The organism is Acinetobacter sp. YH12251 (assembly GCF_013417465.1).
Lineage (GTDB): Bacteria > Pseudomonadota > Gammaproteobacteria > Pseudomonadales > Moraxellaceae > Acinetobacter > Acinetobacter amyesii.
Genome location: NZ_VPDZ01000012.1, coordinates 1 through 55,983, shown reverse-complemented (window position 1 = coordinate 55,983; position 55,983 = coordinate 1). Strand labels below are relative to the sequence as shown.

Genomic DNA, 55,983 nt, shown 5'->3' with positions numbered 1-55,983 from the left:
TAAAAAAATAATTTTTTGAATATTTAGCATTATGATATCGCTACTGACTTTCTATCCCTAAAAAACACTATTGCACCATTTATGTGCAATTTTCACCTTAAATGTTTCATCCTGATATATTTGACCTGCCGAGTCATGTTGATATTAAAAAATTCAAAACCAAATTGGTCATTTCTTCCGCTGTTTTTCATGTTTGATCTAGCAATCCCTTATGCATAAAGGAATAAGTACTATTCTTTTTTTGCATTTTTACTCACACGATGCATTTTTTATAATCAAAATGACAGTTCAAATTTATCGAAACAATGCTGTCGAATTCGTTCAGTCGTCATGAGGCACACCTTAACTTATGTCAAGAAACCTTAGTCCGCACTTCATCGGTGCAATTTTTGCGCTGATTGCTGCCTTCTTGTTTAGTACCAAAGCGATTTTTATTAAGCAAGCCTATGCACTTTCTCCTCTTGTCGATGCCACTGTCCTCATGGCTTTACGCATGATGAGTGCATTGCCGTTTTTCTTGGTCATTGCATGGCTGAGTAGACGTTCCTATCAAACGATTCTACGGAAAGATTGGGTGCTCTTGCTCATTTCCGGTTTAATCGGCTATTACTTTTCGAGTTGGCTCGACTTCCGTGGTTTGATGTATATCAGTGCTTCGCTTGAACGGATTATTCTTTTTTTATACCCCACATTAACCGTACTGGCTTCCGCTGTTTTATTCAAAAAGCCACTGAGTTTTAAAACCATCCTTGCCCTGATTTTAAGTTATGGCGGGACAGTGTTAGTGATGCTACAAGAACAAAATGCCACACCACATGATCAGTACTTTTGGCTCGGATGTAGTTTGGTTTTTGCCAGTGCCGTGCTATTTGCAATTTACTTATTACTCACGCCAGGACTCATGCAAAAGTTTGGTTCTTTACACTTTACCGGTCTAGCTCTGAGCATTGCCTGCATTGGGACGATTATTCATTTTCTATTTGCAACACCACAGCCTATTGCCTTGCTCCAACAACTCCCGAGTCAAGTTTGGCTGTATGGTTTAGCGCTCGGAATATTAGTAACCGTGCTTCCAACCATTTTGATGATGCAAAGTATCATCCGACTGGGAGCTGCACAATCGGCCATGATTGCCTCTATCGGCCCCATTTTAACGATTTTACTGGCCGTCGCGTTATTGAATGAACATTTAAACCTATGGCAATGGGTCGGTTGCGGTCTGAATATGCTGGGTGTCTTGATGATCAGTCTCAGTAAGAAATCCTAAACACGTGCTTGGATACTATTCACAGAGAAACACTTTAAGACCGGTTTGATTTTCCTTATAGTGACCACAACAGCGTGGCAGCAAATTCTTTGCATACGCTTCCGCCCAATATCTGGACAATTTATGAAAGCCTCGATCGACATTAGCCATGATAAAACCCTGTTGTGGCTTATGGCTGCTGCATGTGGTTTATGTGCGGGTGCCAATTATTATTGCCAACCTTTAGTCGCTTCTATCCAACAAAGCTTTCAGATTCCACAATCAGAAGTGGCGTTAACCGTCACCTTTGCGCAAATTTCTTATGCTTTGGGTCTACTGTTTATTGTGCCGATTGGCGATATTGTGAATAAAGCCAAATTTATTCCTCTGCTCATGCTTGGTGCGACTGTCGGTTTAGCCCTCTGTGCTTTTTCGACCAATCTATACATGCTTTGGGCAGGAACCATTATCACCGGGCTATTTTCAGTGGCTGCTCAGGTCCTCATCCCTTTGGTCACGGTTGCGATTCGACCCGAAAAAATTGGGGCTGTTGTCGGCTTTTTAATGAGTGGGTTATTGGTCGGCATTCTGCTATCAACCAGTCTCTCTGGCTTATTGTCCTATCTGTTTCATTGGAAATCGATTTACATCCTCAGTGCGCTCTTGATGTTGGTATTAGCAGTCTTACTCAAAAAACGTCTGCCCGTGGTCAGCATCACACGGATGCCTTACAGCCAAGTTTTCCAGTCAATGGGCACATTACTCAAACATGAGCCACGGTTAATTTTCCGATCTCTGATTGGGGGCTGTGTCTTTGCCGCGATGAGTATGCTGTTTTCCACCATTGCCATGTTACTGACTGAGCCACCTTTTCATTTGGCCGATGTTTGGGTTGGTGTTGTGACTTTAGTTGGTGTGTTTGGTGCGCTATCGACACAGTGGATTGGGCGTTGGGCAGATTTGGGCTTTAACCGAAAATTAACTTGGCTCGGTTGCAGCATCTTAACCCTCAGTTGGGGACTGCTGTATTTGGGTGGATCATCTCTTGCTTTTTATATTTTGGGCTATGGTTTAATCAATCTAGGTTTGGCAATGGTGCATAGCTGTAATCAAAATATTATTTTCCAACTCAACCCGATTGCACGCTCTCGAATCAATTCAATTTACATGACTTTTTATTTTGTCGGTGGTGCATGTGGTTCAGCTTTGGGCGTATTTGCATGGCATCATGGCGGTTGGACCACCACCTGTATGACAGGGATTGCTTTAGTCATTGCTGCTGGATTTTTTGTATTGATCGATCAACTCTATACTGCGCGGCAACTAAAATATCCACAATGAAATGTCTGGATCATTACTCTAAAGCCACATTACTGTGGCTTTATTTTTTTGAAATTAACTGACCTGCACCACAGGATAAAAGGGTTTGCCTAAATCCAAGGTTTCTGCATTTTCCAAAAGAATCACCATAAACACCGGTAAGAGTGCCAACAGTATTGTGCAGCCGTCTTGAAGTTGTTTCCGATTGACCGAACTTTTATAGGTCGCGCCGCCATGAACCATTTGATTGCGTAGCGTATACATGCGATTGAACAGCACCATTAAAATATCAACGGAATCTTTTTCTTTAAGCGCGTGCAGTACTTTCTGTTTTTCATGCGCCAAGCCCTCTTTGCATGCGTCATGGCTAATTTTTTGATTTTGATAATCCCAAAAGCCCTGATAAACATAGGGATTATCTAAAAACAACCGTATCGGCTGACTAAAACGCTCCCATAAAATATTATAGATTTTATGCTCTGCATCCTTTTGGCAAATCACATATAAAAACTGCCTTAAGCTTTGCTTGTCCTGCGCAATCTGTAAGTCTTGCGCGTATATTGCGTTGAAGGACACCCACAAACTGATAAATTGCAAATCGAGGTCATCTTGAAGATCAATCGACTTTTTCAGCCAACTTAACCCTCGATGAATGCGTAAATTAAATTGGTCGGTATGTTCCGACTTTTTACTTTTAAATATTTCTTCAAGTAGCATCATGCCTGCTAAATTCCAATGGATAATTCGTTTATTTTTCTACCATTTGAACTTAGCGCAATTGTTTACCACCATGCAATCAAAATATCTCTATATTCAACTATTTGGTTTCATCTTGTGTAAGATAGGTATAACGTTCTAACTGATCATTTTCATCAAAAATCAATTCATAAGACATTTTCTTTCCGTTAAAAACGGATTCGGCAGGTGTTCCTAAAAGTTCCCATAACCCCACAGTCGCCACATCTGCCGCACCATGCCAAAACGCACGTCCCACTTTACTGGCAGTCGAATAACCTTGAGTAAAAGTATAAATTTCATGGCGTTTGCCATTTTTATATTCAGAGATGATCGGTGCGCCAAATTCAGCAATTACCAAGTTACGAGACAGCCCTTGTTGAATCATTTCGGTATTTTTCTTGCTCGGCTGCTTGCTTGCCATGACAACTGAACAGCCTGTTGTGCCTGACAATGTGAAAACTAAAGCTAATCCTAAGCAGGTTTTTTTCATCCTGTGGTATTCCCCCAAATTCTTCAAATTTCTATTTTTAATTTTTGATTTTCATCTGCTGTTGATCTTAATTGTTTCTTTCATCTTTTTCATTTTTTTATACGACTATTCGTCTGATTTTTAGAATGATTAGCGCTTGAAAGATTCACCTTTATGAAGGCTTCAGACTGAATAATGCTTTAAGTGAATTATTGTTCTGTTGGTGACGAATTCGGTGGAACGAACCAGTTTTTCCAAGAGCTACTGTGCCGAGTTTCAATTGCAACGGTAGGGATGAGCTCTTGCTTCAGCATTTTTTCTTGACCGACGGCTTTCGCCAAACGCGCTTTGACCGAGTGTATACACTCACGGTCTTCAAACTCACAGCGGTCAAGGTTGGAGCCACCACAGGGTCCATTGGCTAATCCTTTGGGACAGGTTTCAGGACAAATATATAAGGTTTCACCTAAACGACATTGTCCGCAATTTTCACAGCCCACGATGCCATGTTTACTGATAAATTCTGTTTTCAGCAAGGCCGCATCAGCTTTCGGTTTTTGCCATAATTTGGCCGAAAAAATATAAGATCCCGCCCCTTTGGCCAGTTTTGAACTAAAAAATAACTCATGCATGACATGCATACTTTTATATTTCAAAACCTGTTCAACTGGAGCCTTATGGTTATTTGCGCCCGTCGGTTGGAAGTTCACCTCAACACTAGAGCGCCAAAGCATTTTCCATTTTGCTAAACATTGTTCAAACGTTAATGTGGCAAATTGCAGAATTGCTTTTTGCAACTTCTCTTGTTCTTCTGGTTTATGGCAAGCCGACAAATGAACCCCTGCATAGCCCAATTGCTGACACATTAAAATTTGTAAGGCACAGCGGTCATAGACATTTTGTTCAGCTTGTATGACATCAGTTTGCTGTTCTTGTTGCAAAAAATTTAATACATCTGCTGAAAGCACGATGCCTGCAACTTTTTGCTTGGCCATAAAACGGGCACGGGCAAATGTCAGCGGCATGACACAAGCCAATACAGGTATACGTGGATAATATTGCTGCATGTAGCGTTGGTAACTGCTCAACACATCCATGTCAAAGCCCAACTGTGTAATCACATAGTCTGCGCCAGCTTGAATTTTTTTATCCAGTTTAAAAAACTGCGCATCCTTTTCTGCTTCTGCATATTTAAAAGGATTAAATGCTACCCCTAAATAAAACCCGCCATAGTCTTTGGCTGCCATGACTTGATTGACCGACTCTAAATAACGGCTCCGTAGAGTCGGATCATTTGCCCCATCCTGATGCTGCTTGAGTTTATCGCCACTGAGTAAAAGTAAATTCTCTACCCCGTGCTGCTGAGCATCTTTCAGAAAAGTTTGAAAATCTGAGATATCTCGACCTTTCCCCGAATAATGCAGAATTTTTTCAATGCTTTGAGGGTAGTCTTGCATTGCTTCTAAAGGAGCAATATCCGTGTCACTTTGTACTCGGTCAGCTAATGTCATGCACACAGGAAAGCCTGCAAATGTCGTTGGGACCAGATGCGTTTTTTGCGTCGTTAGATATTCAAACGAGATACAAAACTGGCGTTGCAATAGATATTGGGAAAATAAAGACATAAAGGCAGGCAGTTAAATCTGCTGAGAAACCATACAATAAAGTTTATAAAATTATAGATTAATCACATAAAAATTTAAATTACTTAAGCCACACTTCCGACTTTTTCTAGCCTGACCTTGAATATGTCACGCTAGCAAGACCATGCCCCAAACCACAATTTATGCTAATATTGCGCGCGTCTTGAAATGCGGTTTTTTTCATCGTATTTCAGACAGCTTTTGGTATTTCTTCACCATTTTCCATTTCGTTCTTCCATCTTGTTCTTTTAAGGCGTGTTTTTTTAATGACTGATCTCCAACCCATTGAAAATAAACTTCAACCACGAATCAGTGTTGCGCCAATGATGGATTGGCAGTAAATATAAAATAATTTTAATTCATTCAATAATTTATAAAAAATATAAAAATCAATAGTTGCAAAATGGTTGCAAGACAAACAAAAAAGATGCCCTCAGTCCGAAGACCAAGGGCATGTGTAAAATTGGACCACTTACTTATAACGCTTGCTGTTAAAGACGGACTTTGCGAAGTCAATAAACGTGATAATCACCTTCGCCCAACGTTCCCAATTCTGATTCAGATCCGTTACGAATGATTTAACGAAAGCCAATACCCATGCTTTTTTATCAGCACCTGAATCACGCTCTTTTTCCGCTGCATCCATTGCATTCACTGTTGTTTCATAGATTTCACGACCAACATCTACTGCATCAACAATATTTGAAACTGCACCAGCGATACTTAATGCTGCCATGTATTATGCCCCTTTTTCATATTCGATTAGAACTTTGGCCACTGCTTTTGCTGCAATCCAATAACGTGCCTGGAATGCTGCCAACTCAGCTTCATTTGAAATAAAACCCAATTCGACAATCAAACCACCAGCATTGATGTATGCCAGACTGCCACGAGCCGATTTGCTCTGATCAATCCATCCATTATCCCCACGCAAACGACTGCCCAAGGCTGTAGCCACAGCTGCTGACAAGTCCTGAGCCAATTTTTTATCACGAGGCAGTGCAATGGTTTCAATACCATTAGCCTGTTTTGAAGCTGCTGCATTCATGTGAAACTCAACAGCAGTGGATGATCCTTTAATCAGTTTTAAAGCTGACGATAACGGATCATTTTGGGTACCAGTGCCATCCGTTCGAGTCGTAATTCCTGCTTCACGCAAATAATGTACTACCGCATTACGGAAATTCGTCACAAGTTCAGATTCCTTGATCTTGCCATTTACAGCACCAGGATCTGTATTGCTATGCCCTGCTGTCACTGCCACAAAGCCTAAAGCAGAATTTTGGTGCAAACTTGGTTGATAGATCTTGCGACCAATCCACCCCAACCATACGATCACAACACCTGTGATTGTGGCATGGTATTCAGTTGGAATAACTTTAAAATCCACTGCCCATTGCAAGCCTGGAATAATTACAAGCAATAAAAAAGCCCCCAACATTGGGAGCTTAACGGAAAGGTACTTCCAGACATTTTCGTCTATAAGTTTCATTTACTGTCCTCACGATGGCTTTGCATAATTGCCATATCCTGTTTGAGTTGATTAATCGAATTGATGGTCCATGTACCGCCTGAGATCGCCACACCTAGTACAAAACCCAAGCCCCACTTAAGCATTGAGATCGCACCCTGATCTTTAAATTTCTGCTGTTCAAGTAATTCAACCTTGACCCGCATTTGCTCCAAAGCAGCGTGATACCCCTTATTGAGCGTATTTGCCTCGACAAGTTGCTCAGTAACTTTCTGCAATTTGTCAGAGACTTCATTTAACTTTTTCCAAAGCTGTGCGCTTGGCTCATTCACAACTGCCCCCTTTTGACATGCAATAAAAAAGCACCCCGAAAGGTGCTAAAAAACAAATTTTTACTTAAGGACTAACAGGTGCAATCAAATCTTTGATTGGTGCATTCCATGTATTACCAAGCTGATCAACGCCCACACAATAAACTTTCTCAGTTGCAGGTATTGGTAATGAAAAATTAAAAGCACCAATTGCATTAGATAATACCTCCCCAAGCATTATCCCTGTTGCACGATGATAACAACGTACTATATAACCATCCGCCGGAGAGCCGTCTGGTTTCAAAAGCGTTCCTGCAACAACACGATTACCACCAGGATATGATAATGGGGCAGAATCCCCTGCTGTACCGACTGACAAAAATAAATAATCGTGCAATTGCTCGTATCCGTTTATTTGTAAAGCAATATCACCACTTTTCCATCCCGTATCAGTATCTGTGAAATCAATTGTCCATGTTGAAGGTTCTACTTCACCTTGCCACCATGCTCGCACTCTAAAACGCTGCCCCACGACACTAATGCGTAGATAAATAACTTTTCCCAATGCCTCTGCATAACTAAATAGTGAAGAAAGCAGGGTATTTGAAGCTGTAACGAGCTGAGTTTGCGAACCTCCAATACCTCCCGTTCCACGACGATAAAGACTGCCATTTTTATAATTGTTAACTGACATCGTACCTAATGCAAAATAATAACCATCCCCAGAAGATCCACCAGTTCCATCTTTAGTTCGTAGGTAAAGTCCACCACCAACGTTAACATAGTCTTTTGTTGATGCTCTATTTCTGGCAAGTGATAAAACAACTTCAAAATCAGATAAAGTTAAGCCCATTCCAACACTAATCCATAGATTTTGATCATCTCTATCAATGGAAAAACATGGTTTATTCGCTGATGTGTTAAAACCACGACCAATCGATCTAATTCCATTTGAGATGCTAATATTTGGCTTTACCCCCTTACAGAAGTAAGGCCATTTTCCGTTTGCAGCAATACTTAAATCATAAAAAAACTGTGCCACCTGAATTCTCCCCTTACTCTAAAAATTGAAGAACAACTGCATTTCCATTGTCTGGCGTATAAGAATCATCAAATGTCATCAGGTTTTCACCAGACGACCATTCCATGATGTGCCTTTGTGGTTGATATGAAGAATGTCCGTCACGAACTGAAAAAACCTCAAGACGAACGGTTGAAATACCCAGCAATGCAGTAACACCAATTACATGTGTAAGTGTTGTTATCTCCGTTGCACTGTATTTCAATTCACCTGTTGTATGGTTATATGCATAAACACTGTATGTCGTGCCTTCTTCTGGCGTAACAGAACCATCTTGAAACCCTAGTGGCTCACCACCTGTTTGCTGCAACCGATTACGAGACGACCAAGATAGAGAAATAGGTCCTGTAATACCTGGAGGAAAATATTGATTATTTATCTTAAAATTACCAGGTGGATATGGACGAATTGCTCGTGCTGAACAAGTTAAGTCATATTTAGTAGCCTCATTTAATTCAAGAACATCAGATCCAGTCAGAGTAAGTGCTTTAAGTGATAAAACCTCGCCACTCAAATATTCAATATCATCAATACCTGAGTAATTATCCCATCCGAAAACCTTTGAACCTGCATCGTGCTTTTGTGACACTGTGTCGAAACAGCCTCGCTTCACAGTCAGCATATTAGTTGCTGTGTTAAAACTCACAAATGACATAATTTCATCATTGACTTGGATTCGATGATTTACTTCAAGTAACTCAAACTCAGCAACATTTTGAAGCTCAAAACTCGAATCCATATAACCGATGTCATTTTTCAAAGAAGCGCTAGGACAAAAGTCTAAAGTCGTTCTTTCATCATAACCTGCACCTGCATCCACATATAAACTTGCATTGACATGCTGGTTATTTGGGCGTATTGCTGCCATGCCGACATAGCCAAGCTCTGGATAATTCGCAAGTTTTGAATCAACCTCATCCTGACCATACTGCTCAACAAGTTCAATGTAGGGCACTTCAAAAGCAATCGCATCAGCATCTTGAGCAGTGCTATCAGCTCCAGTTGCTGGCGGTACATATTCAATAACGGACTGCATTGGACTACTGAATGAATCTTCAATCGCTTCGACATAAACCGTATTATTGATGCCATCCCCACGTTTAATTGTTCGAATACGCATCACTGCTTCAGATAAGCCATAACTTGAATCTGACAGCTTAAACGGCATACCCTCATGCCATGATTCTGAGAAACGCTCATCTACATCAAATGATACTGATGCCAAAGTACTGGAAAGTGTTTTCAAATCACGTAAAGCGATACGCCCAGCAATATTGCTATTGGTGAATCCCTTATAGTCGATAGACTGAGAAATCACACCGCCTTGTTGTGCAATCCTCGCAATATCTTGAACAGTGACAGTAGAATCTTTTGCACGTTCACGATCATAATAAGTCACAGTAACCGCATTCACACATTCAGCTAAAGTACGACGTTCGAAGTCAAGATTACGAATATTACTTTCATCTAAAGAAATGAGAGCATTAAAATCATAATCATCACGAATTAAATAAAGCTTCCACTTATTTGTCGTACGATCCAAATAAAGCTGTGCATTGATATGCTCTTTAATGTTATCAATGAACTCGTTGATCGATGTTGAATCTGTCCACTTAATAGAGATTCCCATTTCTTCACGGAATAGAATATCAGCAGCATTTCTAAAAGAAACATCATCAATACTTGATTCAGAAACACCTATTCCCCAAATCTGATTGGTTAGACATTCACGAATAATATGAGCAGGATTAAGATCAGCCTCACTGTAAAAAATAGAGTTCAGAGCAGCTGAAATGCCATCGGCATCTACGACCTGAACTGGATTGCCTGTATTGTCGAATTCATTCAAACTTCCAACAGTTCCCATTCCTAGGCCCACAAATTTGGCTCTGGAAAATGCTGTTGCAATCATCGATTTAGCTTCAGGGACAGAACTCATCACACCATCAGACAATGTGATGACCTGCCCATTTTTATAGTTACCATTAAAAAAGGTATTGATATTTCCATACGCAGAGGTTGCTGATGTGCCACCTGATGCAACCAGGCTATTTACAAAGCTTTGAGCCGCAGTAATATCAGCTGAAGTTGCCTGTCTATAAATACGAACACCAGAATTGATTGCCTGCACCATCACATCAATTTTCTGATCAGCAAGCTTGGATAAAATATTATTCACACCAGCTTTCATATTTGACATGTTTGCAGCTGACATTGATCCTGAATCATCAAGAATGAATGCTATTTTCGCGAGATCTGCAACTGATACCGTTCCAATTTCTGCTTTGCTGTCATACCACTGCTTAATACCATCATGACGAGTATGAATCCGTTTCACTCGCCATTTTGAGTCCGGCATGCTTGGACTGGTGCCAATGTAAACATTATCAAAAACGACAGAACACACCCCACGATATGCAGAAATAAGTCCGCCAAATGCATTTGAAATCTTTGCACAAATTCTTTGTAAAGTGCTGCTTTTCTGTTGATTAGCATGCCCGAACAAAAGTTCAATATTGCCTTGAATACCACCCTGCTGTTCGTCACCACCAAACAGACTTGGCTTATTGATATAAATTATTTTATTCGTGCCTTGCTCTACCTGATAAGCATCTTTTTCCTGAAATGAAATCTTAGTGATTGCATCAATCGGGCCATGGCATAAAACAAAATGACCACTGGCAAAGTACTTATAGCCAATCGTTTGCTTTTTCTTTTTAGCCATCTTCTTTAGCCCTCATAATCACTTGCTGCGCCATTGCATCATGGCCAAACAGTTCCTCAAAACGCGCTATTGGCATTCCGTTATCAAAAAAATCTTGTATCTCAGCATTGGTTAAGCCTTGATTCAAAAAAAAGCGTCTTGCTTTGATCGTACACATGCTGCAAGCACGTATATGATGGACAAAAATAAAGCCCGCTTTGTGCGGGCTATTTTGTGATTTCATGACTCACCTATTTTTTGATGGCTTTTGGCGTACCGGCTAAAAATGCTGTGACGTTTGGTGCAACATCACAGGTCCCAAAAATGACAGGAATTGATCCCCCTTCATCTGCCTGAGTGACATCAAGTTCACCAGGTGTCAATCTGGATTTTTGACCTTTACGCATCTGAATATATGAAAACACAGCGACTGCAACCGCAACGACTGCAGCAATAATGGCAAACATTACACAATCCTCGTGGTTGTCGGATTATCCTCTGGCATATATGCAAAGCCGAGAAAATTGTCCGTGTTATTGAATCGATGACATGCTGTTAAAGACTTCATGCACCCAGGATAAACTGTCACAAAAAACACTGATTCAGATGCCACATCAAATGCATTTTGCGCATCTTGTGTCTGTTGATGAGCGTTATCGAGTTCGCTTTGTTTCTGATCGACAATTGCCTGAGCTGCCAATAAGTCCTGCTCATAAGTCGGACTCGCCGGGTCTAAAGCATCACGATCTGCAATGGCTTCAATCAAGGCTGATGTTGCAATCGTTTCTGCATTTATAGCTTGCAGCCAAGTCTGCTTTGTCGTGTTATATGCCAACAAAGCTACATCAGTCGTCACTTGATCGGCTAATGTATCTAAGCGACGAATCAATGTAACTGATTGCCCAGAACTCGACTCAATTGCTACATTTACACCGGTACTGCTTTGCAACATACCAAGTCTGAAATAATTTTCATCAACAGCTAAATTCCGAAGTTGCACATTCAATTTGTCCACGGACTTAACTGTTGTTTGAATGCCCCATTGTGATTTATCTAGCTTACAGCCACTGCCATACAGATCATGACAACAAGTTCGCTGATACTTATAACGCGCACCGGCACGCCCCAAACTTGTATAGTCCGTTTCACATTTCAGCGTAATTTCTACACCATCCGGCTTAACTGCAGTAACACGCCCTTGCCACAAGGTTGAAATATTGCCAAATTGCAACTTGCTCACTTTGACCAGGATATTTTCTTCAAGTGCTGAACGCAGGCAGTCTTGAGCAAATTTGCTGTTCAGTGCGAAGGTAATATCAATTGAGTTTTTTTCTAAATCTGAACTTGAATCAATTGCCGATCTCGTTAATGTGATCGCTTCATAGATTATTTCGCCATCTTGAACAGACTTATCGCTCGACGTGTAATAAAACTTTGCATCGCCTCTGGTAAATTCATAAAGCTCACGACGAACTGCAGAGTTGGTTAGTGATTGAAAAAACTTGCCCAATCCCATTGCCTAAACTCCTATTTCTAAAATGGGTACCGTGACTTCTACATTTCCCGCACCTTGATAATGCAAATCGATAGAATCAGCATCTAATCGATGCAAGCCCAAATACGAGATTCGTTCGATGGATGAAGCATTCTTATTCAGTGCAGGCGATACCGTGACTTGCACAGTACTTCCTGACACCAGGGCAGATGCGGTAATAGTATGTGCTGTCCACGTTTGATTGCTTCTGACCGCAATGTGTTTACGGGCATCACCAAGCTGTTTATATTGATCCGATTCAATCAACATGACCGATGAAATAAATCCTGTACTTTTACAGCGCATATTGGATTCATACGTTGGCAACCAAAATGGACGATATTTCCCTTTCCGTCTAAACAAAAATTGCCGATATGCATACAGATCTTCAGCACTATGAATCACAGCTCGATACTGCTTTGAATAACGTGCAAAATCCCAATCTGAGTTTTGAAAAATCACACCTACTTCGTTATTAATCATGTTTTGTTGCTGTGATAGTGTTGCGTCCATACCACTGCCTGAGTAAGTCAGGCCGAAGAAATACAAATCATGACTTAAAAATTGAATTGGTTCTGATTCCAATACTTCTGGTTCATCAATCACAATGAAAGTAATTGATGCTTGAGCATGTATCCCACTTATTTGACGTGAAATATCACCATTGATAAAACACAAGCGCACTGGATATAACTTTGCACCCTTAATATTAATTGCATTTTTAATAACAATCCGGTCACTTGCAACACTCAGAACCTCAACAAGTATTTGCTCAGTTTTATTCTTGAGTAACGCAAGACCACCTTCATAAAAAGAATAAATATCAGTTCTGCAAGCAATTACTGTTTGCTCAGGTAATGGCTCCCCATCTGCAACAACTTCAGGAGCTACATCACCAACAAATTGAGATTCCTGAAACAAGGGAACTGCCCAGTTTTTTCGGATTCCTCCCCATTGAGCATTGAAATGCTGTGCAATTTCATTTCGTATAGCCACTGAAGAAAAACCCAGCGTTTGCCGGGCTTTATCTTTGAGTGGAGTTCTGACTTCTGTGCCATTTTTAGACTCAAACACATCAGTTTTAAACCCTAATGTTTCAGTCCCTCCAACCAAGGCTGGCGAAGTTAATAAAATAACTTCACCAAAATTTTCCGTTGTTAATTTCATGCAATCATCGCCTTAATCGAAGATCGATTGTTTTTAATGAAGTTCATGAATGTTTTGGTACCTGATGATGTCCCCATGAAATCACCTACAATATTCGGATCTAAGATATTGTTGATCTGAAGGCTTTGCGGTATAGCATTCTGCGCTGTTGTTGGCTGCCCTAAATATTTCGGTGTTGCTGCCATTCTAGGGTTTTCCAACTTGGGAGCATCAAGCACCAAACCACCATCGGCAAAGCCATTTTTAATAGACTGACGTAAAGCATAAAAGCCAGCTGGACCACCCAAAGCAGCAATCTCCTCTTGAGTTAAAACACCTTCACCACGGTGAACGATACCCGCTGGATCATACTTACCACCATGCCCTGTATAACCGCCAGATGCATATCCTACTGGGCTTAATGCAGATACTGCAGCCTGAAGTAACCCCGTCTCCATGGTAGCAATACCAACTGCAGGCAAATTATATGGAAATGGTGCAGATGCCCAAGCAGCTGAAATAGCCGCATAGCTATTCATTGCAGTTGAAAATAACGCTGCACCTTTTTGAATACCGCCAAGAAGGGCATAAGCTGTGCTTGAAGAATCTACTAAGCCCATCATCATGCCCGCAAAATCAGCACCATACTGAGCACCATAAGCCATTTGCATTCCTAAGCGCTGCTGCTGATATTCTTCTTCAGTAATCAACATTTGTGCACGTGCTTCTGCAAGCAAATCTATGTCTTGCTGATATGGAGACTTTTCAAGCCCCATCATGGACTGATAATCACCCCAAACCTGTTCACGTTCTGAGTTTTCTTCTACCCCCTGCTGAATATTCGCCTGCTTTACCAGCCCATTTTTCATCTCTGGTGAGTATTCTGCTGTATTGAGAATTTCCTCACGCACTAAAGCATAATATTCACGGGCATAGGCCTCAGCAGACATATATGCCTTCTTAGTTTCAAGGAGCTGCTTTTGCTCTTTGAGCTGAGCTTCCTTCTTTTCCAAAGCATATTGTTGATTAAGCGAAGCTATTTTCAATTTTCTTTGATCATCACTAAGCTTTTTGTCCGCAATAACTTCTTGCCGCTTAATCTTAAACGTGTTTTCAAGCTTCTGTTGATCAGTTAAATTATGCTGAACAAGGTCATAATCATTCTGCATGGAAATGAGCTTTTTCTCTTGCTCATAGCGGGTTTTAGCTGCAGTAAAATATTCCTGACTTACACCTGCCTTAGTTAGCCTCTGAACCTCTTTTTGATAATCGAGCAGACGCTGATCATCACTAGAAGCGTAGTCATATTTAATCCGCTCACGCTCTTCTAGAACCTTGTTATATTCACGTTCAGCTTTTGATAACGCTGATGTTGCTTTAGAACTTTTTTCTTTAGCTTTAGCATTATCTTCAGCCTGTTTAGTATTTACTTTCAAGCCTGCACTATTTTGCTGAGATGTTGCTGTGGTTTTCAAAATCGCTTGCGTCAGTTTATTTTGCGCACTTGCAGTTCCAGCAAAAGCATCTATCGCTTTTTTCCCACTGTCTAAAGCAGTATCTGCAATAGCTGACCATGACTGCTTTACAACACCCGCACCATTTTTAAGAGCATCAACTGCCCCACTAAATGAACCTGCTGTCACTACACCATATAGTGTTGAACCAACATTAATCAGTTGGACCATAGACTCGCGAGAAATCACAAACAATGTTTTTAATACACCCGCAGCAGTAACTACAACTCCAGCAAATGCATTCATGCCAATGCTTACAATAGATACCCCACTATCCAAGCCAACCGCTGAATTTGTGGTATCAACAAACAATCCCATTAAGTTAGATACTGCTGGCATCACAGCACTTACAAGTTGATTTTTCATACCTTGGAATTGAATATCAAGAACTTGCGTTTGTGCTGCTAACAGTCGTGATTGCTCAATACTTTCTTTTGTTTTAAGTACGCCAGCCTCTTCAAGTGCTCTTCCGTACTCTTCTAATAATTGCCCATTTTCGGAAAACAAAGGAGCTAGGTTTCCCAAATCAGATGCCAAACTTTCAAAAACAAATCGACGTTCTTGGCTGGTTACACCTAATTCATCCATTTTATTATTTAAAAGCTGGATAGCTTCAACACCATCTTTGCCTTGTAATGTTTTTGCAAATGATCTGATTTGATCCTCAGTCATCTTGGTATTATTTTTCAATGCATCAAAAAAGTCCGTAGCACCACCACCCTCAGTTGCACTAAACTCACCCAATTTTTCTTGAACGTCCGCAAGAATAAAGCCAAGCTGATCTTGTGAAACACCAAAACCTAAAGATGCTTGTTCTAAAATTTGAAAGTTTTGCACACTGGTATTAGCACGGTCTGCCAGCATTTGTAACTGTGCATCTGCTTTGGCTGTCTCTATCGACATTTGTATCAATGCACCAGCACCAATTAAAGCACCACCAACAGCCATGCCAGCCAATGCACCACTTGCAGCAACAACTCCACCACGCAAGCCATTTACTTTACCCAATACACCATCAAGAGCAGAACCAAATTGAGAACCACCTAATGATTGATTCATCTGGTCTTTAAAATTGGAGAAAGCCTTACCCATTTTATCTGTCGATTCTTTGGCTTTGCGTTCCGCTCTGTTCATCGGCTCGACAAACTGACCGATCTGCGCCACTAAATCTAAGGTTAAACGACCTAATGAAGCTGTTGCCATACTTTTCTCCAGACATAAAAAAACCCTGCATTTGCAGGGTCATGTACTTCTCATGTATTTTCGACTGAGATTAATTTGGTTTATTAAAGTTTCTCAAAACCTTAAAAGTAATACTTTGGTTATTAGCATCAATAATATCTAATAAAGCGCCCTTATATCCAATTTGACGCGATTCATTCAAATCATATTCAACATCATTATTAAACGCTGGACGCGCCATATTGCTTGAAAATTCACGATATCCAATATTTATCTTATTTCCAACTTTTCCACTATATATAAGTGTTTGTTGAAATGAGTTGTCCATTGCAACACCAATAGAAGTATGTGATGCAGAATGCTGATCAGTACAATTTTTCGCATTAAATACTGTAATCACACATAACTTACCATCCAAACCTAACATTACAGCCTTAAATGGATCAGCAATTGCCATCTTTTGAACATTGCCACCATTAGAAATATTATTGACCGGATTATAGTAACTACCTTTCTTATCCTGCCCAACTTTTTGGTAGTAACCAGCAGATAAGGAATATGCGAAATTTATTTTTGTATTAGCAGGAATACTCAAAACATCTCGGTCTACCAATACACCTTGTTCTAACATTTTATCGCCAACATAAGCAGTATTAACTGAACCAATAGGTGGTTTGCTTACATGTTTAGGTGTTGCTTGATAATTGTATACAGGAGTAGCACAACCAATTAATCCAAAGCTTAAGACCCCTGTAATGAATATTTTTACCATATGAATTCCCCCTTTAAAATTATTTACATGAATCTAACAAACAGAACATAAAAAAGCCACCTTATGATGGCTTCTTCATTTTAAAATAGCTATTCACAACTATACTGCTGCATTGCCTCTTCAAAACTAATTTCAGGCGCATCATGGTGCGGTAAAAAGTCATATTCATCTTCAACCTGAAAGCCTTCTGCCTTGGCATACATAAATTTCAATCCTGCCAAGACCTCTTCAAACCTCAGTCCAAAGTTTAAGCTTCCTCTGCGCTTTCTGTACTGCCACCAGTAGATGTATTCTCTGTGACTAAGGCTTCGCTTGGCTTCGGCAATGGTTCTGCCTCCAATGCCGTTGAGGACAAGCTCTGCCCAGAATTCTTCTCCTTCAAATTCGGCTTCGCTGTAGCCTTTCCCAAAAAGTTCTTCTTCAGAATTTCTGCCCAAACTGCATCAATCAATGGTTTGCTAAAATGCTTACGAATTTCAGTTTCGGTAAATTCAGGTTCACCTTTTTCATCTACAATACAATCCGCTAGAATACTGGCCAATGCTTCCTTATTTTCCTGATTGGCTTGCATCTGAGCGATGGCAGTTGAATAGTCCATAATTTTAATATGGGTTTCAAATTCGCAAGGTTCACCGCTCACCATAATTTCTACGGTTATTTTTTCAGGTGTATCTATTAAAATGCCTGCCTTAATATCGGCTAAACTCAATTTTTTTTTCATGATTTAATCCAAAAATTTAGCCCCTTTCGGGGCTAGGGTTTAAGCTGTTTCACGAATCCATTCAACTTTGGTGCTACGCTGAATAGTGACTGTAGTTTTCACTACGGTATTGGCATCAATATCCATCGGGAAAGAATCTATATAGCCCATGAATTTATTCCAACTACGACCCTCTGGTAAGGTCACTGCACCTGTTGCAGCTTCCACTGTTGGTACAATACTTTTTGCCTCACCTTTATTTTTACCTGCCCATCCGACAATAAATGTACGCTCCTTACCTGAAACTTCTAAATCGTATAAACGACCATGTGAAGCCTCTTTCGGATCTGCATTTAACTCAAAAGTTGCTTGACCGGTATCTTTTAAGCCACCTCCTTCCATGTATTTCTTACTTTCTTCTTCATCCAAAGGTGTCACTTCGATACGTTCCTTTGAATCAGTACCAGGCTTAAAATTCAAAGCCCCAACAACTTTTACAAGCTCAAATTCGCCTGGTGTGGATTTAGATTCATCAACTACCCAGATATCGGTACCCTGTGTACGTCGTGCCATAATTTTCTCCATAAAAAAACCACCTATTTGGTGGCTTTCATTTAGTTAAGGTTCTTCTAACCATCGGCTTTCAATCCGAATACGGTAAAAATTGACTTCTGGCTCCAACTCGCAGCCAGTAAAATCCTCAATAGAACAATTTTCTTCAATAACTTTGCGCACTAACTTGGCAATTTTCCGTGTAGTACCTTTATCTTTGGCATAAATATCAATTTGCACATATAGCGCATCCATATCGGACACTCCAGATAAATACTGCTCTGGATCTGCCCTGATAATCTGCCAACATACATAAGGCGCACCATTCATATTGATGGCATCAAACTCACCTACTTTTAAACCAACACCATCAGAAAGCAATGCAGACAATTCCGTATCTGCTGCACATAAATCATATAGCGGGATAATCAGCATTATCTAATATCCCCCATCAAATCAGTTTTAAGACTCTCAGCAAAAATATCAGTTGCATTTTGAATATTAGATTCCATTGCTGGACGCATAAATGGTTTAGCTTTGGTTTTAGCTGTACCAAACTCAACCAACCAAAAATGGCGAGTATCATTAGGTAATGGTGTGTAATGTGGGTTTGCCTGACGTTTTTTACCTTTACGTTGTAAATTTTGATTACTACGCCAAAATTGACCACCACCTTTAGCTCCAATACGAACTTTGGCTGAATTTTTATCACTCGTTTTACCTGTACGGATGACTAAATTTTTTGCAATATTAGCTGCAGTATCTGGGTCATCAATATTCTTTGCATTATTTTTGGCTGCTTCTAATATAGGTTTTGCTGCTTTGCGAAGTGCTTTTTTTACATGTTTTTTGGCTACATTTTTGGTCATTTCATCCATTTTTTTAAGGACATCTTCTAAACCCCCAATTACAAATCCTGCCATGTATATGCCCCTAATTCACATGCCAAAGTAATATATTCACGCCCAGTTTTATTATCACGTAATGGTGCAATAATGCGGTAATACAGCCCATCACAAAGCAAACGACACTTGGTCCAGTCGGTATTCGGCTCAATATCATCCTGACGTAACACAATGCGAGTTGCTATAACCTTTTGTTCTTTACGTGCAGAAATAAAATCGCGAACTGAAGCATCTGCAATACGGCCATAAATAGGAAAGATAGTAGTCCATACTGATTCACGGTCACCACTACCATCGGTTTTTAAAACGGGTCGTTGACTTTGGACTTCAATGTATTGGTTTAAGCTTCCTGTTTGCATTGAAATTCACTCCACGTTTCAAAAGCAATTTGCACGACTAGAATCCGGTACATCTGCTGATCTCTCAAAAACAACCGCTCACCATGAATAAAAACCAGTTGAGAATAGAAACTCTTATTTTCAAACCATTGTTCAAATTCTACATGCATCTCACACCCCCATTTTTCGGTATGGCAGCAGGTACATTTCGACTGCTTGATTGACGTATAAATTGACTTCTGTTTGAGCTGCTCGGTTCTCGTACATATCAGTGATGATCAACAAGGCAGCAATGGTCAAATCTTCATGCAATTCACCATTGACCGTAACTTCTTCAAGTGGTCGATCTAAGAAATTTTGAATATGTTTTAAAGCTGCTTTGGTGAGTAATCCAATGTAATCATCGTCACGACTATGCAAGACACGTAGTTGCTTTTTGACAATGGTGGAGTTAATTAAATTACTCATAAAAATAGCCTTTTTGCGACATAAAAGTAGGTATAAAAAAAGCCCCTAAACAGGGGCTCTCTTTTAAAGTTTTATTATGCTGGACCGACCACATCTACAGCTTCAGAAACCGCTGCGCCTAGTACTGCAATGACCTTCGCTTCCTCAGCTGCGGCCAATGGATTTGGTTCGATACTCCAAGCACCAGTGGCATCAGCAACCGTTGATGCTTTTGCTACGCTGCCAACACGTACAATAATGACGCTATTTGGTTCAGCGGTACCGCTGAGTTCTGCAACAGTATTCACAACAATCACAGGCGCATCAATTTCTTCAATTGCTGGCAGATCTCCAGCAACGCAAGCATCAGGAATTGAAACACCTGAAGCTGCACGCATTTCTGCACGTACCGTACACAAGTTTTTACGGAAGTTATCACCATCTTCAGTGGATAGCTCAACTGCGACTTCTTCACGAATGTATGCTGAAACACCTAAGGTAATATTACCCGTCCAGTAACCACCCACTGGCATTGCAGCAGTCAAAATCACAGGCAAATTCCAAAGCACTGGCTGAACTGCTGCACCTGGTGCACCAAATACATAGTGACCATCGGTGCCTTTAATACGTTCAATTGCACCCCATGATTCAGGATTCAATAAAATGTATTCTGGCAGAATACCGGCTGCACCCGCTTTATATTTACTGCGGTTTAGTACATCAATTGCCGTGTCCGTATCCTTTACAGCAACAGTTAAATGCGTACCATCTTCGATCAGACCAATGAATGAACGAGCGCCAGACACACGACCATCACCACGAACAATTTTCGCTTCAAGTTTAAGGCGTACACCGTAAGCCATACGGCCTTCAATATAGGCTGCAAGCGCAGGCATATCAGAAATAAGCTGAATCGATACTTTGATCCAGTGTGCAATCGTACCTGTTTTAAGGTCAACTACACCAAATTCCAAATTTGATTCTGGCTTTTCTGCAGCTTCAGCAACTTCATCCGCCATGATGTCAAATGCCGATTCACGGAATAGCGGTACAAGCTCATTTTGAACTGGGGTAAACGCGATGAGATCCAATAAAGTCAGAGCACGCTCTGGTGTCGGAATGGAGCTCTGTGCAAATTGTGCTGTATCACCTAGCCCCGCCAAAGTTACGATATTTCGGGCATGCAGATCATCAAACTGGAATTTGCCTTTGGCGCGGGTAATTGCTTGAGCTTGGTCTACAATATTCTTATTGCGAATTAGAATACCCGCAACAGAATCTGGATTTGCACCACGCTGTTGCACACCATCTACCAATTTTTGTTGTAGATCTTCAATTTCACCAGATAACTTCTTAATGTCATTAGAGCGTGCTTCTAAGTCATTTTTAATATTGTCAGGTAAATCATCTAATTTTTTGATGCCATCCTGATAAAGAGTAATCAAATCATCAAGCTGTTTTTTTCGCACAGCCAGATCGGCACAAGCTTGTTCAAAGTCCTTGGCAGTTTTGGTATCACGTGGATTTAACCCCAAAAATGGTGATTGAGGTTGAGACTGTTGAGCAGCGATTGAAGCCATAGCCAATGCTACTGTTTGTTTCGAAAGTGCTTTCATACTGTTTTTCCATGCATAGAAAATGAAAAACCCGCCTTTTAAAGCGGGTCATTGTTTAAACAATTTTTATTAAGAATCTAACCAAGCCAAAGGGTCTTTTTTAGCTTCAGGTGGTGCTGGGGTTTCCTCCAGTTTCTGCATTCCAGAAATTCGAGCCATTAACTTTTTGGCATAATCACCAACAAGACCAACTGATCGAAGTAACTCTTCAGCATCTTCTTCAGATTCAATTGCATTAATCGCTTCATCACTGATAATTCGTGCAGCATTGTCAGCTGGCTCATCAACGACACTGATTTCATAAATGTCAGCACGTTTGATTTCTACATGCGTGCCTTTATCTTCCATATCCAAAGAATTTGGTGGATAAAACGCAATTGAGAAGCCATCAATCGTGCCATGTACAACCATGGCAGCAACATCCTGAGCAATCGAAAGCCCTGGCGTGAATTCAATTTCAACATAAAGGCCCGTTTCATCTTCCTTAAGAAGCGTAATTTTCCCTACGCGCATCGGAAGACGGGAATCAACGTACCATTGTCTCCACCCATGGTTGTAATAACAGTGAACTTTCTTTGTCCCTGCATCAAAAGCAGCACAAACTTCAGCAAATGCACCACGAATGAATTTTTCACCGTAATAGTTGATCGAATCCCACTTCACTGCATAACCGCTGATTTTTACAATCCCTGTCTTTTCATCTTTGTTGATAAATCGACAGTTATCCACAGCAATTGGCATACGCCGACATTGAACTTTCGGCAAATTTGGCAGTGCCTTATTACGCACTAGCAGTTTTTGTTTCATCAGCTTTTGCTCCATAATTGCCTTTTTTCATTCGTTCGGCAGTAGTCATGTTGACTGGTACTAACAAGAAATCCGCATTTGGATCAGGCGTATCACCCTCTTCCATTCGTATCTGATTCGGACTTGCCTGACCTGATAAAATTCTGTCCTTATTGGATTTAATCCGCTCAAGATAAGAAGCTCTCAGCAAGTCTTTTGTCTTAAATTCAAACTCGAATTCATCCCATTCATGTCTTTGCAATAAGTGAATTCGGGCACTTTCTTCGATACGCTCCAAATAAGGACGCAATCCAAATTTATGAAAGCCATCGACCAATTGTTCGATGCCACTGCCCCAAGTCGTGCTTGAATCTGTGCTAAAAATTAAGATCGGATTGACCCCAAAGTAGCGACAAGCTTCTTCTACTGATAATTTACGAATTTCAATCAATTCAAGGTCTGCAGGGGTCAAGCTGATTTTCTCAAATTGCATATTGCCTTCGAGTACAGCCAAATCACCATCATCACCATTAATCAAAATATCCAATTCACCGCGCAGCGCATCACGCTGTTCTTTTTTCAGATATTTATCTGTTTTCAATGCTCCAGTCGGCTTGGCACCGTTGGACATTAACCGCGATGTCTTGTCCACTCCTGCAAGGCCAATACCGATGGATTGTGCACCATAGGCAATTGGCGACATCCCGACAAAACCCGTGCCAAAAAGTTTGATATGCCAGATTTCATTATCGGTATATTCGACTGTTTTATTGCCAATCTTGCACTTATACAATGGCGTGCCATCATCCCGAATACTTGGGTCCACCGATCCTGAGTTGATCACCTGCAGGCTGACTAACTTTTTGCCTGAATAATCTTTTTTGATGTAGGCATTTCCAGCCACCAGGTTCAGCATCAACTGTTCAAAAAATTCAACTCTCGTCTGGTACCGGTTCGGCTTGTTGTATAGCAGGCGAATCACGTCATGATCTTTGACTTGTGCACGAGTACCATTCGCATTTAATTTGTACATCTGCAGTGGCAAGGTTGCTACAGATTCAGTCAAAATTTTGACACATGCAAAAACAGCACTGAGCGTCATTGCACTGTCGAATGACACTGGTTTAGCAGTCTTAAAACCAGAACGGGGACGATCCCAAATGGTTGTCCCCGTTTTGTCTTGCGTTGGTCCAGTTCCCCGAACCTTCAGCTTATCGCGATTGGTTTTATCACGAATTTTCACTTTATCGCGCTTTTTACTCATCGCTTCGCCACCTTAATCATGTCATTCAACCAGTCATCAATGTTTCCATCTTCTTCACCTGGCACCAAATCGAAAACTTCTAACTTATCCCAAAGCATTGCCCGTGTAGCACCAATAATGGCAGCCACGCCAGCATCAATTTTTCGTGCCTTGTCAGGCTTACGCGGGAAAATGTTGCTGTTATTGTCTTCTTTAACCTCAATATTGCACATACACCATTGCAAGACAGGATTGCCGTCATGATGAAGACGTCCATCACGGATCAACTCTTCCATCCAACGCATGCCGATACTCAATGGATTGACCTTTTGAGGAACTTCAATCGCTTCCAATCCTTCAGAAATCAGATCCTGACCAAATTGTGCTGCATTCCATGGGTCAAAACCAATTTCATACATATTGGCTTGCAAATGACTTTCGATCACATCTTTATAAATCTGTGAAAAGTCAGTGACGTTCCCTGGCGTTTCAATCAGATGACCGCTTTCGACCCAATCCAAATATTCATCTGGACGTTTCTGACCGTCCATTGCACGTCTTTGATTTACCACGTTGGAGTTGATGTACTGATGCGCAAAAATATACCAATGCACACGCCCATCAATCAGTTTAGGGAACCATTTCACATAACCTGCCAAGTCCATTTTGCTTGCCAAGTCTAAGCCACCAAACGAAATACATCCTTTAAAATCATCTTCAGTGACGCTCGGATCTGCAATCAACTCCCATTCACTCGAAGCAATCCAACTGTCTGCACCTTGCACCCATTCATTCAAACTTTTCTGTCTAAATCGGCTTTCTTCAGCAGCGGTTTTGATCTTCTTGTATTTGCCTTGCAAGTAATTTGTGTCAAACGCTACGCCCATACTCGGATTGGCTTTTGGCCAAACCGCAGGATTGCGCCAGTCATCACCCTTATCAATGGTAAAAATGATGCCGAAATAACGCTCTAAATTATCTTTACCATACAAAATATCGACAACTTTACAGCGCTCACGCCAACAGACCCCGATTTTATTACTACCTGCTGTGGTAATACCCAAAACCAAAGGCTCACGACGAGCAATGACACCATCTGCCATGATGTCGTAAGTTTCAGAATCCTTATGTGCATGAATTTCGTCAAGAATGGCACAATGGACGTTTTTACCGTCCTTACTGCCTTCTTTGTCTGTCGCAATCGGACGGAAAATACTGTTGTCATTGCCAGTGGTTGAACGAATCTCATATTGAGTCGTTTCAATACCAAATATTGCTCTTAATTCAGCATTCAGCAGTACCATCTGCTTGGCATCCTGCCACACAATTTTTGCTTGGTCATAATTGGCAGCTGCTGCATAAACTTCAGCACCCGCTTCACCATCACCGCATAACATGTACAAACCAATAGCAGCAGCAAGGGTCGATTTCCCGTTTTTCTTAGAAATTTCGACATAAGCATCAGTAAAACGTCTGATACCGTCATCATCTTCCCAGCCGAAAATGTTGCCAACAACGAAAACTTGCCATGGATCTAAGATGAAATGCTTACGTGCTAAAGCACCTTTCCAGTGATGCAAGTTTTCAATGAACGAACACACATGATTCATGCGCTCTTCACTGAATGAATATGGAAAATCGTGGTCGTTTTCTTGGCGTTTTAAATCATTTAGAAAACGTTTTACTGCTAATTTTTCAAACTTTCCTGCAATTCGTACACCTGTTTGCACGTCTTTGCAGTACTGGTGCATGATTTCTAAATAATTTCTTTCGCTCATGATCGTCTACGCACTGTAAATGCACTCTCTGGTTTCGTTGGTTCAGGCGTTTCAAACCCAAGACCCAATTGCTGACTCTTATCCGTCTGAGCACCACGCATACCACTTCGAGAAGCTGGAGTCAGACCAAATTCTTTGGACAGTCGCAAAATGTCATCATGCAGTCGGTTCCGTAATGTGAACCACACTGATTGAACTTTAAATTTATTCGGTGTCTCATCCACGAAGTCATCGACGGTCTGTAACTTGGCCAAGACAGCTTCATAGTCAGAAATATTTCGGCACAGCAATGTAAACGCTGCCCCATCCACTTCACTAAGCAGACCAACTTCAACAAGTTTTGGTCCCAACTCTTCCCAAACTGCATTTGCAACTTTGGTCAATCCTGCAGGCTTAGGCGGGATTTTTGCCTTTACTGCTACCTTCGGTTGCAGTAGTTCAGATCCAGCTTGGAATGTGAAATCTTTATCAGTCATAAATCACCTCTGATACCCCCCTCCCTTTCGATTTTTTCTCACGGAGAGAAAATTTCATGGGGGGGCGGTCTTTAGTGGGAGGTCGGTTTAGACTTTTGACCCCATATCCCCTTGAATATTTTTAAAATGTGAAAAATGCAGTTGCTGTATCTTCATGCCGTTGGATACTTCGAGAATCTTTTCATTGAGCACATCGAGTACTTCCCATCGATCCTGATCAGTACAACCAAGTCGGCTGAGGATCACATCATTTGCAATGGTCACTGTGTCACCAACTTTGAAAGGATTCATTCGATCAGGATCTATCACAGGCTTGTTCACTACTGGCATCCAAGCACCACGATCCTCTGATGCAGTCTTGATGTTATGGTGTGTTTCACATAATGGTTGCCAGTTTGATTTGTTCCAGAACAGATCCTTATCACCCTTGTGTGGAATGATGTGATCGACCACCGTTGCTGGCATCACATAACCTTTGCGACGACACTCAACACACAGTGGATGTTCCAACAAGAATTGGTCACGATGTTTTTTCCACTCAGCATCATAGCCACGCTGATGTGCAGTCCCGCGATCACGATCACGTTGCTTCACTCTGCTCTGATGTTTGTCGCAATATCCTTTGTTCGATGCAAAGTCCTTACAGCCCGATGACAGACATGGACGCTTAGCTTTCTGTGGTGCTTTGTTCATGTTTCACCGGAGTAACTTTGATGGAACGTTTAATAATTAATTCACGCAGTTTCTGTGTTGCTTTCAGTTGAATGATCTTGTCCACTGCATGAAGCGCTGTGAGCAATACCATTCGACGTTTAGGCATCTGCACTGAGATGCGAACGATCATCTGATTGTTTGCCATGCGGTCATCCTTAAAAAAAGACTGTATGCCCTGCCCCGCGCCTGACATACAGCCATAAAAAAAGAGCCTCTGGGGAGAGACTCTTAAGAACTTACAGCGCTTTAAATACAGTTTTGCATTGTGGAGAAATGTAGTTTATTTCTGGCTCACCTGTCAATACATAAAATCAACTTTTAGGTGATTTAATATATTTCATTATCCATCAGTTTATTTATTTGTCTCTTAACCTTTTGCATTGCATCCTTCAAATCAACCGCTATATCTTTTCGATAATCATCAATCAAACTGCCAACCACTCGTTGGATCTTCATTCGAGACAATCCAGCAAGAACAGCACGGTTTCTTTCAGATGGCTTGTATGTTGCTGGACATGCGAACAGTTCAATCAATGCAACACGCAATGCAGTGGCATGATCAATATGATTTTGATAGCAGTATTCAGTCTCAAGTACCTGAGCCTGTTCAGTAATCACTTCAATCGTATTGTCACCGAAGGCATACATACGAATCAACTTCACTTGTTTTGACGATAAACGTGCATAACTGATCGCCATTAATACATCTTCACGGGTCAATGCACCAAAATTACCGCCACCGATTGCATCGAAATTTGTTGTTTTAGGATTTAACAAGCGTAAATATTTTTCCATTATCTTTAACCTTGTTGACTTTTTAACCATTGTTACGGGTACACACTTGAATGTTACGGGTATGTTACGTGTACACACTTAAAAAATATTAATAAAATCAAGTGTTGTTACGAGTGTTACGGGTGTTACGGGGTAAATCACCTCGCGCGGGGAAATATTCAATAGATATAGAATTGAATAAATATAAGCGAATAAAAATTTTTCTCCCGTGCGCGCGCGCGCATAAGCCCGTAACAGCCGTAACAGGGTGTCTGTAATGTAGGTGGGATAAGGCGTTGACAGTGTTACGGGGTAGCGAAAAAGCCCGTAACAGACCCGTAACACCCGTAACAATTATTGATATTTTATAGTACGTTAGGGACATCATGGTCTCCTTTTAACTTAGCACGAAATTCTTTCACTTGTCCACTCAGCCAATCTGCTCTTTTTACGCCTTCAGGTGGATTCGCAGTAAATACCATGCGCCTTTGCACCTCTTTGCGCTTTTCCTGATAACTACCACCAGTAACAACATCTTCATAGATCCGTCCATGCCCTTTGGCCACGACACGCTCAGATGCAATCAAGTTTAAGAACTTGTTAGATGGAATCGCTTTTTCTCCATTCTTATGGCACCACTGCCGGTAAGCCATGTACAAATCATCTGAGAGACAACAAACAAATGGATGCTCTAATAATCCCGCTCGCCAATCATCTAAGAATAATTTCCAGCCTGGTAAACCAAACTGAATGATTTCTTGTTTGGCTTTGGTCATTGGTGGCTCTGTGTATGGCGTGAAGTCAGTCAGATCCATGGACAACAAGTAGGTATAGAACGCACTGATTGCTTTGCTGTCAGGTTCAAGACAGTTTTCAATCAATCCTTTTAGGTCATCACCTAATTTTTGATTTGGCTCGAGTACCAAGAATCGACGGTCACGTTCTTCAATAGCCAATGGCTGTACTTCATTGGATAAGAACACACAGTTAATGTGGTTATTCTGTGAATAACCAGACATGAACTTTTTCTCAATACGGATCTTTTCACCTGTGATCATGTGTTTGATCAGACCCATCATGCCGAACTTAGACTTATTGTTAAATATTTCTTCAAATAAGCAGTACAGCTTACGCTCAGCCCAATCGGTATAGATGGATTCAAGACCATTTTGACCCAATGTAACAGAGTAAACTTCACCATAAATCCTTGTCATGATCTTTTCAAAAAATAAAGACTTACCTGAGCCTTGAACCTTACTACACAGTAAAACTGAGGTATTCATTTTTGCACCTGGATGCTGAAGCGGATAGGCCAACCATTTCATCAGCCATTCATAAGCAGTCGTTTCACGACCACATAAAAACTTGACCAAGTTAATAATTGGAATGCACAACTCAAATGCATCAGACTGTTGAATAATCTGATTTTTATCATCCAATATGGGTGAAATATCCATACCCTCATAAGTATTGATCTGGCCTTTACCGATATGCATGCTGGGCACAAAAACCAAATCTTCATGCCAAATCATGCGTTTTTCTCTGGACTTAGCCCATACATCATAAGCACCTGCCCAGTTTTCTTTCATAACATCCGTTCCGACAAGCTCACGACGAAATGTATCCCAACATGCTTTTTTACCTTCAAGCATGATGAATCTCTCGATCATCTCTTTTGCTTTGAGATGACCTTCATCCGTTGCACGCCCAGCTGCATCATCTGATGAAATGGTTTTACGTTTTGGATGTGAATTCCACTGATCAAAGACTTTCTTGCCACCTAACATGGTCTGAAATGCGGTTTTTTTCCAAATCTTTTTGCCGTAATCATCCCAAACGTTGGTTTCCCCTTCGATTAAGCAGAATCGTGCAATCCATTTTTCCATTTGATTTTCAGGTGAAGGCTCAGATTGATCAGTATTTTCCTGCGAAATACCCGCGCCCCCACTTTGTTCAACAACATCGATTTGTTCAAAATCGGGATCTTGCCCCCAAAAATTGTTGGTTGCATTACTTGGGGGTGCGGGGGAAATCTGAATAGAAGAAATAGCTGAACGGATCTGCTTTTCGACTTCGTCGAGTCCGCAATTGACATGCAGATCGTTGAAGTCTGTATAGACCTTAGAATTCATGCAACTGACTCCTTAATTTTGGTGAAATCAGGCAGTACAATGATGCCACCTGTTATGGCTTGTGCTTCTTCGGCATACTTTAATCCCGTATTTTCTTTAGCTGAATCATCATCAGCACAGTAGACAAACACAGCATTCGGATATTTTTGGCGCAATACTGCACCCACTTTTGGTAAATTATTTGCAACGAATGAAAGCGCGACTGGATGACCTGTTGCCATGTGAATAGACATACCGGTTGCATAACCTTCCGCAATGCAGATGATGTGAACGTCATACAAATCAGGCTGTACTTCACCGATCATAAAGAAGCACCCACCAGTACGACCTCCAGCATCAGTAATAAAAAACTTTTGGCCATCTGGTGTGATTGTTTGCACATTCCACATTTTGCCGTGCTCATCGTATGCAGGGATCAGTAAGTTACCGTCATGCGTAATCTTGATTTTTGGGTCCTTGTCTATTTGCTTATTTTTCAAATAAAGGCTGAAATCACCCAAATAAGCATTGCGGAAAATGCTTTCTGCTTTACGTGCAATGTTCTCCTGAAGCTTGCGCTCAAGTTCACGCTGTTCTTTATCACGTAACTCTTTTTCTTTACGCCATTTTTCACGGTCTGCATCTGTGATATTTGACGTTGCATCAAGTCCGACAATGGCTGCAACTTCTGCAATGGATTCAGGAAAGGACAAGCCCGTCACTTTTTGAATCAAACTAAAGCCGTCACCAGCGCCACAGTGCTGGCAGATATAATCACCATTGCCATTTTTGTCGTCATAACGAAAGCGATCACGACCACCACATGCTGGACATGGCGTTTTTTTCTTAAATCGCACATCGATATTGAATCTTGGAAAAATCGTATCGGCCCAAAGACCTTGCGCTTTGGCTTTAACGTCATCCAATTGGAATCTAGGCTTTACCATTACGCCACCTGCTCACGTTGTTTTTTGACCATAGCCAGCAAAGATGTAGCTACTCGAACAAGATCCAGTACTTCCTGGTAAATCTCATCCTCTTCAACCTTAGTGATCCGACCGTCTGCTACTGCATTCGCTATCGACTGAGCTAATGCACCCTGCTCTTTTGCTAGTTCACCAACTCGACTTAAATAACTCACCTGATCGAAATTTTCTGAAACTTTTGGAAATTCAAACCAGCCCGCATTGCCATGAATGGCACATATACTATCCATAATCCCTGGATCACGAGTTTCAGCAAGTACTGCTTCAAGATGATAAATATTGGCCTTATGGGTAGTGGTAGTAGGACATAGGGAATTTCTAAAAGTGGTTAGATTCCAACAATTCTTTTCAGCAATATACGACATCAATGATTGATCACCATCTCCATAAACTGCTGCACGTAATGCCAAAGAGAGTGGCAAAACCTTATCTTTCTTATTAATCATGATTTTAGCCTCATTAAATAATCATATTTACTCATGATGAAATCACCTACGCTTTACTTAAGTCATATAACCAAGAGACGAATTCATGCTTAGAAAAATCACCACTAGAAGCAAAAACCAAAGCATCAATCATTTCAGGACGAGGTATTTTTTTCTTGTAAATCAAATGTCTTTTGATGTAATTCGGTGTAGTTCCAGAATCTTGAGAAAACTTGACCAAGCGCTCATCAGACATTTGCAAGATATATTCATTAAAATTGAAATCAACTTTCATGCGACTAAATCACCTTAAAGGTTATTTATTTTGTTGCATTATTGATTTTTTAATTATTGAAAGTCAACACCTAATAGGTGATTTAAATATTTTATGAGTGATTTTTTTTCATGTGATTATGCTTGATAATCACCGCATAGCAATAAGTAAAAGTCTTCAGGAGCCTGATGGCCCTGAATTAAAGGCGGAGGAACATCAACCTCAATATTTGGTGTATAGGTATTTGAAATGCAAATGACTGTTTACGAGACTCGCAAAAACAACCTGCTCAACATGTTGGAATTCTATGAAAACAGAAGAGCTTTTTGTGAAAAATTAGGTGTTGAATACAATCACTTAAATCAATATTTAGGCAAAAATAGTAAAAAAAATATTGGTGATAAATTTGCCGAAAAAGTGACAGAAGCACATGGCTTACCACTAGGTTGGCTAGATCACCCCCAAGATATTCTTACCATTAAAAACATTGTTCAATCTAACCACGCGACAGATCATGTCGTATCAGATAAAAAAATTAGAAATAAATCAACTAATCACCCTAGTATTGATCAAAACGATGTGCTTAGAATAGTGCCACTTAAAAACATTTTAAAAATGTCCAAAGGTGAAGAGTTGGCAGTCAGCGATAATATTGAAGAAGTAAAGAACATTAATCTTCCAGCGGGTATCAATAATCCAATAGCGTACTTGATTCGTGGTACAGGATTTTCAAAACCATATCGAAATGGTTATGCAATTGTGTGTGAGTTTGCAGGTATACCGATACCTGGTGAGGAAGTCCTAATATTTTGTAAAGATGGCTCAATTTACGCTGGTGAATTCCAACGTGAAGAAGATATATTGATAAGCATTGATTCAGTTGATGGTTCTAATGATCGTATCCTTAAAGATAAGATTGCACGAATTTCTCCAGTGAAAATGTTTATTTCTCCGAGCCAAATTAAGTAGCTTAAATATGATTAAAAGGTGGCAAATGCCACCTTTTTTTATTCCTAAAATTTACTTTTAAGTAATTTTATTAAAAAAAATATTCTTTCGTACAATAAATCAATGCAATAAAATCACCTAAAATTAAATTTAATCACCCAATAGGTATTGACAAGGTTGATTTTATAAATCAATAATTCACCTATCAAATAACCTATAAGGTGATTTATTTAATGAAAAAATCAACTTTTGACACAATCATCATCAAACGCCTTCAAGCTGAAGATTTCGCTCAGCCAGCAAAGATCAGTCTTTTTGCTCGAATCTGGAGAAAGTTATGTGTCGTGAAAACAGCATGAATCAGATTAATGCAGCTATCGAAAATTTACTTAATGCACTTTCAAGCGCTGCATTACTGGATGCCCAATCTCAAGCCTTAGCGTTCATTCAAGCAGCTTTTGAAGCTGAAGAACTGAATCAAATCGAAAAACAGACTTTGGAAAAAAAGGTCCGTCGTATTTACCGAAATCAACTTATTGAGGAATCAGCATGAATAATCAAATTCCCGCGCTAAAGCAAAAAATCAATGCTGCAGTTAAAGCATTGATGAAAGATGCATTTGATGCAAATAGCGATGACTTTCATGTTTTTTTTGAATTTTCGGGTCACGTGAGTCTTTTTGCACTTCACTACTACATCGGTGGATATTCTGAGAATAAAGATCTTGTTTATTTATGCCGCTGCAGCACACAGCCACTGCCATCCCAGCTAAGAGATGTTGAAGCTTGGAAAAAATCTCTATCTGAATTGATTGATGCGCGAAAAAAACTAAAGCAGCTCAAAGAAGAGCAATCAAAAAAATTGTGGAGTGATCATGCCTAAACATCCGTGTGCAGATAAATGCCCTAATTTTATTGATGAACAGTGCTGCCATTGCCTAATTGCTGAAGTTGAGCAGCCTGAACCTGAAGGCTGTGAACATCATCCATCAAAATGCTGCGAATGCATGCTTAAAGAAATTGATGAAGAGTATTTGAGCTATTTGTCCGATGAAGAAAAACATTTAAATGCAGCACTAAAAGCTGTGGAGTATGTGTCATGAACGAATATGCACCGTTTTACATCATTGTTTTTATGTTCATTATTTCCGTTTTCATTGTCTTAAAAGCGTATGAACATCAACTCAAACTCAAGCAAAAACAAGCTGCATTGAAGCAGCTGCTGGAGAACGACGATGCTGCAATTCACTGATTTAAACCACACACAGCACATTATCAATATCAGCAATGTGAACAACGTGGTGATCCGTAATAACAATGGTGCGCATGTGATTACTTTTCACATGCCTGGCCAGCATGTGGTACCTGCAACCGTTGATGTAAAAACGGCTGAACGTATCTTCAAGGAACTAGGGGAATTGAAGTGAAAGGTAAATTTGCTCCAGTTATCAACACGTACACGATGCTTGTGTTGCGCTACATGTCTCCAGTGGTCCCACTTGAAAATGTGGTTGAAGACTACTTGAGCCACATGTCACTTGAAATTGCCAAACGTAAAGCAGTGAAACAAGAATTGCCGTTCCCTGTGATCCGTTTAGGCGAAAAACAGAAAGCATCTTGGATGGTCAATTTGCATGATCTTGCTGTGTATATCGATCAGCAAACTGCATTGGCTCAGCACGATCATAAAGCCATGAATGGTGAACAGTATGCACACTAATTTAGACCATGACGTTTTTATCAAAAAGGGCAAATCCATTGCCCTTGCTCAACAAGTCGACGACTTCCTGAAGGCTCAGGGCAAATCTGAACCAGATCAGATTCCATTTGGTCACTCTGAGCTATCGTCTAAAAAACATGAATACGGTCGCACAGCACAAACCACCATGCGCGAAATTATGTTTAGTGCAGTACGTGAAAGCCAAACAGCTAAACAAAAACCGCGTGTCATTGATAAACCTGCAGAACCAACATACTCACCCGATCTAAGCGAAAACCGTGTTTTGTTTAATCGCCATGCGCGTGAACAAGCTTGGGAAAAGGGAAAAAAAGAATTCATTGGTCGCTGTAAAAAACATGGCGAACAAACATTTGTGATTAGAAAGCAAGGTAAAGACCACCTGTGCTGTGTCTGCAAAAAAGCATTCACTAAAGCGCAAAATGACAAAATAGCGAAATTAAAAAAAGGAATTTCAGTATGAAAAAATTAATGGTTGATTGTGAAACGCTTGGTATTGGTGAGCGTCCTGTTTTGCTCAGTATTGGCGCTGTTGTATTTGATGATGCTGAAATTCATAAATTTTTTCATGTGCAGATTGATATTGAAAGCGCCAAAGCACACGGTTTTTCGGTGGACCAATCGACACTTGATTGGTGGGATCAGCAAGACCCGATTGCTAAGAAAGATGCGTTTAGTGGCGAGCATGATATTCAAGATGCGCTTGCAGCTCTTGTGCGATTCTACAAAGTGAATGAGTGTACGCAAATCTGGTCTAAAGGCTCTATTGCAGATATTCGTTGGATTAATAATGCATTGAATTATTTTGACATGCGCCAGCCATGGAAGTTTTGGCAAGAAATGTGTTTTCGCACGTTTCTTGAGATGTCGCCACGTGTGAGTGTTGCATTTGAGGGCGTGCCACACAATGCGCTTGATGATGCAGTTCACCAGGCTAAACAGTTTATTCATATCAAGACCATCCAAAGCAAACAGGCTCAGATCCTGATTGAACAAGGTCAACGTTTTAATGAAATAGCTCAAAAAGTAGCGGATTTAGAGTTCAAAATTTTACAAATAGAGGAATCAGCATAATGAAAATCGAAAATGCACAAGAACAATTGTTAGAACTTAGCCCTTTGAAACTGAGCCAACAATTTAGCCGTGATGATCTTTTAGATCTACGTGACCAACTCAAAGCCAAACGTGCAGGCTTGATTGAAGCCAAGGACAAATGCAAAAACGGCAATTCAATTGCTTTACTGAATATTGAATTGTCACAAGTCAATTCTATGCTGACACGCATCAACCAGACTGTCACTTTGCTTGATCAAGATGCCAAGATCATGAAGAAAAATAATCACTCAACGCAGGAGCTGGCGATGCGTTTTTTCAAGGTTGCTGAAAAGGAATTGGATGCAAAGACGTTTAATAAAATTAAAAAAATGGCGGTGGCGTGATGGATGCAAAAGTAATTGAAGTAAATAATGTTTTAGAAGGTGATGCTAAACAAGTTGCCGATCAAATTTTCGGTGGCTATATCGTGCCGACATTCAATGAAATTGCAAAAGATGCACCCTTGTCTGCGATGCAATTCGTCACCATAATTGCAGGTAATGGCATTAGTCTATGCTTAAGTGGGACACGCACTGACAAACTAGACAGTGCCGCAAAAATATTGCATGACCTCGTTGATGAAGTGCTTACAAACGTTAAAGCAAGTCGAATCAAGAAAAGCTAACCCAGAGTTAATCGAAAGCCTCTTAATCAGAGGCTTTTTTAATGGCCTCAGCAAAACCAGTGGTTTTTGCATATTCAATGGCTTGCTTGTATGTGAGCAGATCCTTTCGAATAATATCTAAATTGACATAGCGTTTAAGACTATTCCAATCATCATGCAAAGTGTACTGCTGGATCTGCGGTACCGTTAAGCCCTGCTCTGCCAAACGTGTTGCTGCTTCATGCCGAAGGTCATGAAAACGTAAATCATCAATGCCGGCTTGTTTCTTAATTTTCTGCCAATGACGTGCAATATTTTCCTCATGTGTTGGGATCAGGTACCGAGGAAGAAGAACAAACTGGTTTTCGACAATAAACCAATTCCAAAGCCATAAAAAAGCCTCTAATCAAGAGGCTTTTTAGTATTCTTTACAAAAGATTAAGCAGCTTTCTTAGCCTTTTGTGTCTTATTTTGTTCAGCAGTGTGTGCATTAGCAATAATTCGATCAACTAACAAATCTGCGCGATCTAATAATTGATTAGCTTTGCTGATTAAATATTCACGACGGATTGCTTTAAAGTCTTTCATAATCATTCCTCAGTCAATTTAAAGTCTATAGCGGAACAGGAACATTTACATGTTTTTCGAGTTTAGAGTATAAACTTTCCATTTCCTCTGTTGACTCGCCCGCCACTATGGCGTTAGCAATGCCTTCTATTACCCAGATGCATTGCTTAACATTCAAAGTAATATTTTGATCTTCACACTCAAGATCCTCAAGAATATTGGCTAATTGGTGCATGATCTTAGCGACTTCTTCAGCGCTTGGATCAATTTCACTCAAGTATTCAATGTTCAATGAAACAATTTTACTTTCTTTTAAAAATTTATTTGCAATATGTAAAACTCGCAAATAAATATCTTTAATAGCATCGTCCAAAGGTAAGCCTCATATTATATATATGGCAATTCTTTGTGAAAATTCAATGAATCTTTACAAAAAACTCAATAAAGTTAATTTTGGTCGATGATTATACATTATAGTACAAAAAATGGTTGAAATATTTTTATTATTTCTATTAATACATATAAAGCATCTTTTGACTCCACATTTTTCTTTTCAACACTTATAGCACATTAAACAAGCAAGATTAAAGTAATATTTTCTTATCTACTAAGCTTTAACAGAGCTATCTAACAATACTTACCAATAACACTTTATTAATTTCTTCAATGGCTTGCCGATAAGTAAGTAAGTCCTTTCGAATAATATCTAAATTGACATACCGTTTCAGACTATTCCAATCATCATGCAAAGTGTACTGCTGGATCTGCGGTATTGTTAAACCCTGCTCTGCCAATCGTGTAGCGGCCTCATGTCGAAGGTCATGAAAACGTAAATCATCAATGCCTGCTTGTTTCTTAATTTTCTGCCAATGACGGGCAATATTTTCTTCATGAGTCGGGATTAGGTACCGTTCATCACCACCACGTAAGAGCATTTTTTTACGGATTTCAGGTTTCAATAATTCATCAATGATTTCGGCTGCTTCATCTGAAACCACAAACCATTTGTCATTGTTTTTTTTGGTCGGATGTTTCACTGCCTCCAGGTACCATTTTTTGTTTTCACGATCGTAGTGTTGAATTTCAAGCCGTGGCAATTCTCCAAGCCGACGGCCTGTGTATATATCTAGCCACATAATCAAATACAGTGGCGTATTTGAATAATTCTTTAAATGAAAATCTATGTATGAATACGTGGTCAGATCCTGCAGCTCTTTAGACGTTGGCAACCTGTCACGCTCTTTTGACTCTGAAATCACACGGGACTTTCTAAGACCTCTCACAGCCTTTTCATACTCATTGAAGTCAATCTCTACACCCCAGAGTAATTCGGCATGATCTAATACCGATTTCATGCACTGAAACTCGTGAAGTATTGTGCTTGGCTCAATTGGCTTTAATTCATAATTTTCATTCCTATAGCCATCACGTCTACGCAAAGCATGGTCTGCATAGTCAGTACGCTTCAGTTCTGAAATAGGCTTTTGAGCAATATCGAACTTTTTCAGCATATCAAGTGTGAATGCCTTTGTTCTGCCATAGTCTGAAATTTCGGATTTATATCTGGTAATTGCAGATGCTAAAGACATGGCTCCAGCTGCCACAGCATCTTTGTCAGTTGACAACAAGTGAGGATTCTTTTCTAATCTGTCCTCTTCTCTTTTTAGCCACGCTTTTGCCAAAGCTCTGGTACTAAATGTTTCAGTATCAAAGTACTCGATACCCTCACTTGGCTTGCGAATATTGATCACAGCCTTGTATCTGGTGCCTTTAGTTTTGGATTTTAACTCTGTGATATAGCCCATGCTTGCAACTATTTTTCAATTCAACGGGGAATGGTTGCAAATATAGTTGCAAGAGTTGCAAAAAGATAGGAAAAGATACAAATTTATCGTAAATGATACGAATGTTCATAGGTGCTTAAATGACTGATTTAAAACAAAACGCAGGTATATCAAGGCTTCCACGTATATCCGTTGCACCTATGATGGATTGGACGACTCGTGACTATCGTTTCTTTGCACGTTTGTTTAACCCTAATGTGATTCTCTACACCGAGATGGTCACCACAGGTGCGATTTTATTTGGTGGTGCGAATCGTCATTTGGACTATAACAACGAAGAACACCCGATTGTGTTACAGCTTGGCGGTTCAAATCCTAAAGATTTAGCAACCTGTACCAAGATGGCACAGGACTGGGGTTATGATGAAGTGAACCTCAATGTCGGCTGTCCGAGTGACCGCGTTCAGAACAATAAAATTGGCGCATGCTTGATGGCAGAGCCTGATTTGGTTGCAGAATGTATTACTGAAATGCGAAATGCTGTTGATATTCCAGTGACCGTGAAACACCGCATCGGGATTGATGACATGCAGTCTTATGAAGAAATGCTGCATTTTGTTGATACAGTTGCAAAGACTGGCTGTGACAATTTTATCGTGCATGCGCGTATTGCCCTGCTGCAAGGTTTGTCACCAAAAGAAAACCGTGATGTACCACCTTTACGTTATGAAGATGTTTATCGTCTGAAACAAGAACGTCCAAATTTATTGATCGAAATTAATGGTGGGGTGAAAACCTTTGCTGAAACACAGCAACATTTACAACATGTTGATGGCGTGATGATTGGCCGTGAGGCTTATCACAACCCATACTTATTGGCTGAGATCGGTCAGCTTTGGGATCTCGAACTACCCAACCGTTTCGATATTATCGAGCAGATGCTGCCATATATTGCTAAACGCATGGAAGAAGGTGCGCCGCTTTCTATCATTACCCGTCATATTTTAGGTTTATTCCAAAATCTACCAGGTGCTCGAAAATGGCGTCAGGCTTTAAGTGGTGGCAATGCCAAAACCTTTGCCGATGTGGAAAATGCCATCCAAAATATTAAAGATGCAATGCAACGTACAGAAGACTATTTACGTGATCATCCTAAAGTCGTTTTAGAAGATTAATTCTGTAAAAGTAAAAGCCCGCTATTTTGCGGGCTTTTTTATTTTCATGCCTCACCAAGTACGTGTTTGGCAACATCGTCACAACTCAGCTAAATCATCTAAGCAATCAGAATCATCACTCAATGACTATTGACCGTAATGTTCCCTTTGGGAAAAGGTTCATCATCATAGCCAGTCCATTGATAATCGGATGGATCTTCTTCCTCACGCAAACCCACGTAACTCTCAGGCGTCGATGTAACAGGTTCAATTTCCTCGGTTGGTTGTTCCAATTCTTCAACCAAATGATTCAACTCTTGATCTAACTGCGCCTGATATTTTGCAATTTCAGCTTCGTCAATGAAGGCAAATTGTTCTTCATCTATTTTCCATGCATAACCTTGCAAATCTTTGTAAATCTCAACCAAAACAGTGTAAGGCTGACCATCGTATTGCAACGTCGCCTGAGCCTTAAAGCTTAATACCTTACGCTCTAATACTTTTATATTTTGAATCCGTAAATGGTACTGCCGATAATCTGGATTCTGATCAAACTCGTGCTGCATCTGCTGCTCAATCTGCCGAGATAATTCATCTGTCGAGACAAAATAACTACAACCAGCCAAACTCAACAGTAAAAAAATGGTGAGCCATCGAAACATATTGCATCCCCCATGATGCATTTATTCTTGATGAAAAAGTCAGACCGATCACAGATTCCGATCCAAACATTCCTCATTGTTTGCTTCATAATAGCTAATAAAACACACAGTACAAGCCAAATTATCAAGATTTCTCAATTTTATATTTAATTTTGATATCAATCACTTAAATTGCATTTTTGATGTTTTAAAACACTGACAGCCTTGGTCTTTTGCTGACATATTTTTGTTGAAAATGACCATTTTGGTAGTGGTTTCCTAGCCTTCAAATTTTCAACATGAAACTGAACCCATCGTAATTTATCCAATATAGAGCCTTAAACAAAACATCATAAAAGCGCCATAAAAAATCCCCGAACATTGCGGGGATTTTGAGGAATCAACTGAAATTATTCATCATCCGTTTCAGGCTCATGATGTAGCGCATCATGTATAGCTTCCACCAATTGCTGTGCAATTTCTTGTTTTGACGCTTTCTCTAAATCACGCTTTTCCATTTGATATTGATCTGCGAAGAACACGGTCATGGCGTTTTCATCAGAAGCAAAACCAATATCTTTACGTGAGACATCATTGCAAGCGATCATATCGAGTTTTTTCGCCACAAGTTTGCCTGCAGCATACTCCTCGACATTGCGTGTCTCGGCAGCAAATCCAACCATAAATGGACGTTTTGACTGCTGCGCAATTGTTGCAACGATATCTGGGTTTTTAATTAATGCCACATTGAGTTCATCACCAGCTTTTTTGATTTTATGCTCTGCAACTTCTGCCACGCGATAATCGGCAACAGCTGCTGTTGCGATAAAAATATCACAGCCTTCATCCAACATTTGCAGACTGGTCTCTAACATTTTAATTGCAGACTGCACATTAATCCGTCGCACACCATTTGGTGTATCTAAACTGACAGGTCCTGCGATCAGCGTTACTTTAGCACCAGCCGCATAACAAGCCGCTGCCAGTGCGAACCCCATTTTACCTGTGCTGTGGTTAGAAATATAACGTACAGGATCTATCGACTCACGTGTAGGACCAGCTGTAATCGCCACATGTTTGCCTGCAAGCATGCCAAATTTTTCAGCAATGGCTCGCTGTGCTTGATGAAAATAGGCCGTCACTTGATCCGCCAAATCTTCTGGCTCAGGCATACGTCCTAAGCCTACATCTCCACAGGCTTGAGAACCGGCATCGGGCATAATCACATGTACGCCATCTTCAACCAGTGTATTTAAATTACGCTGTGTCGCTTTGGCTGCCCACATTTGCTGATTCATCGCAGGGGCAACCCAGACGGGTGCTTTTGTAGCAAGATAAAGTGTCGAAAGAAGATCATCTGCTAAACCCGCCGCAAATTTTGCCAGCGTGTCGCAACTTGCAGGAGCAACCAACACCAAATCAGCCCAACGTGCCAATTCAATATGCCCCATGCCCGCTTCTGCTTCAGGATTGAGTAATTCGGTATGTACAGGGTTGCCTGAAAGCGCCTGAAACGTTAGCGGGGTCACAAAGGCTTGCGCACCTTGAGTCATCACCACGCGCACATCAAATCCGGCATCTTTTAACCGACGGACAAGAATGGCACTTTTATAGGCTGCGATACCACCAGTGACACCTAAAAGAATATTTTTTGTGGGCATTACACTTAAATCAAAGCTCACGAACAGGCTACCTATCTGTTGCAGTGGCGCTCACAATAGCATTAAATATGCACTGACCCAAGAATCTGCTGTGAAAAAGCCGATTGACTGATAATAAAAAAGTCTAAGAATAATGAATAATTCAATTAAAAATTGGCCTGAACAAGAGCGCCCACGTGAGCGCCTGATTCAACAAGGCGCACAAAGTTTATCCGATGCTGAGTTACTGGCTATTTTCCTACGCTCTGGTTCCCAGCAGCATTCTGCTGTCGAGCTCGCACGACTCCTGATCCAACATTTTGGCCAGTTGCAAGCACTGATGGATGCTTCACTTGAGGATTTACGCCAGTTTCATGGCATTGGAAACAGTAAATATGCGCAGCTCATGGCAGTAAAAGAACTCGGCAAACGCTATGTGAGTCAACATTTTCAAAATGAAGCCTTAGAATTGCAACATTCTGAACAATTACAAAATTTTCTTCGCTTTGAATTTTTATCGGAACGTCAAGAAGTCTTTGGCGTGCTTTGTCTAGATGCGCATTTAAGAAAAATAAACTTTAAAAAACTTTTTTATGGCAGCCTCAATACCTGTGAAATTTCCATCAATCAACTGCTGCGTTATGCCATTTCTGAACACGCCAGCAGTATTGTCATTGCACATAATCATCCTTTCGGTCGTGCAGAACCCTCTGCTGCCGATCTGGAATTGACTCGACTTATTCAGCAGGCTTGTCAGCTGGTGGAAATTCGACTGATCGATCATTGTATTATCTCAACAGAAGGGAGTTTTTCCTTTGCTGAACATGGCTTGCTCCAAGCACACTTATCTGCATGAAACAGTTATTGACAAGCGCTTGAGCAAACCCGAAGATCATCATAATTTTTTAAAACTAGAAATTATCATTCGAACATGATCGTCCGTGACCAACCGAGTATTTTTAAACTGCTATTTTCTTGGCGAGGAACGATTTTACCTAAGGTTTTACCACCGCTCGGGATCGTTATGTTGCTGTCTGCCATTGTGGGCGGCTTATCCTATGTCGATATCTTCCATTTTACCGAATTTCCTTTGGTCGGCTTTACCCTAATTGGTGTCGTGCTGTCGATTTTTTTAGGCTTTAAAAATTCAGCTTGCTATGACCGTTGGTGGGAAGCTCGGCGTTTATGGGGCATTTTGATTGCCAATGCACGCCATTTTGACCGTGACTGCCGTTTACTCAGTCAAGGCCGTCGTGAACGTGTGATCCAACATGTGATTGTGTTTGCCAATGTTTTGCGTGACCGACTCCGCCATCAAACCGCCAACCCCACTGAACTAGTTGAAACCAGCGGCATGAGCGCGAATGCCATCACTCAGTTATACCAACAAGCCAATGCACCGCAGTACACATTGAGTTTGATTCAATGGGAGCTGATGCAGGCGCTCAAAGATGGTGAAATTTCAGATATTATTTATACCCAGATGAATCAGCATGTGATGGAACTCAGTACCGTACAAACCGGCTGTGACCGTATTGCCACTACGCCATTACCGTTTGCTTATTCGGTCTTGCTGAATCGAACCGTTTATTTTTTCTGTTTTGTCTTACCCTTTAGCTTGGGGTCTACTTTAGGTCTAGCGACTCCCCTTTTAGTGGGGATTTTGGCCTATACCTTTTTAGGCTTAGATGCGCTGAGTTCAGAGATTGAAGAGCCCTTTGGTACACAAAGTAATGACCTTCCTTTGGACTCGATGGTGCGTACTATTGAAATTGAATTACTGGGGACTTTAGGAAAACCCACCCCACCACCGATTCAAGCCAAAGATCACAATTTACTGTAATTGATCAATGGGTCTAAACCCTCGCTTACATAGCTTTGTCGTACACTTTTTTGGTATATCGAAGATATGTAAGTGAGAGCATTTAAGCAAAGCTCTCCCAGATTCCAACTTGCCCTTCTTTCACTCGAGGGATGTTGCCGAGTTTAATCCATGGCATATTATCACCATGAAAATCACTCCCAACAGAAACTTTTAAGTTAAAGGCAGCAATCATACGATCCACCATTTGACGAGTCGATAATGGCTCAATTGCCGGTGGTAATTCCACTGCATCACCGCCCGCTTCAGCAAAGATTTCAATCAAATAACGAATATTGGTCGCAGATAAATCATAACGCGTTGGATGCGCCAACACTGCAAAGCCACCACTGGCATGAATCACCTCAATGGTTTCAGCAAGACTCGGACCTTCAAATTTTACAAAAGCTTTTTTACCTTCTTTAATATATTTATCAAAAGCTTGTTGTGGACGTGAAACTACCCCCTTTTCCACCAAAGTTTTGGCAATATGCGTACGTGTAACCCGATCTGGTATATGGTCAACCTTGGCAATCACATCGCTATAAATATCTTGACCAATTAACGGTATCAGTAAGTCACAAATCTGCCGAGCACGTTCCGCTCGAATACGCTTTTGATCCATCAATAAGGCTTGTAAGGGCGCAGGATTTTGCATATTTAAAGCGACGATATGCACACCATAACTTTTTTTGGTCGCAGGTCTCGACCACTGGCTAGAAATCTCCACACCAGAGATTAATTGCAGCTTTAATTCATGCGCAACCTGCTCTGCAGCCAACAAACCGTCCATCGTATCGTGATCAGTCAAAGCCAGCGTATGAATTCCAATAGCACTTGCAGCCTGCACCAGAGCCTCTGGTGACAAAGTACCATCAGAAATATTACTGTGTGTATGTAAATCTACGCCTTGCATCTCTATACTATGTCATTTATTTGATCAGATTTAGATACTCTAACATGAAAGCACTTTTAGACTTTGTGCCACTCATTATTTTCTTTTATTTATATAAAACTGTAGATCCAAAAGATACACAGCACCCATTATTACAATTGATTGGTTCTGCTGGGGGTGTCGATAACAATAACATTCTTGTGGCAACATCAGGTCTCATCATTTCCATGCTTGTGGTTTATGGTGCATTGTTTGTCATGCAAAAATTCCGTCTAGATAAACAACAATGGATTGTGTTGTTCATGACCGTGATTTTTGGTGGTATTACCCTGATGTTAAGTGATGATTTTTATATTCGCTTAAAAGCCGTTTTACTGAACTTAGTTTTTGCAGGGGCGTTTTTACTTTCTCCACTGTTTAGTAAAGATAAGAAACCGCTCATCGAACGTTTATTTGGTCCAGTCTTAAATTTAACCGCTGTCGGTTGGAAACGATTGAACTATGCATGGGCTGCAATGTTCGTGGTGATGTCATGTTTACACACCTTTTTCGCTTATTTGTTTGCAGACGGAAAATATTGGGGTGAATTCACTGCTTTTGGTGACATGATCGTGATGTTTTCCTTTATCATTATTCAGTTTATTGTATTACGTAAATACTTTAAGACCTCAGAATAATCCATTCGGTCAAAAATCAGGAAAAGTCATGCCATTATTCGTCGTAAGCTGTACAGATAATGAAGGTACAGTAGAAAAGCGCCTTGCGGTTCGTCCTCAACATCTTGAACGTCTACAAAAACTTGATGATGAAGGTCGTCTGATTGTTGCAGGTGCGATGCCTAAAGATCCGGCAAACCCACAAGCTGGTTTTTATGGCAGTACGATCATTGTCGATTTTGATAGTCGTGAAGACTTAGACCAATGGTTGGCAGATGAACCTTTCCTCAAAGAAGGGATTTATGGCCAAATTGATGTCAAACCATTTAACAAAGCATTTCCTAAAGGATAAGGTTCATGCGCGTCGTTGTTTCTAGTTTACTGGGCTTATCTTTAATTTGTTCAACTGCATGGGCTGAAGAACCGGCTCCTGCACCTGCTGTAGCCCCTGCTGCTCAAGCAACGACTGCAACACCTCCTCCAAATCCTGTGCCGCATACCATTCCTGCCAATAAACCGGGCATCATTAAAGTGGCGGCAACCGTCAATCCTAATGGTCAACCTCAAGATGCAAATCCATTGACCATTGAGCAATTGGCAAAAAATAAAGCGCTACAAGATGCCAAAGTCAAAGCGATGGTCAAAGACCAATCTGTACGCTTACAACAGTTAGAAAAAGCTAACCTTGAAGCCTTGGCGCAAAACCAAGAATTACAACTTAAAAATGATAGCTTGGGCGTACAAGTACAAGTGCTACAAAGTGAACGTAGCGCGCAGATGTTTTTATATGGCGGGACCACACTTGGTGTTGGCGTGATTTTAGGTTTCTTGTTGGCCAGTTACGTCTATACCAAACGTCGTCGTCAATGGTAATTCGTTTTTCTACTTCAATTTAAAGGGTGCTTGAGTTTTGTCAGGTGCAATTCAGACTGCCGATCTCGATTGGCAAATGATCGATGGCATTGATATTCCAGTGTCTAAACAGTTTGGTGATGTGTATTTTTCGAAGGATAACGGCCTACTCGAAACACGTCATGTGTTTTTAAAAGGGAATGACCTCGACACTCGCCTTGCGGCACTGACTGATTTTGAATATTTCAGTGTCGGCGAAACAGGTTTTGGTACAGGCTTAAATATTTTGGCCTTGTGGCAATTATGGCAACAGGTTCGTCCAGATAATCACAGTCATCTGCATGCCATTTCTGTAGAAAAATTCCCTTTATCTAAAGTAGACCTCATTCGTGCATTAAATGCATGGCCTGAATTACAACCTTTGGCACAGCAACTGATTGCGCAATATCCTGAACCTATTGCGGGATGTCATCGACTCAATTTTCCAGAAGAACGTTTTTCAATTGATCTTTGGTTAGGCGATGCACACGACGTTTTTCCCGTCATGGCAAAAACTGCTACGGTCAATGCATGGTTCTTGGACGGTTTTGCACCCGCCTGTAATCCTGACATGTGGGAAGAAAACGTACTCAAAAATATCGTGCGTCTATCAGACATTGGGACGACCTTCTCCTCATTTAGTGTGGCAGGTGTACTGAAACGCGGCTTACGTGAGCATGGTATTACCATTACACGACCTCGTGGCTTTGCTCATAAGCGTGAAATGCTCAAAGCTTTTTGGCTCGCACCTGAAAAGTTAGATGATCAATCCGTAGTTGCTGACATACCCACTTTAGACGAAAAAAAAAATTCTGAAATCACTGTAGGTCATAAGCCCCGTCAAATTGCGATTATTGGCGCTGGCATAGCTGGTTTGAGCTGTGCTTGGGCATTTGCTCAACGCGGGCATCAAGTGCGTATTTACGAGAAATCAGCACCACTCAGCGGTGGATCGGGTAATCCTCTTGCCCTACTCAACCCTAAACTCTGTCCAATTGAACAAAGTGCTGAACATTTGATGACCTTGAGTTGGTTATATGCGCTCAAGCATTATCAAAACTTCAAGGCATTTCGTCCCTTACAGATTCACCAATCTATTTTAAAAAATAAAGCAGAACACCTTGATTTAGCTCAAAGTTATCCTGCAGAGGTATTAGCGGCTGAAGAAGGCACGCTAAATCAATTAGCCTCAACATATCCAACCCTGCTCCTCAAACAAGCAGGCGCAGTCAGTCCACATCAGCTTCGTGACCAAATCTTGGCGCATTCACACATTGAGTTGTTACAAGCAGATATTCAACGCATTGAGCAGCAACACAATGGCGTTGCGCTATTTACACAGGATCAGCAGCTTCCATCTGCCGAGCATGTCATTCTCTGTGCTGCACGTGAGAGCATGCAGCTACAAACAGATTATCCAGAACTGCGTGCCATTCGTGGACAAGTCAGTTGGTTGAACAATCCCGCTCAACAAATGGATATGCGTACCGCCTATAGTTATGGGGGCTATTGTATGCAACTGGATGCCGAACAGATGATTATGGGCGCGTCATTTTATCCCGGCCGTGATGACACCGACGTTCTCACAGAAGATCATGTGCATAACTATGAACTTATCCACAGTGTGTTCCCTGACTTTGCCAAAACCTTAGCACCGATTGAGCAATGGCAAGGACGTGCCGCAATTCGCGCACAGACAAAAGACTTTTTCCCAGTAATTGGTGCAGTCCATGAAGATCAGCAAATTTATAGCTGTAGTGGACTCGGTTCTAAAGGTTTCCTGTATGCCCCGCTCTGTAGTGAAATCATTGCCGCGTTGGTCTTAAAAGAAGCCTGCCCTATTCCAACACAGCTACTCGATAAAATTCATGCAGCACGTTTTATACGACGCGCCAAAGCCAAACAAAAAACTAAGAAGCCTTATTTTCAGGGTCAGATGCCGTCATCTCCACCTCAAAAAAATAACCTGCAATAAAAAAGCGCCTTTCGGCGCTTTTTTTGATTCGATCTCATTTCCCTTGTTCCAAAGGAAGACCGGCATCACGAGCAGCACGCGTGCCGCCCATTAATATTACATATTCACGTGAGCTGTCAAAACCCTCTAGTAACTCTGCTGCACGTGGAGCTTTACTTCCACCACCACATAAAATGTAAATGGGTTGATCCGTTGACACCTGAGTCAGTGCATCTGATGACAATGCGTTGATCGGTCGGTTAACCGCACCTTTCACATGTGCTTCAGCATACGCACTTGCATCGCGAACATCCCAGATAATCGAGTCTTCTGGGAACTCAAATGTTGTAATTTCTTGTTTACGGATCATTGCACACTCCTTTTGATGTAAACAACACTTGGCAAATGAAGAAAACATCCCTAGCATCTCAGATATTCTTTCCCTTTGTAAAGGTCTAATCTATGCCTTCTTTTGATATTGTTTCCGAATTAGAAGTTTTTGAAGTAAATCATGCAGTTCAAAACACGCAAAAAGAAATAGCGACGCGTTTTGACTTCCGTGGCCAAGACGTTTCAATTGAGTTAAATGAGAAAAATAAGGAAATCAAAATCTCAACAGAAAGCGATTTCCAATGTGAGCAAGTGTATACCATGCTCGAAAATCATTTCTTCAAACGTAAAGTAGACATTCAAGCATTGGATCCACAAAAAATGACAGCTTCTGGTAAAAACGTTATTCAAGTGATCAAACTAAAAGATGGTCTTGACTCTGATACTGCAAAAAAAATCAATAAAGCCATTAAAGAAAGCGGCATTAAAGTGCAATCTTCTATTCAAGGCGACAAAATTCGTGTGACTGACAAGAAACGTGACACTTTGCAACAAGTGATGGCGTTCTTAAAAGAGCAACAGTTTGGTGTGCCGCTTCAATTTAACAACTTTAAAGATTAAGGCAGCACAACTGCCATTGAGGTCAATATGGCACGTCCAAATCGTCTAAATAAACTGGTCAAAGCAAGCTCTAAATTACCCAAAGGTATTCAAAGTCGTTTGCTCAGTCGAGCTTTTGGTCGTGTCGTGCCCATGGTTGGAACAGCTAAGATCCAATATCAACATGTCAGCCCTGAGCGTGTTGAGGTGAGCATCGCCAATCATAAGGCGATGCAAAACCACATCGGGCAAGTACATGCCTGTGCCATGGCGCTGATCGCCGAAACAGCCACAGGCTTTGTCACAGCAATGAACGTCCCAGACAGTGCCATTGTCCTGATTAAAAGCTTCAAAGTTGATTTTAAACGTCCAACCCAAGGTGGGATGAAAGCCATCGCAACGCTTACACCCGAACAGCAACGACAAATGCAAAGCACAGAAAAAGGTGAAACCTTAGTACAGGTCTTAGTCACCGATGAATCTGGTGAAGCACCGATTCAATGTGAAATGCTTTGGGCGTGGGTGGCAAAATCCGCTCTGAAAAATAAATAAATGTAAATAAAACTTACTTTTAAGTATAAGTTTTACTAAATTTCAGCAAAATCAAGACTGTTTTTTACTATTTATACGCCGTAATTCCGCTCAATATGCTTACACGACACAAATATATTGAGCATTTTATGAAAAAAATCATCCCCCTTTCATTCATCAGCATGGCGGTGTTTTTAACTGCTTGCCAAAGCACAATTCCTGCAACGCCAACGACTCCAAATCAAGCGGCTGATAGCAATATTCAAACCAGCCAAGCAGCGGAAAATAAGAAAATCGTGATTGATTTTTATGAAGGTGTCTTTCTTAAACATCAGGTTAAGACATATGCTGACCGATATATTGGCAATCAATATATTCAACATAATCCGCATGTACCTGATGGCAAAGTGCCTTTTGTCGATTATTTCACCCAGTATTTTAAACAAAATCCTGAAGCAAAAAACCAGATAAAACGTGCCGCTGCCGAAGGTGATTTGGTCTATTTACATGTGCATTCTACGCAAAATAAGCAAGACCGTGGAGAAGCCATTATTGATATCTTCCGTGTTGAAAATGGCAAGATCGTCGAACATTGGGATGTGCAACAAAGCATTCCTGAAACCAGTGCCAACTCAAACTCGATGTTCTAATTTCTCCCTCACTATTCATAAAAAAGCCACTCGATTGAGCGGCTTTTTTATTGCGTCTAACTTTAATTAAGCTTGATCTGCCGCAAATTTAGCTTTTGCATCCGCAGGAATTTGACGCTTAGCACCTTTCACATCGACAGCGACAAATGTAAATACACCTTCGGTTACGCGAATTGGATCGCGTGAGCTGTCATGACTATCCCAAACTTCAATCTGCATTTGGATAGAGGTATTACCCACTTTTAAAATTTTGGTATATACACTGATGACATCCCCGACTTTCACTGGAACGAGGAAGGTCATTTGGTTAATTGAAATCGTTGCACAGCGTCCTTGACTGAAACGCTCTGCGTGAATTGCACCGGCCAAGTCCATTTGTGACACGATCCAACCACCGAAAACATCACCACTCCAGTTGGTGTCTGCAGGCATCGCGATGGTTTGTAGGGAAAGCGTTCCTTCAGGTTTTACATGAGTTTCTGACACTTTAGCTCCTGGCGCTGACATTTATTGAGGTAGATTTAACTGCTGGTTGAGCCATTGTTGTAACTCACCAGCACGCATTGCTCCACTTATTCTAGCAATTTCGTTGGTTTTATTCATCAAAACCAGTGTAGGAATACTACGAACATTAAATGCACCGCTCAATCGAGGGTTTGCTTCGGTATCGATTTTGGCAAAAACCACCTTCGGATTTGATTTTGCAACTTGTGCAAAGTGTGGCGCCATCATCTTACATGGGCCACACCATTCAGCCCATAAATCAATCAGCACAGGTAAATCACTATTGCTAATAAAGTTGGCAAAGTTCTTTTCATTCAACTCGATGGGCGCCAGTGGAATCAATGCTTGGTGACATTGACCACATGCAGGTCCAACTTCGAGTTTTTCTTCAGGTACACGGTTTTTTGCACCACATTCAGGACACACAACGATCATTTAGCTGACTCCAACATGTTGATGTAAAAATTCTAATTGGGTTGCCATGGCTTTTTCAAACCATTGCCCGTGATAAATATCAAAATGTTGCATTTCCCACTCATAATACTGCACATACGGTGCAATATTGGTCGCAGTTTCTCGGCTTGATTCAATGGGAATCAAACTATCTTCTTTGGCTGCAATAAAAAGTGCTGGTATGCTAATTTTACGGACATCCAAAATTGGACGATAACGAATTAACTTAAAAAAGGCCCGAGCCGGAATTTCGCCACTCCAATAAAAATCAGGATTTACAATCGATAAATAGCCCGCATAACTGTCTTCAGACTGTAAAAAACATAATCGATGTGGATGAACTACGGGTAAAGTCGTTGGACTCATCCCAACTTTAGAACCCATATAGTCCTGACTCGATAATTTTAATGCTTTGGGTAATTGCTGTAAGGGATACAATTTTGCACTTTCAGCGCCGTCGACAAATGGAACTTGTACCATCAGCGCTTTAATATTTTTAAGCTCTGCCGCCAAACTAAGTACATAGCCACCACTCAGCGATGTTCCCCATAATACAATGCGTCTCGAATCAATCGATTTACGCTGCTGTAAATGATCGATCATGGTCCGCCAATCTTCAAGTTGTGCCTTCAGGTTTACTAACTCTCTCGGACGCCCTGTGCTGCCCCCCCAATAGCGATAATCAAACAACACGACAGCATAGCCCGCTTGTACAAAGCGCTTGGCATATTGCACTAATTTAAACTGGCGTAATGCCGCTAAACCATGTGCCATGAGAATGACTGCAGGTTTTTCAACAGATTTTGGACGATAAAAGTCAGCAGCTATAACATCTTGTCCGCTTTTGACATACAGTGGTTCGACTGTATAGGCGTGCATACGCGCTCCATTGCGTTATTTTATGGTTGTAATCGCTTATAAAAATTTAAGAACATTCTGCTCAAGTTTGTGCTTAATGCTATCATAAAGCATAATTCTACGAATTAAATTATGGAGTGACTCAATGAGCGAAAATGTTGGTTTTGCAGGTCAAATCGGCCCAGAACATGTAGCGCAAGTGGTTGAAAAAGGCTTTAAATCGATTATCAATAACCGCCCTGACATGGAAGGTGGTCCTGAGCAACCAACCAGTGCTCAAATTGAAGAAGCAGCTCGTACCGCTGGTTTAGACTATGTTCATCAACCTGTTGTTGCAGGTCAAATTTCTGAGCTAGATGTCCGTAACTTTGCTAATCATTTTAATGAATTGCCAAAGCCAGTGCTCATGTTCTGCCGTACAGGTAATCGTTCAAATAATCTATATCAACTAGCAAAACAGATGGATCTTTTGGATGACTAAGGCTTTCATTCAAAAAGCTTTATTGATCGCAACATGCATCTTTTCGGCACCCACATTTGCTGATAATAACAGTCAGCCCTTAAATGCAAATTTAAGTGTCTCTGGACAAATGACCACAGATAAGTTTTCAAGTTTACTCAAACAACTTAAATTTAAATCTGTAATTGTGAATCGACCAGATAGTGAGGCGGGCAATGAAGTGACTGTTTTACAATTACGAGGCATTGCGGAAAAGTCTCATGTGAGTGTTGTGTATCAACCTGTGCAAAGCGGTAAAATTTCTCAAACAGACGTGAAGGAATTTGCCAAATACTATAATGAGCTTCCTAAACCCATTTTGATGATTTGTCGTAGTGGTTCACGTTCGACAGCTCTTTTTAATCAAGCTCAGGCTCAAGGTTTGCTCAATGACTAAATTCGTGTTTACCGTTTTATTTACAACGTTGTTGCTAACAGGGTGTAATTCTATGAATGTACGTCCAACCGTTGGTGTAAGTGTCGGGACTGCACTATAAAATGACGAATATAAAGATGGCGCTATTTGCGCCATTTTTTATGTGTGGTATCTTTACGCAATATAACTTTTTCTATACATAAATAACTATTTTGGGGTACTTCATGAAATTCGTTTAAGGGACACTTGTACTTACTTTAGCCACTATACTTACAGCTTGTGGTGGTGGTGATGGATATTTTAATAACGAAGGAACAGATTCTTCTAATCAAAACAATAATAATAACAATGGTGGTACAACAACCCCAACTGAAATTGCAAAAGCACAGTTAGATATTCTAAAACGTGAAGGGCAATATTTATTCGGTAATTATGATCCTAACGATGCATCAACAGCAAAAGGCTATATTGATCATTCAATGGATACATTTGCGCAAGGCCCATTACAATTAAGTTTAGATATTAGGAAAATAAATTTAAACTCATTTAAAATACCTATCACTACAGAGATAAATGTTTCTATTTAAGTAAGACTGACTATAGAGCATGTTATGTTTTTATTGGCGAAGATATTAAAGATATCTTACCGGGTTATGACAACTGGGATTTCGACATTACAGCTAATGATCTAAAAAACATCAAATTACAGCATGATGAAGTGACACCAAACTTAGAAGAATATGAATCAAATACTCGCATTTACGTATTTGAAAATGAAAATGGAGATAAAAATTTCCATGATGTAACTATTACTGGTGCATTTGCTTATCCATTTCAACAGTCTTGGGGAATACAACAAACTCAACAAAAAAGGTTTGTTTTAATAAATGGTAATACAAGCGACTATAAAATTACCACAACAGCAATAGTTACGGATCCGTCAACTGGTGAAGATATTGAACGTGAAGTTACAACAGGTGCAATTAGTATTTACAAAGATCTCTCTTCTCTCGATGGAGATTTATACAATATTCAATCTGGATCAGGATTTAATGTATTAATTAACGATAACCCAAATATTCCTTTTGCAGAACCAATTTCATTCGTATTAAACTCAACACCAGGTACCACAAGTTCAGCAAGTTATCGTGTGAAAGCTTCAGGAGAATAAGAACTAATTTTACCCAGCATCACAACAATTGATGGTACTCGAGTTGAGAATGAAGCCTCTAATTTAAATAGCCAGACATTTACTGGAAGCATTAAATTAACAGGGACAAACATTTTGAAATTTAAGCAAGCTACAAGTGGGAGCCTTAGTTTTGAACATGCTATTAATGGAATTACATTCAAAGGTTCATCTACTAATAATGCAGGAACTGTAAGTACAAGTTTAACATTACCTTCTGGTCTTAAATTTTAAGTGTAAAGAAATGCAATTAAACCCTCTAGACTGAGGGTTTTTTTATATATTTAATTATAATTATTTAAAATGAAATTTAGCAAATGTACGACATCATCATTATCGGTGCAGGAACAGCAGGCATTTCAGCCTATAAAGAAGCAATCAAAAAAACACAGAATATTCTTATCATTAATGATGGTCCTTGGGACACCACCTGTGCACGGGTCGGTTGCATGCCAAGTAAAATACTCATCTCTACTGCCAACCGTATGCACGAAATTGGAAATGCAGATAATTTAGGCCTTGATGTCAAAAGTGAAATTGATACCTCTAGCGTCATGCAACATGTTCAAACTTTACGTGATCGTTTTACACGAGCCACTTTAAAAGATGTTGAAAGTTGGCCAAGCCAACATAAAATTTCAGGAAAAGCTGAATTTATTAATTCAAATACAATTCAAGTAAATAACCAAACATATCAAGCCAAGTCATTTATCCTTGCAGTAGGTACAACGCCTGCTATAGATACTGAACAAAAACAAATATTAGGCGATAAATTAATTACGTCCGATCAAATATTTGAGTTAGAACAACTACCAAAATCTGTCGCAGTTATTGGAAGTGGCGTGATCGCTTTAGAATTGGCTCAGGCTTTAACACGCCTCAATGTAAACACTACTGTTTTTGCACGTAGTCGAAAAATTGGCTCATTGACTAGCCCCATATTACAAAAGCTCGCACAGGAAGAGTTAAGTAAAGAATTAAAGCTAAAGTTTGAAATTTTACCTGAACATTACTCTCTTGAAGGCGATCTAGTTCATTTAACCTATACTGAAGAAAACGTACAAAAGTCGCTACAAGTTGACTATGTTTTAGCTGCAACTGGCAGACGTACATTATTAAATACCTTAGGTTTAGAACGTATAAGTGCAGAATTTAAAGATATTAAAAATTTACCGATAAATCCGCATACAAAGCAACTAGCTGATTATCCAATTTTTATAGTCGGTGATGCACATACCAATACCCCTATCCAACACGAAGCAGCTCATGAAGGTAAATTTACAGTACAAAACTGTTTAAACTTTCCACAAATTAAATCCATCAAGACGCTAACCCCTTTAGGCATCTTATTTTCTACACCACAAATGGCAACTATTGGTCAAAGCTATAAGCAACTACAAGATAAAAACACAGAATTCGTCATTGGTTTCGTTTCTTACGAAAAACAAGGTCGTGCGATTGTTGCTGCTAAAAATAAAGGGGCTGCCGAAGTATATGTGGATACAATTAACCATACACTATTAGGAGCTGAGCTATTCTGTGCAGAAGCTGAACATTTAGCACATTTGCTAGCTTGGATGATTTCAGAAGAACTAAGCATACATGAAATTTTGGATAAACCTTTCTATCATCCAACTTTAGAAGAAGGGTTAAGAACAGCACTGAAACATGCGAGACGACAGCTCAATCAAGCTTAGTCTATAAATGTCTCAGGGAGTATAGTAACCACTCATATTCCCTGCAGAAAACCCTGCGATAAAAGCATATTCGATATAAAATTGAGTCAGATTCAATCCATATAAAACCAAACAAACCACTACAAAGACCACCAATGCTGACATCACACGCGCAGCTTTATGTTCTGCCTGATTATATTTTGATGTTTGAATTACCACATTTTTCAATTTATTTCGATTGATATAAAACTGCTTAAAAATAGGCAATCGAATAATCAAAATATGCATCAGCACAATACCTATAAACCAATGCAAACCTGCAACCCAATAATTAAATAACAAATGCTGTGGATACATGACCACACCGATCAGAATCAGCGATACGACTAAATTTAACAGTAAGTAGTTCGGATAAAATTTTCTGTACATCAAGAGTTTATAATTATTTTATGAATGATTTCAGACTATATCTTTTCCCGGCATAAAAAAACACCCCCTTCGCTTTGAAGGGGGTGTTTTCGAATAATGAGCTGGCGATGACTTACTCTCACATGGGTAACCCCACACTACCATCAGCGCTAAGAGGTTTCACTTCTGAGTTCGGGAAGGGATCAGGTGGTTCACTCTTGCTATT

Annotated in this window: 70 protein-coding genes, 1 rRNA gene and 1 pseudogene; 27 read left to right on the top strand and 45 right to left on the bottom strand. The window is 40.4% G+C overall.

What is annotated here, in order from left to right:
* Positions 1-349: 349 nt before the first annotated feature.
* Both FTV27_RS12050 and FTV27_RS12045 read left to right on the top strand, forming a co-directional pair.
* Positions 350-1,267 carry a DMT family transporter gene (locus tag FTV27_RS12050; RefSeq protein WP_180078713.1) on the top strand — a complete coding sequence of 306 codons (918 nt, stop codon included), beginning with the start codon at positions 350-352 and terminating at the stop codon, positions 1,265-1,267.
* Between the two features lie 123 nt (positions 1,268-1,390).
* Positions 1,391-2,587 carry an MFS transporter gene (locus FTV27_RS12045; protein WP_180078711.1) on the top strand — a complete coding sequence of 399 codons (1,197 nt, stop codon included), beginning with the start codon at positions 1,391-1,393 and terminating at the stop codon, positions 2,585-2,587.
* Between the two features lie 54 nt (positions 2,588-2,641).
* On the opposite strand, the gene FTV27_RS12040 is transcribed toward FTV27_RS12045, so the two are convergent.
* From FTV27_RS12040 to FTV27_RS11885, 32 genes are all read right to left on the bottom strand, one after another.
* Entirely contained in the window at positions 2,642-3,286 is a 645-nt protein-coding gene (locus FTV27_RS12040; protein WP_180022580.1) for a HEPN domain-containing protein, read from the bottom strand.
* A gap of 97 nt (positions 3,287-3,383) precedes the next feature.
* Complete coding sequence (locus tag FTV27_RS12035) at positions 3,384-3,794, bottom strand: hypothetical protein (RefSeq protein WP_180078709.1); 411 nt, start codon at positions 3,792-3,794, stop codon at positions 3,384-3,386.
* A gap of 188 nt (positions 3,795-3,982) precedes the next feature.
* Positions 3,983-5,398, bottom strand: coding sequence for a methylenetetrahydrofolate reductase C-terminal domain-containing protein (locus FTV27_RS12030; protein ID WP_180078706.1), 1,416 nt, complete (start codon positions 5,396-5,398; stop codon positions 3,983-3,985).
* A gap of 490 nt (positions 5,399-5,888) precedes the next feature.
* Positions 5,889-6,152 (bottom strand): hypothetical protein, encoded by a 264-nt coding sequence (locus tag FTV27_RS12025; RefSeq protein WP_180078704.1) that lies wholly within the window; start codon positions 6,150-6,152, stop codon positions 5,889-5,891.
* Positions 6,153-6,155: 3 nt separating this feature from the next.
* Entirely contained in the window at positions 6,156-6,908 is a 753-nt protein-coding gene (locus tag FTV27_RS12020; protein ID WP_180078702.1) for an N-acetylmuramoyl-L-alanine amidase, read from the bottom strand.
* Positions 6,905-7,219, bottom strand: coding sequence for a hypothetical protein (locus FTV27_RS12015; RefSeq protein WP_180078701.1), 315 nt, complete (start codon positions 7,217-7,219; stop codon positions 6,905-6,907). The genes FTV27_RS12020 and FTV27_RS12015 overlap by 4 nt, the downstream gene beginning before the upstream one ends.
* Positions 7,220-7,283: 64 nt before the next feature.
* Complete coding sequence (locus FTV27_RS12010) at positions 7,284-8,240, bottom strand: hypothetical protein (protein ID WP_180078699.1); 957 nt, start codon at positions 8,238-8,240, stop codon at positions 7,284-7,286.
* 13 nt (positions 8,241-8,253) lie between these two features.
* The gene (locus FTV27_RS12005) at positions 8,254-11,004 is read right to left on the bottom strand and encodes a phage tail protein (protein ID WP_180078697.1); all 2,751 of its coding nucleotides are present in this window, start codon (positions 11,002-11,004) and stop codon (positions 8,254-8,256) included.
* A complete protein-coding gene (locus FTV27_RS12000) occupies positions 10,997-11,227 on the bottom strand; it encodes a hypothetical protein (RefSeq protein WP_180078695.1) in 231 nt (76 codons plus the stop codon). Before FTV27_RS12000 ends, FTV27_RS12005 begins: the two co-directional genes overlap by 8 nt.
* A gap of 7 nt (positions 11,228-11,234) precedes the next feature.
* Positions 11,235-11,450, bottom strand: a complete 216-nt coding sequence (locus FTV27_RS11995) for a hypothetical protein (protein WP_180078693.1) — start codon at positions 11,448-11,450, stop codon at positions 11,235-11,237.
* Positions 11,450-12,499, bottom strand: a complete 1,050-nt coding sequence (locus tag FTV27_RS11990) for a DUF2163 domain-containing protein (protein WP_180078691.1) — start codon at positions 12,497-12,499, stop codon at positions 11,450-11,452. Before FTV27_RS11990 ends, FTV27_RS11995 begins: the two co-directional genes overlap by 1 nt.
* Before the next feature lie 3 nt (positions 12,500-12,502).
* Positions 12,503-13,684, bottom strand: coding sequence for a hypothetical protein (locus FTV27_RS11985; protein WP_180078689.1), 1,182 nt, complete (start codon positions 13,682-13,684; stop codon positions 12,503-12,505).
* Positions 13,681-16,380: a phage tail tape measure protein gene (locus FTV27_RS11980; RefSeq protein ID WP_180078686.1), complete on the bottom strand. Its 2,700-nt coding sequence runs from the start codon at positions 16,378-16,380 to the stop codon at positions 13,681-13,683. Before FTV27_RS11980 ends, FTV27_RS11985 begins: the two co-directional genes overlap by 4 nt.
* Before the next feature lie 70 nt (positions 16,381-16,450).
* The gene (locus FTV27_RS11975; protein WP_131261110.1) at positions 16,451-17,131 is read right to left on the bottom strand and encodes a hypothetical protein; all 681 of its coding nucleotides are present in this window, start codon (positions 17,129-17,131) and stop codon (positions 16,451-16,453) included.
* Between the two features lie 247 nt (positions 17,132-17,378).
* Entirely contained in the window at positions 17,379-17,852 is a 474-nt protein-coding gene (locus FTV27_RS11970) for a phage tail assembly chaperone family protein, TAC (protein ID WP_179997225.1), read from the bottom strand.
* A gap of 39 nt (positions 17,853-17,891) precedes the next feature.
* The gene (locus tag FTV27_RS11965; RefSeq protein ID WP_125274646.1) at positions 17,892-18,404 is read right to left on the bottom strand and encodes a phage tail tube protein; all 513 of its coding nucleotides are present in this window, start codon (positions 18,402-18,404) and stop codon (positions 17,892-17,894) included.
* Between the two features lie 45 nt (positions 18,405-18,449).
* Positions 18,450-18,818 (bottom strand): DUF3168 domain-containing protein, encoded by a 369-nt coding sequence (locus FTV27_RS11960; protein WP_180078684.1) that lies wholly within the window; start codon positions 18,816-18,818, stop codon positions 18,450-18,452.
* Positions 18,818-19,306 carry an HK97-gp10 family putative phage morphogenesis protein gene (locus tag FTV27_RS11955; protein WP_180078682.1) on the bottom strand — a complete coding sequence of 163 codons (489 nt, stop codon included), beginning with the start codon at positions 19,304-19,306 and terminating at the stop codon, positions 18,818-18,820. The genes FTV27_RS11960 and FTV27_RS11955 overlap by 1 nt, the downstream gene beginning before the upstream one ends.
* The gene (locus tag FTV27_RS11950; RefSeq protein ID WP_180078680.1) at positions 19,291-19,647 is read right to left on the bottom strand and encodes a head-tail adaptor protein; all 357 of its coding nucleotides are present in this window, start codon (positions 19,645-19,647) and stop codon (positions 19,291-19,293) included. The genes FTV27_RS11955 and FTV27_RS11950 overlap by 16 nt, the downstream gene beginning before the upstream one ends.
* 150 nt (positions 19,648-19,797) lie before the next feature.
* On the bottom strand, positions 19,798-20,094 hold the full coding sequence (locus FTV27_RS11945) for a head-tail connector protein (protein WP_180078678.1): 297 nt from the start codon (positions 20,092-20,094) through the stop codon (positions 19,798-19,800).
* A gap of 74 nt (positions 20,095-20,168) precedes the next feature.
* Positions 20,169-21,689 carry a phage major capsid protein gene (locus tag FTV27_RS11940; RefSeq protein WP_180078677.1) on the bottom strand — a complete coding sequence of 507 codons (1,521 nt, stop codon included), beginning with the start codon at positions 21,687-21,689 and terminating at the stop codon, positions 20,169-20,171.
* A gap of 69 nt (positions 21,690-21,758) precedes the next feature.
* On the bottom strand, positions 21,759-22,496 hold the full coding sequence (locus FTV27_RS11935) for an HK97 family phage prohead protease (protein WP_180078675.1): 738 nt from the start codon (positions 22,494-22,496) through the stop codon (positions 21,759-21,761).
* Entirely contained in the window at positions 22,471-23,739 is a 1,269-nt protein-coding gene (locus FTV27_RS11930; protein ID WP_180078673.1) for a phage portal protein, read from the bottom strand. Before FTV27_RS11930 ends, FTV27_RS11935 begins: the two co-directional genes overlap by 26 nt.
* Positions 23,736-25,496 (bottom strand): terminase large subunit, encoded by a 1,761-nt coding sequence (locus tag FTV27_RS11925; protein WP_180078671.1) that lies wholly within the window; start codon positions 25,494-25,496, stop codon positions 23,736-23,738. Before FTV27_RS11925 ends, FTV27_RS11930 begins: the two co-directional genes overlap by 4 nt.
* Positions 25,493-25,972 carry a P27 family phage terminase small subunit gene (locus tag FTV27_RS11920; RefSeq protein ID WP_075167502.1) on the bottom strand — a complete coding sequence of 160 codons (480 nt, stop codon included), beginning with the start codon at positions 25,970-25,972 and terminating at the stop codon, positions 25,493-25,495. Before FTV27_RS11920 ends, FTV27_RS11925 begins: the two co-directional genes overlap by 4 nt.
* A gap of 87 nt (positions 25,973-26,059) precedes the next feature.
* Entirely contained in the window at positions 26,060-26,665 is a 606-nt protein-coding gene (locus FTV27_RS11915; protein ID WP_180078663.1) for an HNH endonuclease, read from the bottom strand.
* Entirely contained in the window at positions 26,640-26,831 is a 192-nt protein-coding gene (locus FTV27_RS11910) for a hypothetical protein (RefSeq protein WP_075167504.1), read from the bottom strand. Before FTV27_RS11910 ends, FTV27_RS11915 begins: the two co-directional genes overlap by 26 nt.
* Before the next feature lie 182 nt (positions 26,832-27,013).
* The gene (locus tag FTV27_RS11905) at positions 27,014-27,481 is read right to left on the bottom strand and encodes a hypothetical protein (protein ID WP_180078661.1); all 468 of its coding nucleotides are present in this window, start codon (positions 27,479-27,481) and stop codon (positions 27,014-27,016) included.
* 344 nt (positions 27,482-27,825) lie between these two features.
* The gene (locus tag FTV27_RS11900) at positions 27,826-29,592 is read right to left on the bottom strand and encodes a DUF5906 domain-containing protein (RefSeq protein WP_180078659.1); all 1,767 of its coding nucleotides are present in this window, start codon (positions 29,590-29,592) and stop codon (positions 27,826-27,828) included.
* On the bottom strand, positions 29,589-30,518 hold the full coding sequence (locus tag FTV27_RS11895; RefSeq protein ID WP_180078657.1) for a primase-helicase zinc-binding domain-containing protein: 930 nt from the start codon (positions 30,516-30,518) through the stop codon (positions 29,589-29,591). The genes FTV27_RS11900 and FTV27_RS11895 overlap by 4 nt, the downstream gene beginning before the upstream one ends.
* Positions 30,518-31,003 (bottom strand): phage regulatory CII family protein, encoded by a 486-nt coding sequence (locus tag FTV27_RS11890; RefSeq protein ID WP_180078655.1) that lies wholly within the window; start codon positions 31,001-31,003, stop codon positions 30,518-30,520. Before FTV27_RS11890 ends, FTV27_RS11895 begins: the two co-directional genes overlap by 1 nt.
* 46 nt (positions 31,004-31,049) lie before the next feature.
* Positions 31,050-31,277: a hypothetical protein gene (locus tag FTV27_RS11885; RefSeq protein WP_179997242.1), complete on the bottom strand. Its 228-nt coding sequence runs from the start codon at positions 31,275-31,277 to the stop codon at positions 31,050-31,052.
* A gap of 228 nt (positions 31,278-31,505) precedes the next feature.
* On the opposite strand from FTV27_RS11885, the gene FTV27_RS11880 reads away from it, so the two are divergent.
* From FTV27_RS11880 to FTV27_RS11830, 11 genes are all read left to right on the top strand, one after another.
* Positions 31,506-32,225: a hypothetical protein gene (locus tag FTV27_RS11880; RefSeq protein ID WP_180078653.1), complete on the top strand. Its 720-nt coding sequence runs from the start codon at positions 31,506-31,508 to the stop codon at positions 32,223-32,225.
* A 316-nt stretch (positions 32,226-32,541) separates the two neighbouring features.
* On the top strand, positions 32,542-32,757 hold the full coding sequence (locus tag FTV27_RS11875; RefSeq protein ID WP_180078652.1) for a hypothetical protein: 216 nt from the start codon (positions 32,542-32,544) through the stop codon (positions 32,755-32,757).
* Positions 32,754-33,086, top strand: a complete 333-nt coding sequence (locus FTV27_RS11870) for a hypothetical protein (protein ID WP_180078650.1) — start codon at positions 32,754-32,756, stop codon at positions 33,084-33,086. Before FTV27_RS11875 ends, FTV27_RS11870 begins: the two co-directional genes overlap by 4 nt.
* Positions 33,079-33,306 (top strand): hypothetical protein, encoded by a 228-nt coding sequence (locus FTV27_RS11865; RefSeq protein WP_180078648.1) that lies wholly within the window; start codon positions 33,079-33,081, stop codon positions 33,304-33,306. The genes FTV27_RS11870 and FTV27_RS11865 overlap by 8 nt, the downstream gene beginning before the upstream one ends.
* Positions 33,303-33,455, top strand: coding sequence for a hypothetical protein (locus FTV27_RS11860; protein ID WP_180078646.1), 153 nt, complete (start codon positions 33,303-33,305; stop codon positions 33,453-33,455). The genes FTV27_RS11865 and FTV27_RS11860 overlap by 4 nt, the downstream gene beginning before the upstream one ends.
* Entirely contained in the window at positions 33,439-33,630 is a 192-nt protein-coding gene (locus tag FTV27_RS11855; protein ID WP_180031483.1) for a hypothetical protein, read from the top strand. Before FTV27_RS11860 ends, FTV27_RS11855 begins: the two co-directional genes overlap by 17 nt.
* Before the next feature lie 35 nt (positions 33,631-33,665).
* Complete coding sequence (locus tag FTV27_RS11850) at positions 33,666-33,923, top strand: pyocin activator PrtN family protein (RefSeq protein ID WP_120375892.1); 258 nt, start codon at positions 33,666-33,668, stop codon at positions 33,921-33,923.
* Positions 33,913-34,404 carry a hypothetical protein gene (locus FTV27_RS11845; protein ID WP_179997247.1) on the top strand — a complete coding sequence of 164 codons (492 nt, stop codon included), beginning with the start codon at positions 33,913-33,915 and terminating at the stop codon, positions 34,402-34,404. The genes FTV27_RS11850 and FTV27_RS11845 overlap by 11 nt, the downstream gene beginning before the upstream one ends.
* The gene (locus tag FTV27_RS11840) at positions 34,401-35,015 is read left to right on the top strand and encodes a 3'-5' exonuclease (RefSeq protein WP_179997248.1); all 615 of its coding nucleotides are present in this window, start codon (positions 34,401-34,403) and stop codon (positions 35,013-35,015) included. The genes FTV27_RS11845 and FTV27_RS11840 overlap by 4 nt, the downstream gene beginning before the upstream one ends.
* Positions 35,015-35,380: a hypothetical protein gene (locus FTV27_RS11835; RefSeq protein WP_179997249.1), complete on the top strand. Its 366-nt coding sequence runs from the start codon at positions 35,015-35,017 to the stop codon at positions 35,378-35,380. Before FTV27_RS11840 ends, FTV27_RS11835 begins: the two co-directional genes overlap by 1 nt.
* Positions 35,380-35,661 (top strand): hypothetical protein, encoded by a 282-nt coding sequence (locus FTV27_RS11830; RefSeq protein WP_179997250.1) that lies wholly within the window; start codon positions 35,380-35,382, stop codon positions 35,659-35,661. The genes FTV27_RS11835 and FTV27_RS11830 overlap by 1 nt, the downstream gene beginning before the upstream one ends.
* A gap of 22 nt (positions 35,662-35,683) precedes the next feature.
* On the opposite strand, the gene FTV27_RS11825 is transcribed toward FTV27_RS11830, so the two are convergent.
* From FTV27_RS11825 to FTV27_RS11810, 4 genes are all read right to left on the bottom strand, one after another.
* Complete coding sequence (locus FTV27_RS11825) at positions 35,684-36,013, bottom strand: tyrosine-type recombinase/integrase (protein WP_373687155.1); 330 nt, start codon at positions 36,011-36,013, stop codon at positions 35,684-35,686.
* Positions 36,014-36,078: 65 nt separating this feature from the next.
* Positions 36,079-36,228: a hypothetical protein gene (locus FTV27_RS11820; RefSeq protein WP_179997251.1), complete on the bottom strand. Its 150-nt coding sequence runs from the start codon at positions 36,226-36,228 to the stop codon at positions 36,079-36,081.
* A gap of 25 nt (positions 36,229-36,253) precedes the next feature.
* Entirely contained in the window at positions 36,254-36,580 is a 327-nt protein-coding gene (locus FTV27_RS11815; RefSeq protein ID WP_179997252.1) for a hypothetical protein, read from the bottom strand.
* A gap of 250 nt (positions 36,581-36,830) precedes the next feature.
* The gene (locus FTV27_RS11810) at positions 36,831-38,012 is read right to left on the bottom strand and encodes a site-specific integrase (RefSeq protein WP_179997253.1); all 1,182 of its coding nucleotides are present in this window, start codon (positions 38,010-38,012) and stop codon (positions 36,831-36,833) included.
* Positions 38,013-38,131: 119 nt separating this feature from the next.
* Between FTV27_RS11810 and dusA the strand changes: the two genes are divergently transcribed.
* Entirely contained in the window at positions 38,132-39,166 is a 1,035-nt protein-coding gene (gene dusA / locus FTV27_RS11805) for a tRNA dihydrouridine(20/20a) synthase DusA (RefSeq protein ID WP_180078644.1), read from the top strand.
* A 119-nt stretch (positions 39,167-39,285) separates the two neighbouring features.
* On the opposite strand, the gene FTV27_RS11800 is transcribed toward dusA, so the two are convergent.
* Positions 39,286-39,807 carry a hypothetical protein gene (locus tag FTV27_RS11800; protein ID WP_180035978.1) on the bottom strand — a complete coding sequence of 174 codons (522 nt, stop codon included), beginning with the start codon at positions 39,805-39,807 and terminating at the stop codon, positions 39,286-39,288.
* A gap of 389 nt (positions 39,808-40,196) precedes the next feature.
* On the bottom strand, positions 40,197-41,468 hold the full coding sequence (gene coaBC / locus FTV27_RS11795; protein ID WP_078191307.1) for a bifunctional phosphopantothenoylcysteine decarboxylase/phosphopantothenate--cysteine ligase CoaBC: 1,272 nt from the start codon (positions 41,466-41,468) through the stop codon (positions 40,197-40,199).
* Between the two features lie 112 nt (positions 41,469-41,580).
* Between coaBC and radC the strand changes: the two genes are divergently transcribed.
* Positions 41,581-42,282, top strand: coding sequence for a DNA repair protein RadC (gene radC / locus FTV27_RS11790; RefSeq protein ID WP_180035979.1), 702 nt, complete (start codon positions 41,581-41,583; stop codon positions 42,280-42,282).
* 75 nt (positions 42,283-42,357) lie between these two features.
* Positions 42,358-43,269 (top strand): bestrophin family protein, encoded by a 912-nt coding sequence (locus FTV27_RS11785; RefSeq protein ID WP_078191309.1) that lies wholly within the window; start codon positions 42,358-42,360, stop codon positions 43,267-43,269.
* An 82-nt stretch (positions 43,270-43,351) separates the two neighbouring features.
* Here the strand turns inward: FTV27_RS11785 and FTV27_RS11780 are convergent, their stop codons facing one another.
* On the bottom strand, positions 43,352-44,203 hold the full coding sequence (locus FTV27_RS11780; RefSeq protein ID WP_180008985.1) for a PHP domain-containing protein: 852 nt from the start codon (positions 44,201-44,203) through the stop codon (positions 43,352-43,354).
* A gap of 44 nt (positions 44,204-44,247) precedes the next feature.
* On the opposite strand from FTV27_RS11780, the gene FTV27_RS11775 reads away from it, so the two are divergent.
* Genes FTV27_RS11775 through mnmC form a run of 4 tightly spaced genes read left to right on the top strand, consistent with a single transcriptional unit; the run spans position 44,248 to position 47,704 of the window.
* Positions 44,248-44,859, top strand: a complete 612-nt coding sequence (locus FTV27_RS11775) for an inner membrane-spanning protein YciB (RefSeq protein ID WP_078191311.1) — start codon at positions 44,248-44,250, stop codon at positions 44,857-44,859.
* Between the two features lie 28 nt (positions 44,860-44,887).
* Positions 44,888-45,190, top strand: coding sequence for a YciI family protein (locus FTV27_RS11770; RefSeq protein WP_180035980.1), 303 nt, complete (start codon positions 44,888-44,890; stop codon positions 45,188-45,190).
* A 5-nt stretch (positions 45,191-45,195) separates the two neighbouring features.
* Positions 45,196-45,711 carry a hypothetical protein gene (locus FTV27_RS11765; RefSeq protein WP_078191313.1) on the top strand — a complete coding sequence of 172 codons (516 nt, stop codon included), beginning with the start codon at positions 45,196-45,198 and terminating at the stop codon, positions 45,709-45,711.
* Between the two features lie 37 nt (positions 45,712-45,748).
* The gene (gene mnmC, locus FTV27_RS11760) at positions 45,749-47,704 is read left to right on the top strand and encodes an FAD-dependent 5-carboxymethylaminomethyl-2-thiouridine(34) oxidoreductase MnmC (RefSeq protein ID WP_180035981.1); all 1,956 of its coding nucleotides are present in this window, start codon (positions 45,749-45,751) and stop codon (positions 47,702-47,704) included.
* 34 nt (positions 47,705-47,738) lie between these two features.
* On the opposite strand, the gene FTV27_RS11755 is transcribed toward mnmC, so the two are convergent.
* Complete coding sequence (locus FTV27_RS11755) at positions 47,739-48,053, bottom strand: rhodanese-like domain-containing protein (RefSeq protein ID WP_078194202.1); 315 nt, start codon at positions 48,051-48,053, stop codon at positions 47,739-47,741.
* A gap of 92 nt (positions 48,054-48,145) precedes the next feature.
* On the opposite strand from FTV27_RS11755, the gene FTV27_RS11750 reads away from it, so the two are divergent.
* The 3 genes from FTV27_RS11750 to FTV27_RS11740 all read left to right on the top strand — a co-directional run bounded on the left by FTV27_RS11750 (position 48,146) and on the right by FTV27_RS11740 (position 49,794).
* Complete coding sequence (locus tag FTV27_RS11750; RefSeq protein WP_078194203.1) at positions 48,146-48,634, top strand: YajQ family cyclic di-GMP-binding protein; 489 nt, start codon at positions 48,146-48,148, stop codon at positions 48,632-48,634.
* Positions 48,635-48,661: 27 nt separating this feature from the next.
* Positions 48,662-49,165, top strand: a complete 504-nt coding sequence (locus tag FTV27_RS11745) for a DUF4442 domain-containing protein (protein ID WP_180012065.1) — start codon at positions 48,662-48,664, stop codon at positions 49,163-49,165.
* 128 nt (positions 49,166-49,293) lie between these two features.
* Positions 49,294-49,794 carry an ester cyclase gene (locus FTV27_RS11740; protein WP_180078642.1) on the top strand — a complete coding sequence of 167 codons (501 nt, stop codon included), beginning with the start codon at positions 49,294-49,296 and terminating at the stop codon, positions 49,792-49,794.
* 66 nt (positions 49,795-49,860) lie between these two features.
* Here FTV27_RS11740 and FTV27_RS11735 read toward each other — a convergent pair whose 3' ends face one another.
* The 3 genes from FTV27_RS11735 to FTV27_RS11725 are packed head-to-tail and all read right to left on the bottom strand — an operon-like array spanning position 49,861 to position 51,630.
* Positions 49,861-50,280: an acyl-CoA thioesterase gene (locus tag FTV27_RS11735; RefSeq protein WP_078191328.1), complete on the bottom strand. Its 420-nt coding sequence runs from the start codon at positions 50,278-50,280 to the stop codon at positions 49,861-49,863.
* A gap of 21 nt (positions 50,281-50,301) precedes the next feature.
* Positions 50,302-50,733 carry a thioredoxin TrxC gene (trxC, locus tag FTV27_RS11730; protein WP_078191319.1) on the bottom strand — a complete coding sequence of 144 codons (432 nt, stop codon included), beginning with the start codon at positions 50,731-50,733 and terminating at the stop codon, positions 50,302-50,304.
* Positions 50,734-51,630 carry an alpha/beta hydrolase gene (locus FTV27_RS11725; RefSeq protein ID WP_180078640.1) on the bottom strand — a complete coding sequence of 299 codons (897 nt, stop codon included), beginning with the start codon at positions 51,628-51,630 and terminating at the stop codon, positions 50,734-50,736.
* Between the two features lie 124 nt (positions 51,631-51,754).
* Here FTV27_RS11725 and FTV27_RS11720 point away from each other — a divergent pair, with 124 nt between their 5' ends.
* The 4 genes and pseudogenes from FTV27_RS11720 (at position 51,755) to FTV27_RS11705 (ending at position 55,370) form a co-directional block, all read left to right on the top strand.
* Positions 51,755-52,090 (top strand): TIGR01244 family sulfur transferase, encoded by a 336-nt coding sequence (locus FTV27_RS11720; protein WP_111885430.1) that lies wholly within the window; start codon positions 51,755-51,757, stop codon positions 52,088-52,090.
* On the top strand, positions 52,083-52,505 hold the full coding sequence (locus FTV27_RS11715; RefSeq protein ID WP_180078638.1) for a beta-lactamase hydrolase domain-containing protein: 423 nt from the start codon (positions 52,083-52,085) through the stop codon (positions 52,503-52,505). Before FTV27_RS11720 ends, FTV27_RS11715 begins: the two co-directional genes overlap by 8 nt.
* A gap of 245 nt (positions 52,506-52,750) precedes the next feature.
* Positions 52,751-53,907, top strand: a pseudogene (locus tag FTV27_RS11710) (hypothetical protein).
* An 83-nt stretch (positions 53,908-53,990) separates the two neighbouring features.
* On the top strand, positions 53,991-55,370 hold the full coding sequence (locus FTV27_RS11705) for a dihydrolipoyl dehydrogenase (RefSeq protein ID WP_180035985.1): 1,380 nt from the start codon (positions 53,991-53,993) through the stop codon (positions 55,368-55,370).
* 12 nt (positions 55,371-55,382) lie between these two features.
* Here FTV27_RS11705 and FTV27_RS11700 read toward each other — a convergent pair whose 3' ends face one another.
* Both FTV27_RS11700 and rrf read right to left on the bottom strand, forming a co-directional pair.
* Positions 55,383-55,778: a hypothetical protein gene (locus FTV27_RS11700; protein ID WP_180078636.1), complete on the bottom strand. Its 396-nt coding sequence runs from the start codon at positions 55,776-55,778 to the stop codon at positions 55,383-55,385.
* A 99-nt stretch (positions 55,779-55,877) separates the two neighbouring features.
* Positions 55,878-55,983, bottom strand: a 5S ribosomal RNA gene (gene rrf, locus FTV27_RS11695); the annotation flags it as partial.

Coding starts and splice junctions, on each gene's coding strand:
- FTV27_RS11905 (WP_180078661.1), bottom strand. CDS start 27,481: ATGGAAAAATATTTACGCTTGTTAAATCCTAAAACAACAAATTTCGAT.
- FTV27_RS11770 (WP_180035980.1), top strand. CDS start 44,888: ATGCCATTATTCGTCGTAAGCTGTACAGATAATGAAGGTACAGTAGAA.
- FTV27_RS11765 (WP_078191313.1), top strand. CDS start 45,196: ATGCGCGTCGTTGTTTCTAGTTTACTGGGCTTATCTTTAATTTGTTCA.
- FTV27_RS11715 (WP_180078638.1), top strand. CDS start 52,083: ATGACTAAGGCTTTCATTCAAAAAGCTTTATTGATCGCAACATGCATC.
- FTV27_RS11995 (WP_180078693.1), bottom strand. CDS start 11,450: ATGTTTGCCATTATTGCTGCAGTCGTTGCGGTTGCAGTCGCTGTGTTT.
- FTV27_RS11980 (WP_180078686.1), bottom strand. CDS start 16,380: ATGGCAACAGCTTCATTAGGTCGTTTAACCTTAGATTTAGTGGCGCAG.
- FTV27_RS11835 (WP_179997249.1), top strand. CDS start 35,015: ATGAAAATCGAAAATGCACAAGAACAATTGTTAGAACTTAGCCCTTTG.
- FTV27_RS12030 (WP_180078706.1), bottom strand. CDS start 5,398: ATGTCTTTATTTTCCCAATATCTATTGCAACGCCAGTTTTGTATCTCG.
- FTV27_RS11960 (WP_180078684.1), bottom strand. CDS start 18,818: ATGCTGATTATCCCGCTATATGATTTATGTGCAGCAGATACGGAATTG.
- FTV27_RS12050 (WP_180078713.1), top strand. CDS start 350: ATGTCAAGAAACCTTAGTCCGCACTTCATCGGTGCAATTTTTGCGCTG.
- FTV27_RS11840 (WP_179997248.1), top strand. CDS start 34,401: ATGAAAAAATTAATGGTTGATTGTGAAACGCTTGGTATTGGTGAGCGT.
- FTV27_RS11845 (WP_179997247.1), top strand. CDS start 33,913: ATGCACACTAATTTAGACCATGACGTTTTTATCAAAAAGGGCAAATCC.
- FTV27_RS11985 (WP_180078689.1), bottom strand. CDS start 13,684: ATGAAATTAACAACGGAAAATTTTGGTGAAGTTATTTTATTAACTTCG.
- FTV27_RS12000 (WP_180078695.1), bottom strand. CDS start 11,227: ATGAAATCACAAAATAGCCCGCACAAAGCGGGCTTTATTTTTGTCCAT.
- FTV27_RS11745 (WP_180012065.1), top strand. CDS start 48,662: ATGGCACGTCCAAATCGTCTAAATAAACTGGTCAAAGCAAGCTCTAAA.
- FTV27_RS11885 (WP_179997242.1), bottom strand. CDS start 31,277: ATGAAAGTTGATTTCAATTTTAATGAATATATCTTGCAAATGTCTGAT.
- FTV27_RS11830 (WP_179997250.1), top strand. CDS start 35,380: ATGGATGCAAAAGTAATTGAAGTAAATAATGTTTTAGAAGGTGATGCT.
- FTV27_RS11915 (WP_180078663.1), bottom strand. CDS start 26,665: ATGAACAAAGCACCACAGAAAGCTAAGCGTCCATGTCTGTCATCGGGC.
- FTV27_RS11750 (WP_078194203.1), top strand. CDS start 48,146: ATGCCTTCTTTTGATATTGTTTCCGAATTAGAAGTTTTTGAAGTAAAT.
- FTV27_RS11865 (WP_180078648.1), top strand. CDS start 33,079: ATGCCTAAACATCCGTGTGCAGATAAATGCCCTAATTTTATTGATGAA.
- FTV27_RS12035 (WP_180078709.1), bottom strand. CDS start 3,794: ATGAAAAAAACCTGCTTAGGATTAGCTTTAGTTTTCACATTGTCAGGC.
- FTV27_RS11740 (WP_180078642.1), top strand. CDS start 49,294: ATGAAAAAAATCATCCCCCTTTCATTCATCAGCATGGCGGTGTTTTTA.
- FTV27_RS12020 (WP_180078702.1), bottom strand. CDS start 6,908: ATGAAACTTATAGACGAAAATGTCTGGAAGTACCTTTCCGTTAAGCTC.
- radC (WP_180035979.1), top strand. CDS start 41,581: ATGAATAATTCAATTAAAAATTGGCCTGAACAAGAGCGCCCACGTGAG.
- FTV27_RS11900 (WP_180078659.1), bottom strand. CDS start 29,592: ATGAATTCTAAGGTCTATACAGACTTCAACGATCTGCATGTCAATTGC.
- FTV27_RS11950 (WP_180078680.1), bottom strand. CDS start 19,647: ATGCAAACAGGAAGCTTAAACCAATACATTGAAGTCCAAAGTCAACGA.
- FTV27_RS11875 (WP_180078652.1), top strand. CDS start 32,542: ATGTGTCGTGAAAACAGCATGAATCAGATTAATGCAGCTATCGAAAAT.
- FTV27_RS11940 (WP_180078677.1), bottom strand. CDS start 21,689: ATGAAAGCACTTTCGAAACAAACAGTAGCATTGGCTATGGCTTCAATC.
- FTV27_RS11720 (WP_111885430.1), top strand. CDS start 51,755: ATGAGCGAAAATGTTGGTTTTGCAGGTCAAATCGGCCCAGAACATGTA.
- FTV27_RS11785 (WP_078191309.1), top strand. CDS start 42,358: ATGATCGTCCGTGACCAACCGAGTATTTTTAAACTGCTATTTTCTTGG.
- FTV27_RS12045 (WP_180078711.1), top strand. CDS start 1,391: ATGAAAGCCTCGATCGACATTAGCCATGATAAAACCCTGTTGTGGCTT.
- FTV27_RS12005 (WP_180078697.1), bottom strand. CDS start 11,004: ATGGCTAAAAAGAAAAAGCAAACGATTGGCTATAAGTACTTTGCCAGT.
- FTV27_RS11925 (WP_180078671.1), bottom strand. CDS start 25,496: ATGAGCGAAAGAAATTATTTAGAAATCATGCACCAGTACTGCAAAGAC.
- FTV27_RS11880 (WP_180078653.1), top strand. CDS start 31,506: ATGCAAATGACTGTTTACGAGACTCGCAAAAACAACCTGCTCAACATG.
- FTV27_RS11725 (WP_180078640.1), bottom strand. CDS start 51,630: ATGCACGCCTATACAGTCGAACCACTGTATGTCAAAAGCGGACAAGAT.
- FTV27_RS11895 (WP_180078657.1), bottom strand. CDS start 30,518: ATGGTAAAGCCTAGATTCCAATTGGATGACGTTAAAGCCAAAGCGCAA.
- FTV27_RS11820 (WP_179997251.1), bottom strand. CDS start 36,228: ATGAAAGACTTTAAAGCAATCCGTCGTGAATATTTAATCAGCAAAGCT.
- FTV27_RS11965 (WP_125274646.1), bottom strand. CDS start 18,404: ATGGCACGACGTACACAGGGTACCGATATCTGGGTAGTTGATGAATCT.
- FTV27_RS11855 (WP_180031483.1), top strand. CDS start 33,439: ATGCTGCAATTCACTGATTTAAACCACACACAGCACATTATCAATATC.
- FTV27_RS11850 (WP_120375892.1), top strand. CDS start 33,666: ATGCTTGTGTTGCGCTACATGTCTCCAGTGGTCCCACTTGAAAATGTG.
- FTV27_RS11970 (WP_179997225.1), bottom strand. CDS start 17,852: ATGAAAAAAAAATTGAGTTTAGCCGATATTAAGGCAGGCATTTTAATA.
- FTV27_RS11890 (WP_180078655.1), bottom strand. CDS start 31,003: ATGATTAATAAGAAAGATAAGGTTTTGCCACTCTCTTTGGCATTACGT.
- FTV27_RS12040 (WP_180022580.1), bottom strand. CDS start 3,286: ATGATGCTACTTGAAGAAATATTTAAAAGTAAAAAGTCGGAACATACC.
- FTV27_RS11955 (WP_180078682.1), bottom strand. CDS start 19,306: ATGGCAGGATTTGTAATTGGGGGTTTAGAAGATGTCCTTAAAAAAATG.
- FTV27_RS11975 (WP_131261110.1), bottom strand. CDS start 17,131: ATGGTAAAAATATTCATTACAGGGGTCTTAAGCTTTGGATTAATTGGT.
- dusA (WP_180078644.1), top strand. CDS start 38,132: ATGACTGATTTAAAACAAAACGCAGGTATATCAAGGCTTCCACGTATA.
- FTV27_RS11700 (WP_180078636.1), bottom strand. CDS start 55,778: ATGTACAGAAAATTTTATCCGAACTACTTACTGTTAAATTTAGTCGTA.
- trxC (WP_078191319.1), bottom strand. CDS start 50,733: ATGATCGTTGTGTGTCCTGAATGTGGTGCAAAAAACCGTGTACCTGAA.
- FTV27_RS11990 (WP_180078691.1), bottom strand. CDS start 12,499: ATGGGATTGGGCAAGTTTTTTCAATCACTAACCAACTCTGCAGTTCGT.
- FTV27_RS11775 (WP_078191311.1), top strand. CDS start 44,248: ATGAAAGCACTTTTAGACTTTGTGCCACTCATTATTTTCTTTTATTTA.
- FTV27_RS11780 (WP_180008985.1), bottom strand. CDS start 44,203: ATGCAAGGCGTAGATTTACATACACACAGTAATATTTCTGATGGTACT.
- FTV27_RS11860 (WP_180078646.1), top strand. CDS start 33,303: ATGAACGAATATGCACCGTTTTACATCATTGTTTTTATGTTCATTATT.
- FTV27_RS11945 (WP_180078678.1), bottom strand. CDS start 20,094: ATGAGTAATTTAATTAACTCCACCATTGTCAAAAAGCAACTACGTGTC.
- FTV27_RS12025 (WP_180078704.1), bottom strand. CDS start 6,152: ATGGCAGCATTAAGTATCGCTGGTGCAGTTTCAAATATTGTTGATGCA.
- FTV27_RS11910 (WP_075167504.1), bottom strand. CDS start 26,831: ATGGCAAACAATCAGATGATCGTTCGCATCTCAGTGCAGATGCCTAAA.
- FTV27_RS11870 (WP_180078650.1), top strand. CDS start 32,754: ATGAATAATCAAATTCCCGCGCTAAAGCAAAAAATCAATGCTGCAGTT.
- FTV27_RS11920 (WP_075167502.1), bottom strand. CDS start 25,972: ATGACTGATAAAGATTTCACATTCCAAGCTGGATCTGAACTACTGCAA.
- FTV27_RS11755 (WP_078194202.1), bottom strand. CDS start 48,053: ATGATCCGTAAACAAGAAATTACAACATTTGAGTTCCCAGAAGACTCG.
- FTV27_RS11935 (WP_180078675.1), bottom strand. CDS start 22,496: ATGAAACAAAAACTGCTAGTGCGTAATAAGGCACTGCCAAATTTGCCG.
- FTV27_RS11705 (WP_180035985.1), top strand. CDS start 53,991: ATGTACGACATCATCATTATCGGTGCAGGAACAGCAGGCATTTCAGCC.
- FTV27_RS11930 (WP_180078673.1), bottom strand. CDS start 23,739: ATGAGTAAAAAGCGCGATAAAGTGAAAATTCGTGATAAAACCAATCGC.
- FTV27_RS11810 (WP_179997253.1), bottom strand. CDS start 38,012: ATGGGCTATATCACAGAGTTAAAATCCAAAACTAAAGGCACCAGATAC.
- FTV27_RS11800 (WP_180035978.1), bottom strand. CDS start 39,807: ATGTTTCGATGGCTCACCATTTTTTTACTGTTGAGTTTGGCTGGTTGT.